The sequence below is a fragment of the Auraticoccus cholistanensis genome, from assembly GCF_009742705.1.
GTDB lineage: Bacteria > Actinomycetota > Actinomycetes > Propionibacteriales > Propionibacteriaceae > Auraticoccus > Auraticoccus cholistanensis.
In genome coordinates, this window is record NZ_WPCU01000005.1 from 580,798 (window position 1) to 638,468 (window position 57,671).

The window sequence follows — 57,671 nt, forward strand, 5'->3', positions numbered from 1 at the left end:
ACCGTCTCCGGCAGCGCCAGCAGCTCGTCGAAGACGGGCTGGCTGAGCGGGGTGGCCACGTCGGTGACCACGTAGCCCAGGCTGCCGCGGGTGGCCAGCTGCTGGCGCTCGATGTTGACCTCGTGGTTGCCGAACACCGTGTTGAGCCGGGCCAGCACCCCGGGCACGTTGTGGTGCAGGTGCAGCACCCGGGTCCGGCTGGCGCGCTCGTCGGCCTGCACGGCGGGCAGGTTGACGCTCATCACGGTGGCCCCGGTGGCGGCGTAGTCGCGCAGCTTGCCGGCCACGAACCGGCCGATGTCCTGCTGCGCCTCCTCGGTGGAACCGCCCACGTGCGGGGTCAGGATGACGTTGGGGATGCCCTGCAGGCTCGAGCGGAACGGGTCCCCCGCCGACTTCGGCTCCTCGGGGAAGACGTCCACCGCCGCCCCGGCCAGGTGCCCGCTGAGCAGCCGCTCCCGCAGCGCCTCGTGGTCGACGACGATCCCCCGGCACAGGTTCAGGAAGAGGCTGCGCGGCCGCATCTGGTCGAACTGCTCCGCGCCGAACAGGCCGGCGTTGCCCGGGCGGCCGTCCACGTGCAGCGAGACCGTCTCGACCTTGCTGAGCAGCTCCTCGAGGCTGTCGCAGCGGCGGGCGTTGCCCAGCGCGAGCTTGTCGACGACGTCGTAGAAGTAGACCTGCATGCCCAGCGCCTCGGCCACGACCGACAGCTGGCTGCCGATGTTGCCGTAGCCGACGATGCCCAGGGTGCGCCCGCGCACCTCGTGGGATCCCTTGGCCGACTTGTCCCACACCCCGGCGTGCAGGGCGGCGTTCTTGTCGGTCAGGTGGCGGGCCAGCGCGATGATCTCGGCGATGGCGAGCTCGACCACGCTGCGGGTGTTGGAGAAGGGCGCGTTGAACACCGGGGCACCGGCGGCGCTGGCCGCCTCCAGGTCGATCTGGTTGGTGCCGATGCAGAAGGCCCCGACCGCGGTCAGGTCCGTCTCGGCGAACACCCGTGCCGTCACCTGGGTCTTGGAGCGGATGCCGAGCAGGTCCACGCCCTGCAGCGCGGCCACCAGCTCGTCCTCGTCCAGCGCCCCCTTGCGGGTCTCCACCTCGATGGAGCGTTCCTCCAGCAGCCGGACGGCCTCGGGGTGGATGTTCTCCAGCAGCAGGGCTCTCACGCCGGCGAGTCTAGGAACTGCCGCCGCGGCGGCGGCCGCTCGTCCACCGGCTGGGCAGCTCAGGCGAGCGGGAGGACCCCCAGCCCGCTGCCCCGCAGCGTCTTCGGGGAGCCGAAGCCGCTGCCGGTGCCGGTGCCGGGACGGACCTGCCAGACGCCGTCCTTGGTGCGCGAGACCAGGTCCACCCGGCCGTCGCCGGTGAGGTCACCGGGTCCCTGCAGGGTGTAGGTGGCCCACCCGCCGGGGATCTTCTGCCCCGGCGCGAGCCCGGTGGCGGTGCCGCGGCAGAGGTAGAGGGTGCTGCCGCTGCGGACCACCACGTCGACGCGGCCGTCGCCGTCCACGTCGCCGACGCCGTGCAGCTCGGTGTGCCTGCTCCAGCCGGTGCGGATCCGGCGGTCGCCGGCGGTGCCGCCCTTGCCGTCGCCGGTCTTGAGCCACAGGTTGCCCCCGCCGGTGATCACCAGCAGGTCCGGCCGGCCGTCCCCGGAGAGGTCGCCGACGCCGGCGACGGCGCGCCGGCTGGCGGAGCCGCCGAGCTGGGTGGGGGCCGCGTAGCCGCCCAGCGGCTTGCCGCGGAGCAGCTCCAGCCGGCCGGCGGTGGTCAGCCCGGCCAGGTCCTGCACCCCGTCGCCGTCCCAGTCGCCGACGGCGGTGAGCTGGCGGTACCGGGAGGTGTCGGCCAGCACCGTCGTCGGGCTGCCGAGGGTGGTCGCGCCGGTGACGGGGTGGCTGAGCAGCCGGCCCCGGGAGTCGATGCTGGCCACGGTGACCCGCTGCGTCACCTGCTGGGTGCGGGGGAAGGTGCGCCACCTGGCCGACGCCGAGACGGTGAAGTAGCTGGAGCGCAGCCCGAACCGGCCCCGGAAGGTGTCGCCGCTGACGGTGGTGCGGCCCTTCGTGCCGATGACCTCGATCTTCTGCACCCGGCCACCCCAGCTGCCCTGCCCGTCGCGCTGGGCCACCCGCAGCTGCACCACCGTGCCGACGGCCGGCCACTGCCGGGTCAGCTCGGCGCTGGTCAGCGTCCTCGTCCAGGACTGGTCGGCGACCACGCCGTCGTAGGGGTCCTTGCGGGCCGTCAGGTAGGGGTGGTCGCCGCGGACGGTCTGCCCGCCGTTGGAGGCCGAGAACTGGGTCAGCGCCGCACGCCCGCCGGAGGTGACGACGTGGCGGGCGGTGGCCCGGACGGCGTCGTCGCCGCCGCTGGTCTCGTGCACGGTGCGACGTCCGCCGCTGGTGGTGGCCGCACCCTTGTAGACCTGGCAGGCGGTCGTGTCGCACAGGTCGTACCCGGTGGCGGTCGAGGCGTCGCGCAGCCGCAGCGCGTAGCTGCGGGCCGCGACCGCCTGGGCGCGGACGGCGTCCTTCGCCCAGGAGGTCGGCATCTCGGCGGGGACGACGCCGCGCAGGTAGGACTCGAGGTCCACCGTGTTGACCGTCCGGGCCGAGGAGCCGGAGGCGACCAGCCCGACCCGGCCGCGGTACTCCGTCACCGCACCGCCCGGCAGCACCACCGAGACGACGTCGGCCGAGCTGTCGAACACCCACGGCCGGTCGGCGGCGAGCCCGGGGCTGCGGGTCTTCCAGCTGCCCGACGCGGCCCGGTGCTCCAGCACGAAGCCGCTGCCGGAGCGGCGCACTCGCCACTCGGCGTAGCTGCTGCCGGTGGGCAGGGTGACGTAGCGGTCGGCCTCGGGCTCGTGCAGCCGCAGCCCCTTCGCCGCCTTCACGGTCAGGCTGGCGTCGCTGTCGGCGGTGATCCAGACCCGCACGGACGTGGCCGGCAGCGCGGTCACCTTGGTGCCCGGGTAGTAGAAGGCGAGGATCTCGCGCCAGTCCAGGCCCTTGGTGGCGGCCCCGTAGGCGCCCCACTGCGACATCCCCCAGCCGTGGCCGAAGCCCTTGCCGGAGACGGTGAAGGTGCCGGCCGTCGGGCTGACGGCGGAGTCGGCCCGGGCCGGCGGTGCCGTGCTCAGCGCGGCGCCGGCCAGCAGGGCGAGGACGGAGACGAGGACGCCCGCCAGGCGGCGTCGGGGTCGGTGCGGCACAGGGGGACTCCTGGTAGACGGATCCCCCGATCACGCAGGCGTATCGTCGCCCGCACGGCCCCGTTCGGCAAGGGGTGGAGCGCCACCTCAGGTGCGGGTCGAGGGTTGGTGGGGAGCCTGGCGGGTGGCCCGGGCCGCCGTGCGCGGCAGGATGTCCCCATGGGACCACCCCCGCTGCTCCGCCTGACGCTGCGGGCCTTCGACGCCAGCGAGCGCACCGCCCGACGCGGCACCGCCTCGCTCGGGCGCCGGGCCCGCCGGCTGCGGTTCCGGGCCTTCATGATCGCCCAGTGCGCCGTCACGGCCGGGCTGGCCTACTGGGTGGCCGGCCGGGTGCTCGGGCACCCGATGCCGATCTTCGCCCCGGTGGCGGCCATCGTCTGCCTCGGCTTCTCCTTCGGCCAGCGGTTCAGCCGCGCGGTGGAGATGGCGGTCGGGGTCGCGCTGGGGGTGCTGGTGGGCGACGTGTTCGTCCGGGTCTTCGGCTCCGGGCCCTGGCAGGTGGTGGTGGTCGCCGGGGTGGCCATGTCGATCGCCACCCTGGTGGGGGCCCGCAACCTGATGGTGATCCAGGCCGGGGTGCAGTCCACCATCGTCGTGACCCTGCTGCCGGCGGCCGGTGAGGGGGTGTCGCGCTGGCTGGACGCCGTGGTGGGCTGCGCGCTGGCGCTGCTGGTCACCACGGTGGCGCCGTCGGCCCCGCTGGTGCGTCCCCGGATCCTGGTCGCGGAGGCGCTGACGGAGGTGTCGGGGACGGTGCGCGCCGCCCGGGAGGCGCTGGCCACCGGCGACCCCGGGATGGCCGAGGAGGTGCTGGCCCGCGCCCGCCGCAGCGAGACGCAGCTGTCGGCGATCGAGGAGGCGACCAGGGAGGGGATGGCGGTGGTCCGCTACTCCCCCTTCGTGCGGGCGCACCGGCCGCAGATGGAGAGCATCGCCGCCCTCTACGAGCCGCTGGACCGGCTGATGCGCAACCTGCGGGTGATGACGCGGCGCACGGCCGTGGCGACCTTCCACTCCGAGCTGCCGCCGCCGGCGTACCTGGAGCTGATGGACGAGCTGGTCGAGGTCCTCGACTACATGGCCGGCGAGCTGTACGAGCGGCGGCTGCCCACCGCCGCGCAGAAGCGTCTGGTCCGCCTCGCGCAGCACAGCGCCCGCACCGACCTGCGCACCAGCCTGTCCAACATCGTCGTGCTGGCCCAGATCCGCTCCATGACCGTGGACCTGCTGCAGCTGTGCGGACTCAGCTACGCCGACGCCCGGGACCTGGTGCCGGAGCTGGCCTGAGCGAGGAGACCTGTTCGCAGGGGACGGGGACGTCGGTTCGGCGGCTGCGGGATAGTGGTCGGACACCGAGAGGGAGGAGCGGACATGACTGGCGACGTGGGTGACCTGCACGTGGGCACCGTGGTGGTCAACGTGAACGACATGGACCGCGCGGTGGCGTTCTGGCGCTCGGCGCTCGGTTACCGCCTGCGGGAGTCCGAGGTGGACCCGGAGTTCACCATGCTGGTGTCGTCGGACCCGGCGAGGCCGCCCATCTCGCTGCAGCTGACCGACCAGCCGGTGCTGCAGCCGGTCCGGCTGCACCTGGACCTGTACACCAGCGAGCAGGAGCGACAGGTCGAGCGTCTGGTGGCCCTGGGCGCCAGCCGGGTCGAGGACTGGCAGTACCCGGAGGACCCGGATTTCGTCGTGCTGCGCGACCCCGACGGCAACGAGTTCTGCGTGATCGCCCACCAGCCGGTGCCGGTCCGCACCCCCGCCCCCGAGGAGGAGGACGGGGACGAGGAGTGAGCCGGCCTCACTCCCAGGAGGAGCGGTGCAGCGTGGTGAGGGCCAGCGGGTCGCTGCCCTGCCAGGCCCGCACCAGGCCGCTCCCCTCGGGGGTGCCGGTGCGCACCAGCCGTCCCTCGCCCACCCAGTGCCGCCAGGCCCGGGCGTAGGAGCTGGCGCGCGCGCTGCTGCGCCCGAGCAGCGCCGGCACGGGGTGCCAGACCTCCTCGACCGGGGCCGGCCCGCCGCGGCCGATCCGCCAGTGGTCCCCTCGCCCGCTCACCGGGCCGGCTGAGCGCCGGCTGATCAGGTAGCGTGGCGACAGCACCGGCCCCACGGCCTCGTCCAGCACCTCGGCGAAGACCCGCGAGGCCTCGGTGCCCACCCCGGCGAGGTGGCAGCGCGAGCTGCCGTCGGAGTCGACGACCACCGCGACCGCCGCCGCCCCCGCCGGCGACAGCCCCTCCTCGTGCAGGGCGTCGGCGACCGCGCAGGCCACCTGGTGCACGCTGGGTGGCCGGCCGGCCCCCTCGAGCAGCGAGCGTCCCCGCCGCAGCCAGAGCACGCCCTGCAGCCCCGCCGCGGACAGCACGGCCACCACGGCGGCGGAGCTCAGGGCAGCTGCGGCGGACGAGCCTCCCGGGCCCAGCACCACGGCCAGCACGGCGGCCAGCCCGGCCAGCGCCAGCAGGGCCCACACCCCCGGGTGGCGCCGGGCCCGTGACGGGCCGGCCCGGGCCACCAGCTGCCCGTCGGGGAGCACGGCCACCGGCACCGGCTCGGTGGAGGTGCCCAGCTGCCGCCCGCCGGGGACGACGCGCACGACGTGCACCAGCTCGTCGCGGTAGGGCTCCCCCACCCGCCACAGGGCGGCCAGCCGCTCCCGCTGCTGGCTGCGCAGCACCATCCGGGCGTTCACCCGTCCCAGCTCCGAGGCCTCCGGCGGGTGCCAGGGCGAGAAGGCGGGGTCGAGGTGCGCGACGCCGTCCACGACGTCGCCGTCGGCGTCGACCCCCCAGAAGCCGGTGTGCTTGCGGACCAGCCGGTCCCAGTCGGTGTGCCCGGCCGGGTGGTCGGGGGCCAGGGCCACCACCGACCACGTGAGGGCCACCTTGTCCGGCCAGCGGGGGTCGGTCCGCAGCGCCCGGCCGCGGGTCTGCACCACGGCGGTGATGGTGGTCGCGGCGGTCAGGTCGACCAGCCCGCTGACGCCGCGGGCGTCCCAGCCCTCCCCCAGCAGGCCGCGGGTGCCGACCAGCACCTGGCAGCGGCCCGCCTCGAAGAAGTCGGTGACCTCCCGCACCCAGCGCCGGCTGTCCCACCGGCCCTGCAGCACGCCGACCCCGTCCTGCTCGCTGACGGCGAGGTCGAGGTCGTCCCCGCCGGCGGAGACCGCGGCGGCCAGCGCCCGCAGCGTCGCCGGCGCCCCGGCCACCGTCCGCCCCGTCACCAGCAGCGGGTCGAGGCAGGCGGTGCCCGGGTCGGCCAGCAGCGCCTGCAGCACCGCCCACGCCGACCCCGCCTGCGCGTCCAGCACCCCGTCGAGGGCGCTGGGCAGCGTGGCGGTGGCGCGCTCGTGGTCGCACAGCACCAGCATCCGCAGCCGGGCCCCCAGCGTGTCGCGCTCGTGGCCGACGATCTGCACGGCGGCGTGGGCCTTGGCCTCGGTGCGGGCCAGCACCCGGTCCACCGGGGAGCGGCCGCGGCGGATGCCGTTCCGGGTGAGGTGGTGGCCGAGCCCGGGCAGCACGCGGCGCAGCCGCTCCACCACGGCGGCGTCGGCCTCGTCGTCGGAGCGGGCGAGGTGGCCGTCCAGCCAGTCCTGGACCAGCAGCAGCCAGTCGGCGAGGGTGGGCTGCACCCGGTCGGCCTCGGTGGGCCGCGCCCCCCCGGGCAGCGGCATCAGCCCGGCGTGGTGCATCCGCAGGGCGGCCCGGCACAGCTCGGGGGCGCCCTCGGCCAGCACCGCCCAGCTGGTGGTGCGACGGACCGGCTCGCAGAAGCGGAGGTCGAGCCAGGACAGCAGCGAGATGCTGCCGTGGGTGGGGTCGGTGAGGTAGCTGCGCAGCTCGGCGAAGCGCTCGCCGTCGGCGGCCAGCCAGGCCTGCTCGGACGGGGTCGGGGTCACCAGCCAGGCCAGCTCGGCGAAGGGGGCGAGGTCGCCCTCCTTGACCAGGGCGGGGATCGAGGCCTCGTAGACCACCTCGCCGAAGACGGCCTCCACCAGCTCCGCCTCGCAGCGGGTGAGCGCCGCCGGCGGGGTGGCGGTCAGGCCGAGCACGCGGACGTCGGCCAGCTCGGTCAGCAGCTCCTGCAGCAGCCGTCCCCACACCTGCAGCAGGTGGTGGCACTCGTCGAGGACCAGCAGCAGCGGGCCCGCGGTCCGGAGCCGGGCCACCAGCTCGGCGCCGTTGTCGTGCAGCCGGCCCAGCAGGGACACCTCCCCGCCGTCCTCCTCCACCTCGGAGTCGGGGTCGAAGACCGCGAGCGACTGGTAGGTGAGCGCCGTCAGCTCGGCGGACAGGTCGCGGTCGGCGCCGCAGCGCGCCGGCAGCACCCCCAGCCCGGCCAACCGGGTGGCCTCGGCGAGCCACTGCCCCTGGATGGCGGTGTTGGGCGAGAGCACGACCACCCGCTCGACCGGGTCGTCTGCGTCGGCGAGCCGCTCGGCCGCCAGCCACAGCCCGACCAGCGTCTTGCCCGCTCCGGGTGGGAGCACCACCCAGGCCCGCCGGCCGCCCCCGCCCCAGCTGGCGCGGACGGCGTCCAGCGCCTCCTGCTGGTGCCGACGCGGGACCGGGGCGGCGGGGACGGGGGTCGGGGCCGGCGCGCTCGACTGGTGCTGGGCTCTCATCGCCCGCCCACGCTAGCGGCGGGCGGGCCTCCGGAGCCGGGTGAGGGCGACCCCGGCCAGGGAGACGGCGCCGCCCAGCAGCGCGACGGCGGTGGGGGTCTCGGCCAGGAACAGCCACGACAGCAGCACCGCGATGCCCGGCACGACGTAGGAGGAGGCCGCCATCCGGCCCGCGCTGGTGCGCGACAGGGCGTAGGTCCACAGCAGGAACGCCACCGCGGTGGGGAAGATCCCGAGGTAGACCACGCCGAGCGTGGCCGGCCACGACCGTCCGCCCAGCTGCTCCAGCGCCGTCCCGGCGAACGGCAGGGTGACCGCCGTCCCGGCCAGGCAGCCCAGCCAGGTGACGGTCAGCGGCTCCGCGGTGGCCAGGGCCTGCTTCTGCAGCAGCACCCCGACCGCGTACAGCCCGGCGGCCGCCAGGGCCAGGCCGACCCCCAGCGGGTGCAGCCGCCCGGTCCAGGAGGCGGAGGCGATCAGCAGCACGCCGGCGAAGGCGACCAGCAGCCCCAGCAGCAGCTGCGGCGGGAACCCCTCGCGGAGCAGGAACCCGGCGAGCAGCGCCACCAGCACCGGGGCCAGGTTGACCAGCATGGCGGTGGTGCCGGCGTCGACCAGCCGCCCGGCGGCGTTGACCGTGACGGTGTAGACGCCGAACCACAGCGCCCCGTAGCCGAGGGTCGCCGCCAGCGCCCGGCCCCGCGGCAGCGGCGGGGTGCGTCGCCCGGCGCGCCGGGCTCGTCGCAGCAGCACCAGGGCGGTCAGCACCGCCGAGCCGACCAGCAGCCGTCCCAGCGCCATCGGGCCGGGGTCGACGGTGTCGCCCAGCGCGCGGATGACGACGAAGGAGGAGGCCCAGAAGGTCATGGTCACCGCGGCCGCGGCCAGCGGCAGCCAGCTGCGCTGCCGTACCGCCGCAGAGGTCGAGGTGGGAGAGGACACCGACATGCCGCCACCCTCCCCACCGGGTCGGTGCCCGACAAGCGACATCTCCTTCCGGGTGCTGCAGCCCCGCTGCACGGTGCTGCGCCGGGGGCCCCGCGCCGCGCCGGCGGCCGGCGTCTAGCGTGGGTGGATGGTCAACCAGCTCGCCACCGCCCTGAGCCCGTACCTGCGCCAGCACGCCGACAACCCGGTGCACTGGAGGCCGTGGGGTGAGGAGGCCTTCGCCGAGGCCCGCCGCCGCGACGTCCCGGTGTTCCTGTCGATCGGCTACGCCGCCTGCCACTGGTGCCACGTGATGGCCCACGAGTCCTTCGAGGACGAGGCGGTCGCCGAGGTGCTCAACGAGCACTTCGTCTCGGTCAAGGTCGACCGCGAGGAGCGTCCCGACGTGGACGCGGTCTACATGAACGCCACCCAGGCGATGACCGGTCAGGGCGGCTGGCCGATGAGCGTCTTCCTCACCCCCGACGGGCTGCCCTTCCACGCCGGCACCTACTACCCGCCGCGACCGGTGCAGGGGATGCCCTCCTTCGGCCAGCTGCTGCAGGCGGTGGTCGAGGCCTGGCGGGACCGCCGCGAGGAGGTGGTGGGCAGCGCCGGGATGATCCGCTCCGAGCTCAGCCGGACGGCGGTGCGGACCCTGCCCGGCGCCGTCGGCGAGGCCGAGCTGGAGGAGGCGCTGCGCCGGCTCGGCTCCGACTTCGACGCCCGGCGCGGCGGCTTCGGGCCGGCGCCCAAGTTCCCGCCGTCCATGGTGCTGGAGGCGCTGCTGCGCGAGGGCGGCGACACCTCGATGCAGCAGGTGCGCCGCACCTGCGAGGCGATGGCCCTGGGCGGCATGTACGACCAGGTGGGCGGCGGGTTCGCCCGCTACAGCGTCGACGCGGACTGGGTGGTGCCCCACTTCGAGAAGATGCTCTACGACAACGCCCTGCTGCTCGGCGTCTACACGCACTGGTGGCGCCGCACGGGCGAGCCGCTGGCCGAGCGGGTGGTCGGGGAGACGGTGGAGTGGCTGCAGGCGGAGATGCTCACCCCGCAGGGGGCCTTCGCCGCCAGCCTGGACGCCGACAGCCCCGACCCGGGTCTGCTCGGCACCCCCGGACGGTCCCGCGAGGGCGCCTTCTACGTCTGGACCCCGCAGCTGCTGCGCGACGTGCTGGGCGAGGAGGACGGCAGCTGGGCGGCCGCGGTGGCCCGGGTGACCGAGGAGGGCACGTTCGAGCACGGCACCTCGACGCTGCAGCGCGACCCCGGCACGGACCCTGCCCGCTGGGCCGGCGTGCGCAGCCGGCTCGCCGCCGCCCGGGCCGGGCGTCCTCGGCCCGGCCGCGACGACAAGGTGGTGGCCGCCTGGAACGGCTGGCTGGTGGCCTCGCTGGCCGACGCGGCCGGGGTCTTCGCGCGTCCGGACTGGCTGGCGCTGGCCGAGCGCGCGCTGGACTTCGTCTGGGAGGCCCACGTCCGCCCCGACGGGGTGCGCCGGGTCTCGCGCGACGGCGAGGTCGGTGACGCCCTCGGGCTGCTGGAGGACCACGCCGCCCTGGTGCTCGCCGCGGTGCGGCTGGCCGCCGCCGGGGCGGAGGGTCGGTGGGCCGAGCGGGCGGCGTCGCTGGCCGCGACGCTGGTGGAGCGCTTCGACGACGGCGAGGGCGGTTTCTCCGACACCGCCGTCGGCAGCGAGGAGCTGTACCTGCGCCCGCAGGACCCCACCGACAACGCCACCCCGTCCGGGCTGAGCACCACCGTGCACGCCCTGGCCGAGCTGGCCCGGCTGGTCGGCGAGAGCCGGTGGAGCGAGCGCGCCGAGCAGGCCGCGGCCACCGCGGGCGGCCTGGTGCCCCGGGCCCCCCGGTTCGCCGGCTGGCTGATCGCCGACGCGGTCACCCGGCTGCGCCGCCCGGCGGTGGAGGTGGCGGTGGTCGGACCGGCCGACGACCCGGGCACGGCTGAGCTCGCGCAGGCGGCGCGCCGGCTGGCTCCTGGCGGCTCCCTGGTGGTGGCGGGCGCACCCGACTCCCCCGGGCTGCCGCTGCTCGCCTCGCGTCCGCTGTCGGGCGGACGCCCCACCGCCTACGTCTGCCGGCAGTTCGTCTGCCGGCTGCCGGTGACCACGGTGGACGACCTCGCCGCCCAGCTCGCGACCGATCCGGTGTGACGACCGGCACACCCAGCCGATTTGGCCTCCTCGTCATCGCTCTGTAATGTTGTGCTCACGACGCGGGGTGGAGCAGCTCGGTAGCTCGCTGGGCTCATAACCCAGAGGTCACAGGTTCAAATCCTGTCCCCGCTACGGACGTCAGGCCCGGAGTTCACCACGATCTCCGGGCCTGACTGCTTTCTGCCCGCTCGCCTGATGCAGGCACAGCCTCGCGCTACTGTGGTACCGCCCCGCGGTCCGGTGCAGAACCCGCCGCAACCCCGACTGCCCCGGACCTCGCGACCGGGGCAGTTGCCTTTCCGGGGGCCGGGTGCGCGACCGGACGACGTCAGCCGGCGCGGACCAGGGTGGCGCCCAGCGGCCACTCGGCGCTGTAGCCGGGAAGGATCAGGAACGTGCCCGAGGCGGTGGTGCGGGTGAACTCGAGCAGGGCGTCCTGCTCGTCCATCCGCGCGAGGGTCCGGCTGAAGGTCTCCAGCTCGCGCTGGAAGGAGATGAAGATCAGCCCCTTGTCGCTCGCGCTGCGGGCGTAGGAGTAGCTGCGCCGCAGCATCAGCCCGGCCAGCCCGGCCGGCAGCGGGTGGGCGCGGCGGACGTGCGCGTCGACGGGGATGTCGTAGACCCCCGCCTCGCTCTTGGCCTGCAGGTCCGGGTCGTCGTCGATGCTGCCGCCGGAGAGCGGGATGCCGCTGTCGCGACGTCGTCCGATCCGGGCCTCCTGCTCCTGCACCGGCAGGGCGACGAAGTCCTCGACGCGGATCGGCATCAGCCGGACGACGGCGATGCTGGCGCCGGCCAGGTCCTCGGGCTCGTCCAGCCAGACCAGCTGCTCCTGGTCGGCCGGCGTCTTCGGCACGCTGATGCCGTCGTGGAAGCCGAGCAGGTTCCGGGCGCCGATGCCGTCCAGGGCACCGCGGAAGCCCGCCACCTGCCAGCGGACCCGGACGTCGTCGGCCAGCTCGGCGAGCAGCGCCTGCTCAGCCAGCACGATCACCGTCGGGTCGTCGGAGCAGACCTGCAGCAGCAGGTCGCCACCGCGCTGCTGCTCCTCGACGTCCTCGCGGGCGAACCGGGGCAGGTCCGCCGCCCCGGGCGAGCCGGGGCCCCGGGCCTCGGCGACGACGTCCGGCCCGACCCCCACCGTCACGGTGAGGCCGGCGGGGTCCACCCCGGCGAGCTGCGGGTCCACACCGGTCGTGAGCCGCTCGATGCGGCTGCCCAGCGCCGCCAGCACCGTGGTGACGTCGCGCCCGCCGGTGAGGTCGGCCACCGTCACGCCGATGTGCGCCTGGCGCACCAGCGGCTCGCTGACGCCGAGCTGGTGGCGCCCGTAGGACGACAACGGCTCCGCCGGCACCGGCTCGGGCAGCGCGGACGGCTGCTGCCCGCCCTCCCGGCTCAGCCGCCCGACCGCGAAGGCGCCCACGGCGCCGGCGGCGGCCCCGCCGGTCAGCAGCGCCCGCCGGCCCAGGCCGGGGCGCACCGCGCCAGGGCGGTCGGCAGATCCCATGCGCGCAGGATAGTGGCCGGCGGGCCGCAGACGTGCCGGGCGCACGGTCCCCCGGTGGCTACAGTGACCCCCGTGCGAACACCGAGGCGACTCGTCGGCGCGGTCCTGGGCACCGTGCTGCTGCTCAGCGGGTGCAGCGGGGCCGACGACGTCCGGCCCTCCGGCGAGGGAGCGGTGACCATCCAGGTGCCGGGCGACGCCGCCACCGTCCAGGCGGCGGTCGACGCGGCCCGCCCGGGCGACACCGTCTCGGTCGCCCCGGGCGTCTACCACGAGTCCGTGCAGATCAGGACCCCCGACATCACGCTGCTCGGCGCCGACCGCAACGGCGTCGTCCTCGACGGCGAGGGGCTGAAGAGCAACGGCGTCGTGGTGACGGCCCCGCGCGTCACCGTGGCCAACCTCACCGTCCGCGACTACAACCTCAACGGCGTGCTGGTGACCGGTTTCTCCGACGAGGAGGGCGGCCTGGCCCGCGGCAGCGACGGCTACCACCGGCTCGACCCGGCCCAGTTCCCGCCGCTCGACGGGTTCGCGGTGCGCTACGTCACGGCCTCCAACAACGGCCTGTACGGCATCTACGCCTTCGACGCCCGCAACGGCGTGATCGAGCAGAGCTACGCCTCCGGGCACGCCGACTCCGGCTTCTACGTCGGCCAGTGCGAGGACTGCGACGTGGTGGTGCGGCACAACGTCAGCGAGTACAACGCGGTGGGCTACGAGCAGGCCAACGCCAGCAGCACCGTCTCGGTGGTGCGCAACCGCTTCGTCGCGAACCGGGTGGGGGTGTCGGTGCTGTCGGACTACCAGGAGGCCTTCGTCCCCCAGCGCGAGGGGCTGGTCGCCGGCAACGTGGTGGCCGACAACGACGCGGTCCAGACGCCGGCGCACGCCGAGGGCGGCTACGGCATCGGGATCGCCCTGGCCGGGGCGCAGCGCAACGAGGTCAGCGCCAACGTGGTCAGCGGCCACCCCACCGCGGGGGTGCTGATCAGCTCCGCCGAGGACATCCCGCCGCTGGGGAACCGGGTGAGCGGGAACGTCGGCTCCGACAACGGGGTCGACCTGGCCTACACCGCCTCCCGACGGGCTCCCGGGCAGGGCAACTGCCTGGCGGACAACGACTTCGACAGCACCCTGCCGGAGGGCCTCGCGGCCAGCTGGTCCTGCCCCGACGGCGGGGCCGAGGCGGTGGGGGCCACCCTGCAGCCCGAGACCGCCCCGGCCGGCATCTCCTTCCGGGACGTGCGCGCCCCGCTGGACCAGCCGCAGCTGGACGAGGCCGCACGGACCGCGCCGCCGCAGGCGCCCGAGGTGACCGCCGAGGACACCTCGCTGCCGCCGCAGGACCTGCACGCCGAGCGGGCGCACGGGACCGACTGATCGGCTCCAGGGAGGTCGGGCCGGCTCAGCCGAGGGCCGGCACGGCGACGTCCTCGGCGGTGGCGAAGTCGAAGGTGCTCCACAGGTCGGTGGGGCCGATGACCGCCTCCAGGCGCAGCAGGTGGCCACGCTCGTCCACCCAGTACCGCAGCCTCGACCCGGCCTGGTCGGGCGCCCCCTCCGGCGTCGGACCGGTCATCACGTCCACCGTGACGTCGCCCACCCGGTCCGAGCGGAGCCACCGGGCGTCGCTCTGCGCCAGCAGCAGCGGGTTGTCGGGTCGGTCCATCCCCAGCTGCAGCACCATGGCCAGCGCGGTGTCGAAGACCGCCTGCTCGTGGTCGAGCGGGCTGCGCTGCCAGCCGTCCGCCGGCGGGGGCAGCACCGGGTCGGGCACCGGTGCGGGCCGGCTCGCCTTGACCGCCTTGTCCCAGTGCACCAGGCCGAGCTGCTCGGCCCCGTCGGCGGTGCGGATCTCGGCGTAGGCGACGGAGCTGCGGTAGTCGACCCAGCCGGTGAGCCGCAGCGGCTCCGGGGTGCCGAACAGCTGCAGCTGCAGCGCCCGGGTCCCCTCGTCGTAGGCGTTGAAGCGGATGACCGCCAGGCGCTCGGACTCGGCCGTGGTGAGCGGGCGGGGGCCGTCCTCGCCGCAGCCGACCAGGAGCCCCAGCGCGGTCGCCGAGCCGATCCCGAGCAGGGCTCGTCGGGTGATCATCAGGGGCACCTCAGGGGTCGGGGTGGATCGGGAGCGGCGCGTCATCATAGCCAGCACCGGTGGCCGGCCCGGGAACGCCGCGGGGATGCCGACCACGCACCGGGTGCGTGGCCGGCATCCCCGCGGACGCCTTCTCCCGTGACTCGTCGGGGTCAGCGGTGCACCAGCCCCCGTCGACGGGCGACCAGCACACCGGCACCGGCGAGCAGCAGCGCCAGTCCGGCCAGCAGCGGCACGAGCACCGCCGGGGCACCGGTGTCGGGCAGCGAGCCGGCTCCGCCGCCCGCGTTCCCGTCGTCGGACCCGCCGTCGTCGGTGCCCTCACCGCCGCCGCCCAGGTCGGGGTCGACCACGGTGATGTCGACCGCGTCCCAGCCGTCGGTCGGGTCGGTGTTGCGACCCTCGCGGTCACCGTCGTCGTCGACCGGGCTGCCGTTGGCGTGCAGCTGGGCCACGTTGGTGACGATCTCGCCGGCCGGCACGTCCCCGACCTCGACGTCGATCAGCAGCGTGACCACCTGACCGGGGGCCAGGTCGCCGATCGTCCAGACCCGGCCGTCGTACTCGCCCTGGTCGGCGCTGTAGTCCCCGGCGTACTCCACCCCGGAGGGCAGCACGTCGTCGACCCGCACGTCCACCGACGGGAACCGGTCGTGGCCCTGCACCACGATGCCGTACTGGATCACGTCGCCGACCTCGACCTCCCGCGGCTGCGGGTCGCCCTCGGCGTCGTAGAGGGTGTCGGTGACCTCACCGGCGTCGTCCAGGGTCTCCCCCGGCAGCAGCACCTTCTTGTCCAGCGTCGGGTCGCCCTTGAGGTCCAGCGGGGTGCAGACACCGGCGCTGAGCTCCTGGTCGTTGTGGTCGGCGACCGCACCGTTCACCAGGCCGTCCGGACCGTCGCCACCGGGGGTGACCTGGCAGTCGAGAGCCGCCAGCTCGGCCGCGTCGGCGTCGACGTCGAAGCTGACCGTCACGTGGTACGTGTGCGACTGGCCGGCGGCCAGCTCGACGTCGTCGGCCACCTGGTTCTCCTCGGCCTGCGCCTGCGCGCCCTGCCCGGTGAACCCGTCCCGCACCGGCAGGCCGGCGGGGATGGTCTCCGACACCATGACGTCGGTGATGTCCACCGCGCCCGGGTAGTCGAGCTGGTCGAACAGGTCGTACTCACCCGCAGCCGCACCGGTGTTCGACATCACCAGGTCGTAGGTGATGCTGAAGGTGTCGTCGTCGACGGCCGTCGGGCCCTCGGACACCGTCTTGGTCAGCTCGAAGGACGGCAGCGGCGGGCAGGCCACGTCGGACTTGCTCCGCTCGTCCACCAGGTCGATCGAGGCCCGGTTGTTCAGCGCACCGGGCTCCTCGCTGCCCTCACCCTCGGCGCAGACGGCGATGCCGCCCTGGGCCACCAGGTCGACCGGCACCTCGGCGACCACGGTCAGCTGGTAGACGTGCGGGGCGTAGCCCTCGTCGTCGTTGCCCAGCAGCGCCACGTCCTCGGCCACCCGCAGCTGCTCCGCGCCATCCCAGGCGGGGTCGGCCAGCGTCACACCGTCGGGTGCCTGGGTGACCTCGGCCGACTCCACCGTCACGGTCTCGTCGAAGCGCAGCTCGTCGTCCAGGTCGTACCCGGTCGCCGCCACGCCGAGGTTGGAGACCTCGACGCCGTAGACGACCTCCCAGCGGCCGTCGCCGACCGGCTCGGCGGAGACCACGGTCTTGTCGATCTGCGGCTCACCCGTCTCGGCGCAGGCGTCGTCGCGGTCGGTGTAGCCGTTGAAGGAGACCCCGGCGTCGTTGCGGAGCCCGGTGCCGTCCTCGCCCGCGCCCAGCTGGCAGTCGCTGCTGACCGGCTCGGTGGGCACCGAGGCCAGGTCCAGGGCGAACCGGACGGTGACCGAGTAGACGTGCTCGTCACCGGCGGCGATCGGCTCGTCGGTGACCACCACGGTGTCGTCCACGCCGTTCCAGCTGGGCGAGACCTCGATCCCGGCCGGCTCGGTGCTGGCCACCGTCGCGGAGCCGTCGACGATCGTCATGCCGGCGCCGAAGCGGAAGGCGTCGGTCAGGTCGTAGTCGGTGTCGGCCTCGGACGGGTTGGACACGGTCAGCAGGTAGCGCACCTCCCAGATGCCCGGCTCACCCTCGACGTGGGTGGGCACACCGTCCAGCTCCTTGTCGATGGTCACCAGCGGCAGCGACGGGCAGGCCTCGTCGACCAGGTCCGGCTTGTCGGTCGGGTGCAGGGTGGCGGCGTTGTACCCGCCGCTGCCCGGCGCGAAGCCACCGTCAGCGGGCTGGCAGGTGAGGTTCTCCACCGGCACGGTCACCTCGCCGGCCTCGTCGGCCTCCAGCGAGACGGTCGCCGTCACGGTGTACACGTGCTCGGCCTCGGCGGCGATCGGCACGTCCTCGACGACCAGCTGGTCGTCGACGCCGTCGAACCCGGCGTTGACCTCCACGCCCTCAGGCAGGTCCTCCGGGCCGGTGACCGTCGCACCCTCCAGGACGATCCCCTCGCCCATCTGGGTGAGGTCGTCGGAGAGGTCGTACTCGCCCTGCGACGGTCCGCCGTTGCTGGCGGTCAGCCGGTAGGTGATCAGCCAGGTGCCGTCGTCGTCGGGGTTCTCCTCGATCGAGACGAGCTCCTTGTCCAGACCCGGCGTCCACTTCCAGTAGCCGAAGTCGAAGGTGTGGTCGTTGTCCCCCAGGTCGCCGGTGGTCAGCGAGATGTAGGGGAACCCGTTGTCGTCGTCCACGACGCCGTCGGAGTCGTTGCGGTCGGGGTCGAGGCTGTTCTCATCACCCGTGTCGGCGACGGTCGGGACCCACTCCTCCAGCACGCCGCCGGTCTCGTAGTCGGCGGCGTCGTCCACCCCGATCACGTAGCGGGTGTTCGGCAGCAGACCGTGCTCACCGGAGGTGAAGTAGTACTGCCCGAGCTCGTCGGTCTCCACCGTGGCGATCGGCGCACCCGTCCGGTTGCCGTCGGCGTCGGCCGCGTACAGGTTCACCGTGGCGCCCACCACCGGGTCCTCGTCAGCGTCCTGGACACCGTCGCGGTCGACGTCGTACCAGACGTAGTTGCCGATCTCGATCGGCGCCGCCGCGGACAGTGCGGTCATCGAGCCCAGCCCGTTGCCCTTCGCGGTCACCATGGGAGCGCCGGTGTTGGTGAACTGCACGGTGGTCGCCCCGCGCGGGTCGTAGTGGGCGCCGGTGGCCTGGTAGAAGCGCCGGACCCCGACCTGGATCGAGCCGCCCGCCGCGTGGACCGCCGTGGAGAGCACGCCGTCGTCCCGGCTGGGCAGCACGAGCAGCGAGCCGAGCGCCTGCCGGTCGTGGACGGCGGTCGCGCCGCCGGCCCGCCAGGAGTCGTCGAAGTACTTCCAGCCTCCCGGGCCCCACTCCTCGGCCGGGTTGCCCGCTCCGGTGACGCCGCCGGCGACGCCGTTGTCCTCGATCTCCCAGCCGGTGCCGTCGGCGTTCGGGGCGGCCATCAGGATCTCACCACCGGCGCGGATGCTGGTGATCCGGTCGTCGACCGGGTTGCCCGGCGTCGGGCCGTAGTAGGTGTTCGCGCCGAGGGTGTCACCCCAGAGGTCGCGGATCCCGATGATGAGGTTGCCGTGCAGGTACTTCGCGTCCGCCATCACCGGCGTCGGACGGTGCGCCTGGTTGTCCGGGATGCCGGCGGTGGCCAGGGCCTTCGCGGGGTCGGTCGTCCAGAACTTGAACTTGTAGTCGTAGGCCTGGACGACGGTGCCCTCGGGGTTCTCGACGTCGTAGTACCGCTCCCAGGTCAGCGGGAAGTCGAGCACCGGGTCCAGGTCGTCGGGCTGCTCGGCGGCGAACCGGTACACGTAGCCGTGCAGCTGCTCGCTGTCCTCGCTCAGCTCGGCGGTCCGGGTGACCGTCAGGTACAGCTCGTTGGTCAGCGGGTTGGCCGAGACGCCGTAGGGACGCAGCTCCCCGTCGTCGGGGAAGTACTGGTCCAGGTCGAACTCCTCGACCGACAGCACCTGCGTCGCGGGCTTGTCCACCTCGATCCTGACGATCGAGCGGTTGTAGAGGTTGACGGCGAACAGGTAGCGCTCGTCGGAGGAGAAGGCGATGGTGCCGAGCCCGGTCCGGCCGACCTTGTCCCAGGCCTGGGAGTCGCGTGTCCAGTCGTAGTTGGGGTTGGTGTACTCGCTGCCGGGCTCGAGCGAGGGCCGGGGCCGGATGCCCGTGGCCGTCTGCCCGGCGCCCGCGTCGTACTCCGGACCCAGGTCGATGCCGTAGTCGGTGAGGTCGACGAACAGCTCGGCGGTCCCGGTGGGCGCGGTCGCGTCGGCGCCGTTCGGCTCCACCTGGTAGATGGCGCCGATACCGCCGGGACCGAGGCCGGAGTGGCGACGGACGTAGGCGGCCACGAACAGCGACCCGAAGTCGTCAGGGCTGGTGGGTCGCTGCCAGGCCGACCCGTTGGTCGCGCCCACCTGCCCGAAGGGCACGTCCATCGTGGTGGGGACGGTCTGGTAGTCGCCCGGGCTCTCGGCCTCGTACCGCAGCACGCCGCCGGCGCGCGCGCCGGCGTTCGGGCCGTCGGCGGCCCCGGAGTGGTACTCGGGCAGGTAGATCAGCGGGTTGTTCTCGCTGTAGGTGCCGGGGACCTGGAAGGCGAAGTCGACCTCTCCGGTCGGCACGGTGGTGACGAACTGCACCGTCGAGCGGTGGTCCGCCCCGCTGGCACCGTCACGCCAGGCCTCCCAGTCCGCCGTGTCCGGCACGTCGGCCTCCACCCGCCACTGCTCCGCGTCGGAGGTGGTCTCGATGGTGTAGGTGCCGTCCGCGGCGGTGGTCGCCGGGCCGGCGACGTTGCCCTCGGAGTCGTAGGCGTAGACCTCGATGCCGGCCAGCGGCTGCTCGTAGGTGTCGAAGACGCCGTTGGCGTCGTAGTCCTGCCAGGCCGACCCGGTGATGGTGTCGCCCTCCGCCGCCGCGGCGGGCAGCGCGGCGACCGACGTCGCGCACAGCGCGGTGGCGGTCAGCGCGACGAGCGACTTCGCCCACCACCCGGTGGTGCCGACGGTCCGCCCGGCGTGGCTTCCTGCAGCTCGAGATCGAGTTCGCACCCTGCTCCTTGTCGAGACGTGCCCACCCGTCGTCCGGCGCGCGGGGCGGTCGGAGGACGGTGAGACCCAGCACGCCTCCCGGGATCCTCAGGAGGCGTCGTCGAGGAACCTAGGCCCGGGGCCAGCTTCGTCTCCAGTACCTGCCGCCCGACTGTCCAGCAAACGCGCAGAATTAGCCCGGGGCTAACGGGGTCGTAGCCCCCGAATTAGCCCCCTTGCGTAGCCCCCCGCTTAGCCCCCCTCACTGCCTCTCGCAGCCGGCGTGCGCGGGGCCGCTGGTCCCCCTGCTGTGACCTGGGGCACAATGGGCGGGGTCGAACCCCCTCGACCCACCACAGGAGTCCTCGATGACGCGGGTCCGCTCGATCCTCCTCCTCCCGCTGGCGCTCGCCCTGGCGCTGATCGGCCCCGGAGGTGTCTCCGCCGAGCCGCAGGCCGGCACCGTGCCGCCGCAGCTGGTGATCGCCAGCGACTTCCCCGACCCCGACGTCATCGAGGTCGACGGCACCTTCCACGCCTACTCCACGTCCAGCCCGGACAAGGGGGTCGTCCCCCACGCCACCGCGCCCACGGTGGACGGGCCGTGGACGGTCCAGGGCGACGTCTTCACCACCGACCCGTGGCCGGACTGGATCCGCACCACCCACGGCTTCTGGGCTCCCGACGTCTCCCAGCGACGTGACGGCAGCTTCCTGCTGTACTTCACCGCCCGCAACGACCACAACGACCGGATGTGCGTCGGCGCCGCCGTCTCCGAGGACCCGGACGGTCCCTTCGTGCCGCAGGGCGAGCCGCTGGTCTGCGACCCCGAGGAGGGTGGCGACATCGACGCCAGCTCCTTCGTCGACACCGACGGCCGCCGCTACCTGCTCTACAAGAACGACGGCAACGCCATCGGCGAGCCGAGCGTCCTGTGGCTGCAGCGCACCGACACCACGGGGCTGGAGCTGCTGGGCCGCCGCGTCGAGCTGCTGCGCAACAACGAGCCCAGCGACGAGGGGGTCATCGAGGCCCCGACGCTCGTGCACCGCGACGGGGAGTACGTCCTGCTCTTCTCCGCCGGCGTCTACAGCACCGGCAACTACCACACCGGCTACGCGGTCTCCTCCTCGCTGAGGGGTCCCTACGAGCGGGCTCCCCGTCCGCTGCTCACCACCGACACCCTCGACGGGGCGGTGGACGGCCCCGGCGGCCAGGACGTGGTGGGCGACACCCTCGTCTTCCACGGCCACCTCGCCTCCGGCGGCCGCGGCATGTACACCGCGGCGCTGGGATGGGACGACAACCGCCCGGTGGTGCGCGGCAGCCGGCTGCGGGACGAGGCGGAGGACGGTCGCATCCACGACGCCGAGGTGCGCCACGGCGCGGCGGGCGCCTCGGGGGGTGCCGTGGTGGCCCGCCTCGACCACGGCACGAGCTGGGTCGAGGTCGACGTCTTCGCCCCCGAGGCCGGCAGCTACACCGTCCACATCGGCTACGCCGCCGGGTACGGCGACGCCACCCACACCCTCACCGTGGACGGCGGCGCCGAGCAGGTGGTGGGCTACCCCGCCCACGGCTGGGACAGCTGGCACGAGGTCTCGGCCAACGTCCAGCTGCAGGAAGGTCTCAACACCGTGCGGCTGCGGCACCGGTCCGGGTTCGCCGAGATCGACTACCTCGAGACGGCTTGAGCACGCCGGTCACCACCACAGCGGTCACCACGCCCCGGGCGCTCCCAGGACGCGCAGGTCGGGGCCGAACCGATTCGCGCGAGTCGTTTACAACGGTTGTAGTCCGGCTCTAGTGTCGTCCTGCGGCCCGGTTGCGCCCGGGCGCGAGAACCCGAACTGATGCGAAGGATCGACGACGATGCCCGACTCCCTGCCCCGCTCCGAGTACCCGCGCCCGCAGATGGTGCGTGACCGCTGGTTGTGCCTGAACGGCGAGTGGGAGTTCGAGATCGACTCCGGCGACTCCGGCCTGGAGCGTGGTCTGCGCACCCGCCCGCTGGCCCAGCGCATCACCGTCCCCTTCGCCCCGGAGTCGGAGCTGTCCGGGATCGGCAACACCGACTTCCTGACGGCCGTCTGGTACCGCCGCGAGGTCACCATCCCCGCCGAGTGGGAGGGCTCCTCGGTGCTGCTGCACCTCGGTGCGGTGGACCAGGACGCCACGGTCTGGGTGGACGACGTCGAGGTGGTCCGCCACCGCGGCGGCTTCACCCCCATCACCGCCGACCTGAGCGGCGTCGCCCGGGCCGGGCAGACGGTCACCGTCGTGGTCCGCGCCCGCGACCCCAAGGAGGGCCCGCAGGCCCGGGGCAAGCAGTCGGTGGCCTACGCCAACGCCTCCTGCCACTACACCCGCACCACCGGCATCTGGCAGACCGTGTGGCTGGAGCCGGTGCACCCGGTCCACCTGCGACGCCCCCGCATCACCCCGCAGGTCGGGGCCGGCCGCTTCGACCTGGTGCTGCCGGTGTCGCGGAACCGTCCCGGCGCCCGGGTCCTCGCGGTCCTCTCCGACGCCGACGGCGAGGTGTCGCGCGCCGAGGTGGGCGCCGACCTGGACCTGGCGCCGAGCCTGTCGCTGCCGGTGCCGGACGGGCGACGCCGGCTGTGGTCGCCCGCCGACCCGCACCTGTACGACCTGAGCCTGACGCTGACCGACGCCGACGGCACCGTGCTCGACCAGGTGCAGAGCTACGCCGGGCTCCGCTCGGTGGCCCTGGACGGCGACGCGGTGCTGATCAACGGCGAGCACGTCTTCCAGCGACTGGTCCTGGACCAGGGCTACTGGCCGCAGTCGCTGATGACCGCGCCGAGCGACCAGGCGCTGGTCGACGACATCGTGCTGTCGCAGGAGGCCGGGTTCAACGGCGCCCGGCTGCACCAGAAGGTCTTCGAGGAGCGCTACCTGCACCACGCCGACCGGCTCGGCTACCTGGTGTGGGGCGAGTTCGCCGACTGGGGGGCCGGCGGCCACGGGCACCGCTCCGACCACCAGCAGCCGACCGCCAGCTTCGTCACCCAGTGGCTGGAGGCCCTCGAGCGCGACCACAACCACCCGGCCATCATCGGGTGGTGCCCGCTGAACGAGACGTGGCAGCCGCTGCACGACCGGATCACCACCCTCGACGACGTCACCCGGGCGATGTTCCTGGCCACCAAGCTGGCCGACCCCAGCCGTCCGGTGCTGGACGCCTCCGGCTACTCCCACCGGGTGCTCGAGACCGACATCTGGGACAGCCACAACTACGAGCAGGACCCGGCCGAGTTCGCCCGCCAGGTCGGCGGCCTGGCCGAGGGCCGCGGCTACACCAACGACCACGAGGGGAAGCCGATCTCGCAGCCGCACAACGGCCAGCCGTACTTCGTCAGCGAGTTCGGCGGCATCTGGTGGAACGCCGAGGCGGCCGCCGCGGCGGCCGGGGACAACCGGTTCGAGTCGTGGGGCTACGGCCAGCGGGTCGCCGACGAGGAGGAGTTCTACCGCCGCTTCGCCGGCCTGGTGGACGCCCTGCTCGACGACCCCGGCATGTTCGGCTACTGCTACACCCAGCTGACCGACACGTTCCAGGAGCAGAACGGCATCTACGACTTCGACCGCAGGCCGAAGTTCGACATCGCCCGGGTGCGTGACATCCAGGCCCGGGTCGCCGCCTACGAGAAGCGCTGACCCCCTTCCGAGCACCGGTCCGCAGGCCCTGAGGACCACCCGGCACCCGGCCCGGGCAACCCCCGCGCCGGGTGCCTCGGCGCGCCCGCACGACCCCCGCGAGGACCGCTGCCAAGTTGTTATCGATCTGACGCAGAAACCTCTGCGGAATCGTTGCGGGGGCCCTTACACCGTTGTACCGTCCCGGTAACCGTTGCAAGGCGGGAGGCGGCGCACAGCAGCCCGGCGTTCGGCCGGTTCGGGACCGGCGCCTCCTCCCGACGTTCTCAAGGAGGAGACGTCCATGATCACGACCACTTCCCGCCCCGTCCTGGGCCAGCGGAGCATCTCCCGACGAGGCCTGCTGGGTGGCGTGGCCGCCGTGGCGGCCGGCGCGGGCCTCGCGGCCTGCCAGCCGGGCTCCAGCGCGCGTCCCGGCCAGCAGGTCGCCCCCTCCGGTGACGGTGGCGCCGCCGGCTACGACGGGCCCCCGGTGGAGCTCGCCTTCTGGAACGGTCTGACCGGTGGTGACGGTCCGATCATGAAGAAGATGTGCGACAACTTCACCAAGGAGTACCCGAACGTCAAGATCAGCACGACCACCATCGCGTGGGCGGACTACTACCAGAAGCTGCCCGCCGCGGTCAGCAACGGCAAGGGCCCCGACGTCGGCATGATGCACGCCGACACGCTGGCCACCAACGCCGCGCGGCAGGTCGTGCAGCCCCTCGACGACGTGGCGAACGCGCTGGGCATGACCGAGGAGGACTTCACCCCGATCGTGTGGCAGGCCGGCATGTACAACGGCCAGCGCTACGGGCTCCCCCTCGACCTGCACCCCGCGGGCCTCTACTACAACAAGCGCGTGATGGAGAAGGTCGGCGCCGACCCCGACTCCCCGCCCACCAACATGGACGAGTTCATGAACGTCCTGGACATGGCCAAGAGCAAGGGCGTGCAGGGTCTGTGGGTCCCGCCGGGCGCGGTGGCCAACAACTTCGGGCAGACGATGGTGTACCAGTTCGGCGGCCACATGGTCGACGAGGCGGGCACCACCTCGGGCTACAACCACCCCGGCACGGTCGCGGCGATGCAGTGGGTCCGCTCCCTCATCGACGAGGGCTACAGCCCCAAGAACGCCGCCAACGACTCCGACACGCTGGCCCTGCAGAACGACAAGACCGTCTTCATGTTCAACGGCCCCTGGATGGTCACCCCGCTGAAGGAGAACAAGAAGGTCGACTGGGGCGTCACCCAGGTCCCGAACATCGGCGGCACGCTGGCCACCTGGTCCGGCTCCCACCAGTTCGTCCTGCCCGTGCAGCGCAGCGCCGACGAGAACAAGACCAAGGCCGCCCGCGCCTTCGTCAACTGGATCATCCAGAACTCGCTGGCCTGGGCCGACGCCGGCATGGTGCCCGCCCGCGCCTCCGTCCGCGAGATGCCCGAGTTCGCGGAGAAGGAGGAGGTCAACATCTTCGCGCAGCAGCTGGACTACGTCCGGTTCCTGCCGCCGGTGCCCGGCATCTCCGACATCGCCACCGAGTGGGCCACCGCCACGAGCAACATCGTGGCCGGCAAGAAGGGCGTGCAGGAGGCCCTCGACGAGGCCGCCCAGAAGGCGAACCGGATCCTGGCCGAGAACCAGAAGAAGTACCAGCGGTGACTGCCCTCCCATCGGCCGCGACCCGCCCGGCCGGAGGGCCGGGCGGGGAGCGGCGCGGGCGGCTGCGGCTGCACCACCCGCTGACCCCGTACGCGCTCTGCGCTCCCTACGTCCTGCTGCTCACCGCCTTCGTGCTGGTGCCGGCGGTCTGGGGCATCTGGATCAGCCTGCACGACTGGGACTTCCTGCTGCCCTACAAGCCCTTCGTCGGGGCCCAGAACTACGCCAACCTGTTCGACCCCTCCTCGATCGTGTTCGGCGACTTCTGGAACGGGATGAAGAACACGGCCATCTTCACGGTGGCCAGCGTCCCGTTCCTGGTCGTGATCCCGTTCCTGGTGGCCCTGCTGCTCAACCGGCACTTCCCGGCGCGCACGTTCTTCCGGGCGATGATCTTCGCCCCGTTCGTGCTCGGCATCGCCGTGATCGGCGTGCTGTTCAAGTACCTGCTGAACACCCAGTTCGGGCTGATCAACGCCTTCCTCGACGCCGTCGGGCTGCCGCCGGTGGCGTGGCTGGAGACGCAGCCGGCGGTCTGGATCGCGCTGGTCGGCGTCACCGTCTGGTGGACCATGGGCTTCAACACCGTGATCTACCTGGCCGGCCTGCAGAGCCTGCCCGAGGAGCACTACGAGGCCGCCGAGCTCGACGGCGCCGGCGCCTGGGGCAAGCTGCGCCACATCACCGTCCCCGGTCTGCGGATGGTGATGATCTTCGTGGTGACCACCACGATCCTGGCCAGCGCGAACATGTTCGGCCAGTCCTACCTCCTCACCAGCGGCGGTCCGGGTGACAGCACCCGCACCGCGATCATGGTGATGACCGAGGAGGGTCTGCGCCGGTTCAAGATGGGGTCGGCCTCGGCGATGAGCTACCTGCTCGCGCTGTTCCTGGCCGTCATCTCCATCGCCAACTTCTTCCTGATGCGGGAGCGCAAGTCATGACCGAGCAGATCTCGCGCAACAAGGTCGACAGCCGTGACATGCCGCTGGCCTCGGCCGCCAACGCTCCGTCCAGCCCGCCGGTGACCGGCCCGGGGACACCCGCCCGCACCCGGCGACGCTCCTACAGCCGCCACCGCAACGGGCCGCTGTTCTGGGTCGCGATCATCGCCCTGTCCGCGGTGTTCGTGGTGCCGCTGCTGTGGATGGGCCTGACCTCGGTCCGCAGCCAGCCCGACTCGGTGACCACGCCGATCACGCTGATCCCCCGGGAGTTCACGCTGCGGGCCTACCAGCTGATCTTCAACGAGACGCAGAACCCGGTGCTGCTGTGGGCGCTGAACTCGCTGGTGGCGGCGGTGCTGCACTCCCTGCTGGTGCTCGTGGTCGCCTCGATGGCGGCCTACGCGCTGGCCCGGATGGAGTTCCGTGGCCGGGGGCTCATCTTCGGCGTGCTGATCGCCACGCTGTTCATCCCCGGCTTCATCTTCATGATGCCGAACTACCTGATGATGGACCGCCTGGGCTGGCTGGACACGCTGACCGCCCTGGTGGTGCCCGGCGCGGCCGGCGCCTTCGGGGTGTTCTTCCTGCGTCAGTTCTTCCTGTCCATCCCGCGCGAGCTGGAGGAGACGGCGCTGATCGACGGCGCCAACACCTGGACGATCCTGACCCGGATCATCATCCCGCTGTCCAAGCCCGCGCTGGTGACGTTGGGGATCCTGTCGTTCCTGGCCAACTGGAACGACTTCATCTGGCCGATCTTCGTCCTCTTCTCGCCCGAGCGGATGACGTTGCCGGCCGGTCTGGCCACCCTCCAGGGCGCCTACGTCACCGACTACCCGGTGATCATGGCCGGGGCGACGATCGCCTCGGTGCCCGTGCTGGTGCTGTACGTGTTCCTGCAGCGCTACGTGATCGAAGGGGTCGCCACCAGCGGCATCAAGGGCTGACCGCCCGGACACGCACCAGTCCCACCGATGTGACGAGGACGTCCATGAACCCCCACCCGCTCCGTCGCCTGGCCGCCGGCCTCACCGCCGGCGGCCTGGCCCTCGCCGGCCTGGTCGCGGTCGGCACCGCCGAGGCCCGTCCGCGCGCCGACCGGGTCACCAACCCGGTCAGCGCCTCCTTCGCCGACACCTTCGCCGACCCCGCCGTGATCCAGGGCAAGGACGGCTGGTGGTACGCCTACTCCACCGCCGACCCGCTGCGGGAGGGCGACCCCCCGGGCGTCATGCACATCGCCCGCACCCGGGACTGGGTGGAGTGGGAGTACCAGGGGACGGTCTTCGACGAGGACAACCGCCCCTCCTGGGCGACCCCCACCTCGGGGCTGTGGGCTCCCGACGTCCGCTACGTCGACGGCCGCTACGTCATCTACTACACCGTCACCGACACCACGCTGAACCCCGGTGACGACTCGGCCATCGGGGCGGCGACCGCGCCCACCCCCACCGGCCCCTGGACGCCGGTCGAGGAGCCGGTGGTCGACCCGCGGCCGCAGGGCGGCGGGTTCCTGTGGACCTTCGACGCCAGCCTGCTGACCGACGTCGACGGCCGGCGCTTCCTCTACTACGGCTCCTACTTCGGCGGCGTGCACGTCACCGAGCTGGCGGCCGACGGGCTCACCCCGGTGGGCGAGCCCACCCAGGTCGCCATCGACAACCGCTACGAGGGCAGCTACGTCATCCGCCACGACGGCTGGTACTACCTGATGGCCTCCGCGGCGAACTGCTGCGCCGGACCCACCACCGGCTACTCCGTCTTCGCCGGACGCGCGCGCTCCCCGCAGGGGCCCTTCGTGGACGCCGACGGGATCTCCCTGCTCGACTCCCGCGTCGGCGGCACCCTGGTGCTCACCCAGAACGGGAACCGCTGGATCGGGGCCGGCCACCACGCGGTGGCCACCGACGCCAGCGGCCGGGAGTTCATCGTCTACCACGCGATCGACCGCGAGGACCCCTGGCTGACCGAGCCCTTCGGGATCAACGAGCGCCCGATGCTGCTGGACCGGCTGGACTGGGTGGACGGCTGGCCCCGCACCCGCGCCGGTCTCGGGCCGAGCGACAGCCCGCAGCCGGCACCGGTCACCGGCTCCGCGCTGGGCATCCGCTCCGACGACCCCGCCGCCGCCGGGTTCGAGGGCCTGCGCCCGGGCCCGCAGGACCCGCAGGCCGGACGCACCGCCCTGGTGCAGGGCGAGGCGGCCACGGAGCAGAGGGCGCCCGCCCGGGCGCTCCGGCTGCGCCTGGACGTCCGAGGCGACGAGCCGCTGACGGTCGACCTCGGCACGGCCCGGCAGGGGGCCTCGCTCACCTGGGCCGACGGCGAGCTGCGGCTGAGGACGACCAGCGGTCGCGACGTGCGCACCAGCGTCACCGACGCCCCCGCCCGCGACGGCTGGCAGACGCTCACCGTCGAGGTCGACGGTCCCGAGGTGGTGGCCGCGTTGAGCGAGAGCGACCTCAACGACCCGTTCGCCGAGGTGGGTCACCGCCACCGCGGGCTCGGGCTGCCCCGGGCCGAGGTGCGGCTGACCTCCGCCGGTGCCGTGGTGGACAACGTCACGGTGCGCCCGCTGGCCGACGAGACCGCCGACCTGGCTCCCGAGCCCCGCACCGGCCGGCTCATCGGCGGTGAGGAGTTCGACGGACCCGGCACCTCCCTGGAGTGGGTGCGTGAGGACCCCGACGCCACCGTCTCCGGCGGTGCGCTGCGGTGGCCGCTGCAGGCCGCGGACCTGACCGGTGGGGGCAACGACGCCGGCGTGCTGCTGGCCGAGGCCCCCGCGGGGGACTACGTCGCCGAGACCAAGGTGACCCTCGACCTCGGCACCGACGAGGTGCGCAACTACCAGCAGGCCGGGATCGTCGCCTACGCCGGTGACGACGACTTCGCCCGGCTGTCCACGGTGGCCATCTGGAACACCCGGCAGACCGAGTTCGGCCGCGAGCTGGTCGCCACCGAGGACGGGCGGACCAGCTTCGGGGGTGCGCTGGTGGGCACCCCGGCCCCCACGGTGTGGCTCCGGCTGGCGCACAGCACCAACGCCTCGGGCGAGCACCTCTACCGGGCCGGCACCAGCCGTGACGGGCGCAGCTGGACCTGGGGCGCGGTGTGGACCTTCGAGCCCGGCACCCAGCCGCGGATCGGGCTCGTCGCCCACGGCGGGGACACCCCCGCCGCCACCGCGGTCTTCGACCACCTGCGCTTCTACGAGCGCCGGGACCGTCACCGGTGACGCCCAGCCACGCCGACCCCGCGCCCGTCGCGCCCGAGCTGACGACCGGCTGACGCCAGCCGGGTGCCGGATGCGGGTGCGTCCGGACCGCCCCCACCTCGCCCCGACCGACCAGGAGAGCAGCATGGGCCTCACCACCTGGGTCCTCGACCAGGACGTCCTGGCCGGACTGCAGCTCGCCGTGGCGCTAGGGTGCCCGCGACAGGAGGCAGGGTGGCAGCGCGACTGAAGGACGTGGCCGAGCGGGCCGGGGTGAGCGTCAAGACCGCGTCGAACGTGATCAACGACCATCCCCACGTGCGTCCCAGCACGCGGGCACGGGTGCTGGCCGCGATCGACGAGCTTCGCTACCGGCCCAACGAGAGCGCCCGCCAGCTCAAGTACGGCCGGGCGGGCTTCCTGGCCCTGGTGCTCCCCCACATCGACGAGCCCTACTTCTCGCGGCTGGCCGGGATCCTGACCAGCCGGTGCCGCGAGCGCGGGACCATCCTGCTGCTGGAGGAGACCGGCGCGGAGCTGGCGGCCGAGCGGCTGGTGCTCGACGGCCTGCGCAGCCACGTCATCGACGGGCTGGTGTTCTCACCGCTGTGCGTCACCGCCGACGAGATCGGGGCCCGGCGCGACTCCTCCCCGCTGGTGCTGCTCGGCGAGGCCGACGTGCCCCCGGGGGTCGACCACGTCGGCGTCGACTCGGTGGCCGCGGCCCGGGCCATGGTGGAGCACCTGCTGCAGACGGGACGCCGCCGGATCGCGGTGATCGGCGACGCGCCCAGCACGGGCACCGCCTCGCAGCGGCTGGAGGGCTGGCGGCAGGCGCTGACCGCGGCGGGGCTGCCGATCGACCGGTCGCTGGTGAGGCCGGCCCGGGCCTTCGACCGGGCCACCGGGCGGGCGGCGATGGAGGACCTGCTCGCGCTGCCCGAACCGCCGGACGCCGTCTTCTGCTTCAACGACCAGCTGGCCGTCGGCGCCATCCGCGCCTGCGTGGCCTCCGGGGTGGACGTCCCGGGCCAGGTCGCCGTCGCCGGCTTCGACGACACCGACGAGGGCCGCTACTGCAACCCGCCGCTGACCACCGTGGCCGCCGACCTGGAGCTGCTCGCCGACGAGACGCTGCGGCTGCTGATGGCGCGCACCGAGGACCGGCAGCGGCCCGCGGAGCACGTCGAGGTGCCGTGGCGGCTGGAGCTGCGGGAGAGCACCCTGGGGCGGGCCGCCGCCCGGGCCGCGGCCGGCTGACGGCGTCGCTGGCCAGCCGCGACCGCAGGCGTGGCCCGACTGGTCAGCCGTTGAGACAGACGTCCCGACCGGCCACCGCACCGGGCCCGGGGTCGCTAACGTGCCGAGGCAGACCGTGTCGAGGAGGACCGGTCCCGGAGGACGGCGCCGTCCTCCCCCGCACCCGTGAGGAGCCGCATGCGCACCCCTGCCCGTCCGCACCACGAAGCCCGCCACGTCGCCATGCCGCTGGGCGGGATCGGCACCGGCACGGTCGCCCTGGGGGCCGACGGCGGCCTGCGGCAGTGGCAGCTGCACCACATCGGCAACCACCACGGGGACCTGCCCGGCAGCCTGTTCGCGCTGCGGCTCTCGCGCGGGGAGCCGCCGATGGACGAGATCCGCGTGCTGCAGGCCCCGGCGGCCCCGCGCTCGGAGACCGCGACCCCGATGGTCGACGACGACGCGGTGCCGCGGTGGCAGCGCGAGCTGGCCGCCGAGCACGGGGTGGTCGGCACCCGGTTCCGGGCCACCTACCCCACCGCCGAGCTCGAGTACGACCTCGGCGACCTGCCGCTGCAGGTCCGGCTGAAGGCCACCAACCCGCTGGTCCCGCTGGACGAGGCCGCCTCCTCGCTGCCGGTGGCGATGTTCACCTTCACCCTCACCAACCCCGGCACCACCGGCGTCCACGGCAACCTGGCCGCCACCTTGCACAACGCCGTGGGCTACGACGGCGTCAGCCCGCTCGAGGGGGTCTCGTGGGCCGGCTACGGCGGTGCCACGAACCGGGTGGTGCGCCGGGGCGGCTGGACGTCCCTGGTGGGCGAGAACGCCACCCTGGCGCCCGAGCACCCCGGCGCCGGGCAGATGGTGCTCTCCTGCGACAGCGACCGGGCGGCCGTGCTCACCGCCGCCACCTCGGTCGAGGAGGTGCTCGCGTTCCTGCGCCGCCGCTCCTGGGACGAGGACGCCGTCCGGCTCCGCCCCACCACGGCCGACGCGCAGACCGAGTCCCGGCCGGTGAGCGGGCCCAGCCCCGCCGGACGCACCTGGCTGGGCGCCCTGGCCCCGCAGTTCTCGCTCCGCCCCGGGGAGTCGACCCGGATCCGGGTGCTGCTCAGCTGGCACTTCCCGCAGCGCTACGTCGACTTCACCCAGTTCGGCCCCGACCGCGCCGAGTGGGGGCCCACCCGCTTCTGGCTCGGCAACGCCTACACGAACGCGCACGCCGACGCCCTCGACGTCACCGCCGACGTGACCTCGCGCTGGGACGAGCTGGTCGCGGCCACGACGGACTGGACGGACCTGCTGTCGGGCAGCGCCCTCGACCCGACCGCCGCCGAACACCTGGCCACCCAGGCCGTGGTGCTGCGCACGCCCACCTGCTTCCGCACCGCCGACGGCACCTTCTACGGCTTCGAGGGGCTCAACGGCCGCTCGACCGCCGGCCACGCCGGGGACGTCGGCGGCTCGTGCCCGATGAACTGCACCCACGTGTGGAACTACGCCCAGGCGGTGGCGCGGCTGTTCCCGGGGCTGGAGCGCTCGATGCGCGAGACCGAGCTGCACGTCATGCAGGTGCCCGCCGGGCACCCCTCGGCCGGGGCGCTCCCCCACCGCGTGGTGATGCCGGCCTACCTGCGCCAGTTCTGGGACGTGCCCATCGGCGGGCCGGAGGAGCCCGCTCTCGACGGCATGCTCGGCTGCCTGCTCAAGACCTACCGCGAGCTGCGCTCGGGGGCGGTGGACCTCGCCTGGCTGGAGCGGGAGTGGCCGCGGCTGGTCCTGCTGCTCGACCACGTCCGCCAGCGCTGGGACCCCGACGGCACCGGGGTGCTCCGCGGCGTCCAGCCGTCCACCCACGACATCGACCTGCGCGGCGTCAACACCTTCATGGGCACCTACTGGCTCGCCGCGCTCCGGGCGGTGGAGGAGATGGCCCGCCGGCTGGGCGGTCCCGAGCGGGTGGCGCTGGCCGACTCGCTGCACGAGCTGTTCCAGCGGGGCAGCCGCGGCTACGACGAGATCTGCTTCACCGGCGACTACTACCGCCAGGTCCTCGACGAGGGCGAGGACCGCACCTACCAGTGGGAGGCCGGCTGCCTGTCCGACCAGCTGATCGGCCAGTGGTGGGCGCACGAGCTCGACCTCGGGCACCTGCTGCCGGTCGAGCACGTGCGCACCGCGCTGCGCTCGGTGGTGCGGCACAACCTGCGCCGGGGCTTCCACGACCTCGAGCACAGCCAGCGGGTCTACGCCGACGGCGACGACACCGGCCTGCTGATGTGCACCTGGCCCACCGGTGGCCGCCCCGAGGTCGCGACCCGCTACTGCGACGAGGTCTGGACGGGCGTGGAGTACCAGGTGGCCGCCCACTGCCGCCGCGAGGGGCTGGTCGAGGAGTCCGAGGCCGTCGTGTCGGCGGTGTGGGCCCGTCACGACGGGCGTCGCCGCAACCCCTTCAACGAGATCGAGTGCGGGGACCACTACGTCCGCTCGATGGCCGGCTGGTCGGTGCTGGAGGCCCGGACCGGGCAGCGGTTCGACGCACCCAGCCGCAGCCTGACGCTCCGGCTCCCCGAGCAGGAGGGCAGCTGGTGGCCGGTGGTGCTGGACACCGGCTGGGGACGGGCCGTGCGTGAGGGCGACACCGTCCGGCTGGAGCCGCTGTCCGGGCACCTGGAGGTGGACCGGCTCGAGGTCCGTCCCTCCTGAGCCCGCGGCGGGGGCCCAGTCTCAGCGCGCATCCGTCTCAGGCGCGCATCGGCTCAGGCGCGCAGCGGCTGCCCCGCGGCCACCGCCCGCGCCGGGTCGACCGTGGCGCGCCCGGTGGCGTCCAGCCGGTCGGCCCACGTCAGCAGCCCGAGCCCGGAGGCGGCCAGCAGGGCGGCCACCAGCGCCGGTGAGGCGTAGCCGAAGCCGGCGTCGATCACGGCACCACCGAGGAAGGCCCCCAGCGCGTTGCCGGTGTTGAAGGCCGCCTGCATCGCTGCGGAGGCCATGCTGGCCCCGCCGCCGGCGGCCACGATCACCCGGGTCTGGATCGCCGAACCCATCAGGAAGCCGGCGAAGGCGAACAGGAACACCCCGGTGGCCGCGGCCAGGGCGGACTCGGCGAGGCCGAACAGCAGGGCGTAGACCACCGCCTGGGAGGCCATCCCGAGCACCAGGGTGCGGCTGACCGACCAGTCCGCCAGGCGTCCACCCAGCAGGTTGCCGGCGGTGGCACCGAGGCCGAACAGCACCAGCACCCACGCCACGCTGGAGCCGGCGAAGCCCGCCACCTCGGTCAGCAGCGGGGAGACGTAGCTGAGGACGGTGAAGGTGCTGCCGAACCCGACCACGGTGATCAGCAGCGTCAGCCACACCTGCCCGCGGCGGAAGGCGCCGAACTGGGCCCGCAGCGGGCCGGCGGGGGTGCTCAGCGCGGGCATCGCCAGGGCGAGGGCGACCATGGTGGCCACACCGATGACGCCGACCAGGCCGAAGGTGACCCGCCAGCCGGCCGACTGGCCGACGAAGGTGCCCAGCGGGACGCCGACCACGTTGGCCACGGTCAGCCCGGCGAAGACCAGCGCCATCGCACGGCCCTGGCGCCCCGGCGGCGCCAGCACCCGCGCCACCAGCGCCGCCACGCCGAAGAAGGTGCCGTGCGCCAGCCCGGTGCCGAAGCGGGCGGCCACCAGCGCGGCGAAGGTGGGCGCCAGCGCGCTGGCCGCGTGGGCGGCGGTGAACAGCGCCATCAGCCCGATCAGCACCGTCCGGCGCGGCAGCCGGTGCGTCAGGGCCGTCAGCGTGGGGGCACCGGCCACCACCCCGAGGGCGTAGGCGGTGATCAGCCAGCCGGCGGTGGGGATCGAGACCCCGAAGCTCGCCGCCATCTCGGGCAGCAGCCCCATGGTCACGAACTCGGTGGTGCCGATGCCGAAGGCACCCAGGGCCAGGACCCAGACGGCGAGCGGCATGGAGGTTCTCCTCGGACGCGGGGGGTGTGCAGGGGTCGAGCTCCGCAGCGTCGCGAGTCGAGACCACCATCATCCTCCTCGGCACTGGATCGTTCCAGCGTGCCTTCGCCCGTCGCGCGTGACCGTGGTCACGTCATGGATCACCATTGCCTTATATAACTTCCGCTTGATACCTTGAGGACCCAGCAGACGCACCGCGAGCAGCACACCAGGAGGAGCGATGATCGACATCAGCAGCCAGATCGGGGCCGTCACCCGCACCGTCCGTCCGGGCGGGGAGCGCGACGGGGTGGCCACCACCGCGGTGACCGCCAGCCAGACCTACCCCGTCCCGGCCGAGGAGGTGTGGCACGCCCTGACCGACCCCGAACGGCTCCCGCGCTGGTTCATGCCGGTCAGCGGCGACCTCCGACCCGGCGGGCGGTTCCAGCTCGAGGGCAACGCCGGCGGCGAGGTGCTCGGCTGCGAGCCGCCGCGCCGGCTGTCGATCACCTGGGAGTTCGGCGAGGTGGTCAGCTGGGTGGACGTCACCCTCACCGAGGACGGCGGGCGCACCGTGCTCGAGCTCGTGCACACCTCGCCCAGCGAGGACGACCACACCCGCCGCTACGGTCCCGGCGCGGCCGGCGTGGGGTGGGACCTCAGCCTGATGGGGCTCTCGCTCCACCTCACCACCGGTGCCGGTGTCGTGCCGGAGGAGGTGCAGGCCTGGGCCGTCTCCGCCGAGGGCCAGGAGTTCATGGTCGCCAGCGCCCGGGCGTGGGGCGCCGCCGCGGTGGCCGGCGGCGAGGACGAGGCGACCGCCCGGGCGGCGGCCGAGCGCACCACCGCCTTCTACCTCGGCCAGGAGCCGCCGGCGCCGGTCGGCCCGGAGGCCACGGACGTCCGCCCGGCCTGATGCACGCCTTCGACGTCCTCGGCGACCCGGTCCGCCGGCGGGTCCTGGAGCTCCTCACCGAGGGCGAGCGGAGCGCCGGCGAGCTGACCGAGACCGTCCGCCGGGAGTTCGACATCTCCCAGCCGGCGGTCTCGGCGCACCTGCGGGTGCTGCGGGAGAACGGCTTCGCCACCGTGCGGGCGGAGGGGTCACGCCGCCTCTACGCCGTCGACACCACCGGGCTGGAGGAGGTGGACGCCTGGATCACCCAGTTCCGCAGCTTCTGGACCGGCCGGCTGCAGGCCCTGGGCACCGAGCTCGCGCGGGGGCGGCGCGCCGGACGGCGTGCCGGTGAGGACGACGCCGGACCTCCCGGGTAGCGTCGGCGGACGTCAACGCCGACCCACCCCCCACAGGAGCAGCCGTGCGGATCGTCGACGCCGAGGTCGTGGTCACCAGCCCCGACCGCAACTTCGTCACCCTGGTGCTGAGGACCGACGACGGCCTGACCGGCATCGGCGACGGCACGCTCAACGGGCGCGAGCTCGCCGTGGTCGCCTACCTGCGCGAGCACGTGGCCCCGCTGCTGCTGGGCCGTGACGCCCACCGCATCGAGGACACCTGGCAGCTGCTCTACCGCGGCGCCTACTGGCGCCGCGGACCGGTGACCATGGCCGCGATCGCGGCCGTGGACGTCGCGCTGTGGGACCTCAAGGCCCAGGCCGCCCAGATGCCGCTCTACCAGCTGCTCGGCGGCGCCAGCCGCACCGGTCTGATGGCCTACGGCCACGCCTCCGGGCAGACCCTGCCGGAGCTCGTGGAGAGCATCCACGCCCGGCTCGAGGAGGGCTACCGCTCGATCCGGGTGCAGAGCGGTGTGCCGGGGCTGCGCTCGATCTACGGCATCAGCGCCCCTTCGCCCGCCCAGCCCGGGCAGGAGACGCACCCGACCCAGGGCTCCCCCGTCGCCCGCCCGGCCGAGGAGGACTGGGACTCACGGGCCTACCTGCGCCACCTGCCGGGCGTGTTCGAGGCCGTCCGGGCCGAGTTCGGTCCCGAGCTGCCGCTGCTGCACGACGTCCACCACCGGCTGACCCCGGTGCAGGCGGCGCGGCTGGGCAAGGACCTCGAGCCCTACGACCTGTTCTGGCTGGAGGACTGCACCCCCGCGGAGAACCAGGAGGCACTGCGTCTGGTGCGCCAGCACACCACCACCCCGCTCGCCGTCGGCGAGGTCTTCAACACGGCCTGGGACTACCAGACGCTGCTGCGCGAGCAGCTGATCGACTACGTCCGCTCGGCGGTGACCCACACCGGCGGGATCAGCCACCTGCGCAAGCTGCTCGACCAGGCCGCGCTGCACCAGATCCGCGCCGGGATGCACGGACCCACCGACATCTCCCCGGTGGGGATGGCGGCCCAGCTCCACCTCGGGCTGGCCATCCACAACTTCGGCATCCAGGAGTACGCCCGCCACGGCGCGCTGACCGACGAGGTGTTCCGGCAGACCTCCACCTTCCGCGACGGCCACCTGCACCCCGGGGACGAGCCGGGGCTCGGCGTCACCCTCGACCTGGAGGCCGCCGCCCGCCACCCCTACCGCCCGGCCTACCTGCCGGTGAACCGGCTGGCCGACCAGACCGTCCACGACTGGTGAGGTGCGTCCGCGGTGGTCAGGCCGCGCGCTCGCCGGGGAAGCGGCACACCTTGGCCACCACCTCGCCCAGCACCAGCTCGGCGGCCCCGACCAGCAGCAGGTCGGGCCCCAGCGCGGCACGCACCACCGTGACGCACTGCCACGGCGGCGCCAGCACCTGACGGGCCACCTGCTCGAGGAAGTGCTCGGGGGCCAGGGCGAACATCGCCCCCAGGAAGCCGCCCAGCACCACCCGCTCGGGGTTGAGCACGTTGACCATGTCGCGCACCCCGGTGCTGAGCACCTCGAGCTGGCGGTGCACCTCGGCGCGCACCCGCGGGCTGTCGTCGGCCCGCAGCGCCTCCTCCAGCCGCTCGTCGGTGGCGACCTCCAGACCCAGCACGTCCAGCAGCCGACGGCGGCTGACCGCGGCCTCCAGCTCCTCGCCGCCACCGCGCCGGCCGCCGGTCAGGCTGTGGCCGAACTCGCCGGCGTAGCCCTCCGCGCCGAGCAGCATCCGCCCGTCCACGATGACCCCGCCGCCGATGCCGCTCGGGCCGCCGTTGAGGTAGAGCACGTGCGAGGTGCCCCGGGCCGCCCCGAACAGGTGCTCGGCGTGGGCGCCGACGTTGGCGTCGTTGGCCGCGCGCACCAGCATGCCGGTGGCCTCCGACAGCAGCACCCCCAGCGGCTCGTCGACCCAGTGCAGGTGCGGCGCCCAGCGGACCTGGCCGTCGCCGGAGCGCACCAGCCCCGGGACCGCCACCCCGATCCCGGACGGCCGCCACCCCGGACCGGCGCGCTGCCCCAGGACCTGCAGGGAGTCGACCACCACCTCGACGGCGCGGGCGGCGGTCGGGGGCTCGGCGCTCTCGGTGCGGACCTTGTCGCGGACGCGGCCCTCGAGGTCCACCACGGCCACCGTCACGGCGTCGACCTCGGGCACGACGGCCACCGCGGTCACGTCGCCCGCCGGACGCACCACCGGGCTCGGCCGCCCCACCTGGCGCGTGCTGCCGGGGGCGTCCTCGACGACCAGCCCCCGGCTCACCAGCTCGGCGACCAGGGCCGCCACGGTCGAGCGGTTCAGCCCGGTCTCGCGGGTCAGCGCGGCCCGGGAGGCGGGACCGTCACGGTGCAGCCGGTCCAGCAGCTGCGACAGGTTGGGCTCGGTCGGCACGGTTCCTCCTTCCTCCGGCGGCGGGCTCCGGGCGATGATGGCACCCCGGGAGGCGATGATCCCACCGGAGCCCGGACAGGGCGTTGACAGGGCCGCAGCCGCTCCATATGTTGTTCTGCACAACATATCGAGATGGGACCACCGATGACGCTCACGCCCACTCCTGCCGACAAGTTCTCCTTCGGGCTCTGGACGATCGGCTACACCGGCACCGACCCCTTCGGCGGCCCGACCCGGGCCGACCTCGACGTCGTCCGGGCGGTCGAGAAGCTGGCCGAGGCCGGCGCCTGGGGACTCACCTTCCACGACGACGACCTCTTCGCCTTCGGCAGCACCGACGCCGAGCGGCAGCGCCAGATCGACCGGCTCAAGCAGGCGCTGGCCGACACCGGCGTGGTGGTGCCGATGATCACCACCAACCTGTTCGCGGCGCCGGTGTTCAAGGACGGCGGCTTCACCTCCAACGACCGCTCGGTGCGTCGCTTCGCGCTCCGCAAGACGCTGCGCAACGTCGACCTGGCCGCCGAGCTCGGCGCCACCACCTTCGTGATGTGGGGCGGGCGCGAGGGGGCGGAGTACGACGTGGCCAAGGACGTCCGCGCGGCCCTGGAGCGCTACCGCGAGGCGGTGAACCTGCTCACCCAGTACGTGACCGACAAGGGCTACGACATCCGGTTCGCGATCGAGCCGAAGCCGAACGAGCCCCGTGGCGACATCCTGCTGCCCACCCTCGGCCACGCCCTCGGCTTCATCGAGACGCTGGACCGGCCCGACCTGGTGGGGCTCAACCCCGAGGTCGGTCACGAGCAGATGGCCGGGCTGAACTTCACCGCCGGGGTGGCCCAGGCGCTGGACGCGGGCAAGCTGTTCCACATCGACCTCAACGGCCAGCGCTCCATCAAGTACGACCAGGACCTGGTCTTCGGCCACGGCGACGTGCAGAACGCCTTCAGCCTGGTCGACCTGCTGGAGAACGGCGGCCCGGGCGGCGGCCCCGCCTACGACGGTCCCCGCCACTTCGACTACAAGCCCAGCCGCACCGAGGACGACGCCGGCATCTGGGACTCCGTCGCGGCCAACATGCGCACCTACCTGCTGCTCAAGGAGCGCGCGAAGGCCTTCCGCGCCGACCCCGAGGTGCAGGAGGCGCTCGCCGCCGCGCGGGTGGCCGAGCTGTCCCGCCCGACGCTGGACGAGGGCGAGGGCTACGACGCGCTGCTCGCCGACCGCACGGCCTACGAGGACTTCGACGCCGCGGCCTACTTCGACGGCCACGGCTTCGGCTTCGTCCGGCTGCAGCAGCTGATGATCGAGCACCTGCTCGGCGCCCGCGGCTGAGCCCCGCCCGAGGCGAGGAGGACGAGGGATGAGCGAGCGACCCGAGCTGCGGGTGGCCATGGTCGGGCACGCCTTCATGGGCGCGGCCCACTCGCAGGCGTGGCGCAGCGCGCACCGCTTCTTCGACCTGCCGCTGACCCCGCGGATGGCGGTGGTCTGCGGCCGTGACCCCGAGCGGACCCGGCAGGCGGCCGACCGGCTGGGGTGGGACGAGGCGGTCACCGACTGGCGCGAGGTGGTGGAGCGCGACGACGTCGACCTGGTCGACATCTGCACCCCCGGTGACACCCACCGCGACATCGCGGTGGCCGCGCTGGCGGCGGGCAAGCACGTGATGTGCGAGAAGCCGCTGGCCAACTCGGTGCCCGAGGCCGAGGAGATGGCCGCCGCGGCCGCCGCGAGCGACCGGCTCGCCTTCTGCGGCTACAGCTACCGCCGCACCCCGGCGCTGGCGCTGGCCCGCCAGCTGGTGGCCGAGGGACGCCTGGGCGAGATCCGCCACGTCCGCGCCCAGTACCTGCAGGACTGGCTCAGCGACGCCGACGCGCCGCTGACCTGGCGGCTGGACCGCGAGCGGGCCGGGTCGGGCGCCCTGGGCGACATCGGCGCCCACGTCGTCGACCTGGCGCAGTGGATCACCGGGCAGTCGATCGCCGGGGTGTCGGCGGTGCTGACCACCTTCGTGGACAGCCGGCCGCTGGGTGGCGACCTGGTCGGCCTGGGCGGACGGGCCCAGGCCGGCTCCCCCCGCGGGCCCGTCACGGTCGACGACGCCGCCGCCTTCACCGCCCGCTTCGACGGCGGCGCGATGGGCGTGTTCGAGGCCACCCGCTTCGCCCTGGGACGCAAGAACGCCGTGCGGCTGGAGGTCAACGGCTCCGACGGCTCGCTGGCCTTCGACTTCGAGGACAACGACGTGCTGCACGTCCTCGACGCCGGCGTCGAGGGCGCGCGGCAGGGCTTCACCCGGGTGCTGGTCACCGAGCCCGACCACCCCTACGCCGGCAGCTGGTGGCCGCCCGGCCACGGGCTCGGCTACGAGCACGGGTTCACCCACCAGGTCGTCGACGTGGTCCGCGCGCTGGCCGAGGGCCGCCAGGCCGCACCGACCTTCGCCGACGCGCTGCAGGTGCAGCGGGTGCTCGACGCCGTGGAGCGCTCGGCCGCCGACCAGTCGCGGATGACCCCCGTGGGCTGACCCGGGACGTCCTGACCCCCACCGGCCCGACCCCGACCGGCCCGACCCCGACCGGCCCGCCACCCGACCGACCCGCCACCCCCGACGAAGCAGGAGCAGAGCCCGTGAGCGAAGCCAAGAACGCCCTCGTGCTCCGCGGCGGCTGGGAGGGTCACTCCCCCACCGCGGCCACCGACCTGTTCATCCCCCACCTGGAGGCCTCGGGCTACCGCGTCCGGGTCGAGACCACGCCGGAGGTCTACGCCGACGCCGCGGCGATGGCGGAGGTGGACCTGGTGGTGCAGTGCTACACCATGGGCCAGGCGTCCAAGGAGGCGGTGGCGGGGCTGCGACGGGCGGTCGCGGCGGGCACCGGCTTCGCCGGCTGGCACGGCGGCATCGCCGACTCGTTCCGGGCCAGCTCGGACTACCTGCAGCTGGTCGGCGGGCAGTTCGCCACCCACCCGCCGCAGGACAGGGACGACCTGCCGGAGGGTCCGGAGGCCAACTACATCCCCTACACCGTCGACATCACCGTCCCCGACCACCCGGTGACCGCCGGGATCGGGTCCTTCGACCTGGTCACCGAGCAGTACTGGGTGCTCACCGACGACTACAACGACGTGCTGGCCACCACCACGCTGGCGGCGCGCGACCGCGACGAGTGGCACCGCCCGATCACCTGCCCCGCGGTGTGGACGCGCCGCTGGGGCCGGGGCTCGGTCTTCGTCTGCACCCCCGGCCACACCGTCGAGGTGCTGCAGCACCCGTCGGTGCGCACGATCGTGGAGAGGGGGCTGCTGTGGGCCAGCCGCTGAGGATCGGCGTGGTCGGCTGCGGCACGATCTCGGGGGTCTACCTGGACACCCTGCACCGGCTCGAGCCGGTCGAGGTCACCGCGGTGGCCGACCTGGACGCCGCCCGGGCCGAGGCCGTGGCCGCCCAGCGCGGGCTGCGGGCCCTGCCGGTGGCCGAGCTGCTGACCGACGACCAGGTGGACCTGGTGCTCAACCTGACCATCCCCGCCGCCCACGCCGAGGTGGCGCTGGCCGCGCTGGCCGCGGGCAAGGAGGTCTACGGCGAGAAGCCGCTGGCGGCCACCACCGCCGAGGCCAGGGAGGTGCTGGCCGCCGCCGGGCGGGCCGGCCTGCGGGTCGGCTGCGCCCCCGACACGGTGCTCGGCACCGGCATCCAGACCGCCCGCCGGGCCGTCGACGACGGGCTGGTCGGGGCGCCGGTGGCCGCGACGGCGACCATGGTGACGCCGGGCCACGAGCGCTGGCACCCCGACCCCGACTTCTACTACCAGCCCGGCGGCGGTCCGCTGCTGGACATGGGCCCCTACTACGTCACCGCCCTGGTCACCCTGCTGGGGCCGGTGGCCTCGGTGCTCGGTGCGAGCTCTCGGCCGCGGGCGACCCGGACCATCGGCAGCGGGCCGCGGCAGGGCCAGTCGGTCCCGGTCGCGGTCGACACCCACGTCACCGGGGTGCTGGTGCACGAGTCGGGCGCGCTGTCGACGCTGGTGATGAGCTTCGACGGCACCGGCACCACCGCGGCACCGATCGAGCTGCACGGCGAGCAGGGCACCCTGCTGGTGCCCGACCCCAACCGCTTCGACGGCGACGTGCTGCTGCAGACGCCGGAGGACCGGACCGTCTGGCAGACCCTGCCGGTCTCGGCGGGGTACCGCGACGCCGCGCGCGGGTACGGCGTGGCCGACCTGGCCACCACCCCCGCCGGCACGCTGCCGCGGGCCAGCGGCGAGCTGGCGCTGCACGTGCTGGAGGTGATGGAGGGGGTGCTGCAGGCCGCCGAGCTCGGCCGCTCGGTGGAGATCACCGGCACCGCGGCCCGGACGCCCGCCGTCCCGCTGGGCGACCTGACGGCCTGAGCCGCCTCCCCCGCGCTCCGGCCGGACGGCCCGGCCCCGCCTCCCGCGGACCCGGAGGCGGAGCCGGCCGTCCGGCGGGAGGTCAGAAGCCCTGCGCCAGCCGGTGGTAGGCGGCGTTCCAGCGCAGCTCGCGCTCGAAGGCCGGCAGCGTGGTGGTCTCGTCGATGACCAGCAGCTCGACCTTGCTCATCTCGGCGAAGGCGCGGACCACCTCGATGCCCACCTGGGTGGTCATCACGGTGTGGTGGGCGGCACCGGCCGCCAGCCAGGCCGCGGCCGAGGTGGCGAAGTCCGGGGCCGGGCGCCAGACGGCGTGACCGACGGGCAGCTTCGGCATGGGCTCGGGCAGCGCGACGTTCTCGACCACGTTGGCGGTCAGCCGGAAGCGGTCGCGCAGGTCGGCCAGGGCCACCACGACGGCGGGGCCGGGGTCGGCGGTGAACACCAGCCGGACCGGGTCCTCACGGCCGCCGATCCCCAGCGGGTGCACCTCGAGCCGCGGCCGGGAGGTGGTGAGCGAGGGGCTGACCTCGAGCATGTGGGCGCCGAGGATGAGCTCGTTCCCCGGCTCCAGGTGGTAGGTGTAGTCCTCCATCAGGCTCATCCCGCCGGGCAGCCCGGCGCCCATCACGGCGAACGCGTGACCGAGCAGGGCCGTCTTCCAGTCCCCCTCGGCGCCGAAGCCGTAGCCCTCGGCCATCAGCCGCTGCACCGCCAGGCCGGGCAGCTGCTTGAGCGCACCGAGGTCCTCGAAGCTGGTGGTGAAGGCGCCGAAGCCGCCGCCCTCGAGGAAGGAGCGCAGCCCGACCTCGATGGCGGCGCCGTCGCGCAGCGAGGAGTGGCGCTCGGCCCCGGGCTGCAGCTCGGCGGCGACGTCGTAGCGGTCGAGGTACTCCTCGACCAGGGCGTCGACCTGGGCGTCGGTGGCCCGGGCGACGGCCTCGGCCAGCTCGTTGACGCCCCAGGTGTTGACCTGGGCGCCGAAGCGGATCTCGGCCTCGGTCTTGTCGCCCTCGGTGACCGCGACGTAGCGCATGTTGTCCCCGAAGCGGGCCAGCTTGAGGGAGCGGGTGGCCGCGCGGCCGGCGGCCGCCCGGGCCCACTGCCCCACCTGGCGGGTCACCGCGGGGTTGGAGACGTGGCCGACCACCGTGCTGCGGACCACACCCAGCCGGGTCTGGATGTAGCCGAACTCGCGGTCGCCGTGGGCGGCCTGGTTGAGGTTCATGAAGTCGAAGTCGATCTCGGCCCACGGCAGCGCGACGTCCGCCTGCGTGTGCAGGTGCAGCAGCGGCTTGTCCAGGGCCTCCAGACCGGCGATCCACATCTTCGCCGGCGAGAAGGTGTGCATCCAGGTGATCACACCGACGACCGCGTCGTCGGCGTTCGCCTCCAGCACGGTGCGCCGGATGCCCTGGGAGTCCGTGAGCACCGGCTTCCAGACCACGCGCACGGGGACGTCGGCGGCGGCGGCGAGGCCCTCGGCGACCTGGCGGGACTGGGTCTCCACCTGGCGCAGGGTCTCCTCGCCGTAGAGGCCCTGGCTGCCGGTGAGGAACCAGACCTCGCGGGTGGACAGGTCGGGGACGATGCTCATGCGGGTGCTCCTGGGTCGGTGCGGCTGGACGCGGCCATCTCCCCCTGAGGGGCCTGGCCGTAGACGTTCTGGTAGCGGTCGAAGAGGGCGTCGACCTTCTCCTGGGGGATGGGCAGCGGGTCGCCGAGCTGGCGGGCGATGTGCACGCTGCGGGCGACGTCCTCCACCATCACCGCGGCCTTGACGGCGTCGCGGGCGTCCTTGCCGATGGTGAACGGGCCGTGGTTCTGCATCAGCACGGCGCGGGAGCGGCTGCCGCGCAGGGTCTGCACGATGCCGCGACCGATGGAGTCGTCGCCGATGACGGCGAAGGGCCCCACCGGGACCTCGCCGCCGAACTCGTCGGCCATCCCGGTCAGCACGCAGGGGATGGCCTCCCCGCGGGCCGCCCAGGCGCAGGCGTAGGTGGAGTGGGTGTGCACCACCCCGCCCACCTCGGGCATCTCGCGGTAGACGTAGGCGTGGGCGGCGGTGTCGCTGGAGGGGTTGTTCTCCGAGCCGACGCTGCCGGGGACGACGGCGCCGTCCAGGGTGCACAGGATCATCGACTCCGGCGTCAGCTCGTCGTAGCTGACCCCGGAGGGCTTGATGACGAACAGGTCCTGGCTGGGGTCGCCGCCCAGGCGCACCCGGCCGCTGACGTTGCCGCCGGTCCAGATCACCAGCTGGTAGCGGACCAGCTCGGCGTGCAGGTCCGAGACCTGCCGGCGGACCTGCTCGACCAGCTGCTGCTGCTCGGGCGTGAGCTCGCTCATCCCAGCACCTCCCTCCGGCGCCGCTTGAGCCGGCGCATCACGTCGCTGCCGCCGCGACCGAAGTGGTCGTGCAGCTCGCGGTAGTCGGCGTACATCTCGTCGTAGCGGGCCGCCCGCTCGGGGTCGGGCTGGTAGCGGGCCTCGGTGACCTGGCCCATCGCCCCGCTCGCCGCCAGCACATCGGGGTAGGCCCCGGCGGCTACCGCGGCGTGGATGGCCGAGCCGACGGCCGGGGCGTGCTGGCTGTCGACGGTGGAGATCGGCATGTTGAGCACGTCGCTGTAGATCTGCATCAGCAGGCTGTTCTTGAGCAGCCCGCCGGCGGCGATGAACTCCTTGACCTCCACGCCGGAGTCGACGAAGGCCTCGACGATCTCACGGGTGCCGAAGGCGGTGGCCTCGAGCAGGGCCCGGTAGACGTCCTCGGGCCGGGTCGCGAGCGTGAGCCCCACCACCAGCCCGCTGAGCTCGGTGTCGACCAGCACCGAGCGGTTGCCGTTGTGCCAGTCCAGCGCCAGCAGCCCGTGGGCGCCGACCTCCTGCTCGCGGGCCAGCTCGGTCAGGTGCTCGTGGACGCTGCGGCCGGCCTCGGCGGCCGCGGCCTCCAGGCGTCCGGGGACCTGCTGGGCCACGTACCAGGCGAAGATGTCGCCGACGCCGGACTGGCCGGCCTCGTAGCCCCACTGGCCGGAGACGATGCCGCCGTCCACCACCCCGCACATGCCCGGGACCTCGGCCACGGTGCCGGAGTTGATGACGTGGCAGGTGCTGGTGCCCATGATGGCCAGCATCTGCCCGGGCTCCACCGCGCGGGCGGCCGGAGAGGTGACGTGGGCGTCGACGTTGCCGACGGCCACCGCGATGCCGGCCGGCAGACCCGTCCAGCCGGCGGCCTCCTCGGTCAGACCGCCCGCCCGCTCGCCCAGCTGGCCGATGCGGTGGTCGAGCTTCTCCTCGGCGAAGGAGGCGAAGTCGGGGTTGAGCGCGGCCAGGTACTCCCGGCTCGGCAGCCGGCCGTCCTGCAGGATGCCCTTGTAGCCGGCGGTGCAGGCGTTGCGGACGTAGGTGCCGCTGAGCTGCCACACGATCCAGTCGGCGGCCTCCACCCAGTGGTCCATCCGGTCGTAGACCTCGCGGTCCTCCTCCAGCAGCTGCAGCGCCTTGGCGAACTCCCACTCGCTGGAGATGACGCCGCCGTAGCGGGACAGCCACGGCTCCTGCCGCTCGCGGGCCAGCTCGTTGATGCGGTTGGCCTGCGGCTGGGCGGCGTGGTGCTTCCAGAGCTTGACGTAGGCGTGCGGCCGGTCGGCCAGCTCGGGCAGGGAGCACAGCGGACGCCCGTCGGCGAGCACCGGCATCGGGGTGGAGGCGGTGAAGTCGGTGCCGATCCCGATCACCTGGGAGGGGTCGACCCCGGACTCGGCCAGGGCGGCCGGCACCGTCTCCTTCAGCGCCTCGACGTAGTCGGCCGGGTCCTGCAGCGCCCACTCCGGCGGCAGCCGCTTCCCGGTGCTGGCCAGCTCGCGGTCCATCACGGCGTGGCGGTACTCGTGCACCGCCGAGCCGAGCTCGGCACCGTCGGAGACCCGGACCACCACGGCCCGTGCCGACAGGGTCCCGAAGTCGACACCGACCACGTACTGCTCGGCTGCGGGCTGGGTGTTCTGGCTCGTCATGCGACCTCCTCGTCGTGGCTCCCCGCCGTCGCGGTGAACGTTAACATCCCTGCTCACCCGGTCGGGTGCAGGTCCTCCACGCGGACCGGGCCGGTGGAGCGTCGCACCACCAGCTCGGGCCGCAGCACGGTGTCGTCCCCCGCGGCGGCGCCGTCCAGGCGGGCGAGCAGCCGGGCGACCGCCCGCTCCCCGACCTGGCGGAAGTCCTGGCGGACGGTGGTCAACGGCGGTGCGGCGAAGGCGGACTCGGGCAGGTCGTCGAAGCCCGCCACGCTGACGTCCTCCGGCACCCGGCGCCCGGCCTCCCGCAAGCCGGCCAGCACCCCCAGCGCGGTCTGGTCGTTGGCGCAGAACACCGCGGTCACGTCCGGCGGCAGCTCGGCGGCGGCGGCGTGGCCCCGCTCGGCGGTCCAGTCCCCCGCCACGACGGTGGCCGGCTCCAGCCCGGCCGCGGTCAGCGCCTCCGCCCAGCCGCGACGACGGGCGTCGGACTCGAAGTAGCCGGGTGGGCCGCTGACGTGGGCCACCCTGCGGTGCCCGAGCTGGAGCAGGTACTCGCACACCAGCCGGGCCCCGAGCTGCTGGTCGACCCCCACCCACTCCGCGCGGCCGGCGCTGACCGACTGCAGGGCGACCACCGGCAGCTCGACGCGACGCTGGCTGACGGCGGCCTCGATCTCGGGGTGCGGGGCGATCACGACGAGTCCGTCCACGCCCTGGTCCAGCAGCAGGTCGAGGGCGGCCAGCGTGGAGGCGCGGTCGACCGCGGCGGTCGTGCTCAGCGCGAAGTAGCCGGCCGCCCGGGCGGAGGCCTCCACGGCCTGCACGCTGCTGGTGGCGCCGTACTGGGTCACCTCGGGGGCCAGCACGCCGATGGTGCGCGAGCGTCGCGTCACCAGCGTCCGCGCCGCCCGGTTGCGCCGGTAGCCCAGCCGCTCGATCTCGGCCAGCACCTTCTGCCGGGTCTCGGGGCGGACGGACGGCTGCTGGTTGACCACCCGGGACACGGTCTGGTGCGACACCGCGGCCGCCGCCGCGACGTCGTGCATGGTGGGACCACCGCCCGGGCGCCGACTGGCCATCTGCCTCCTCGTCGCGGCTCAGGCTAGCGGTCCGCCCCACGCCCGGCCACAGCCGCGGCGCGACGTCCTCAGGCCGGCGGCAGCTGGCCGGTCACGGCCCCCTGCGGCGCGATCGTGCCGGCGTCCTCCACCTCCGGGGCGGGCGACGTGCCGACCTCGTCGGCCCCCGCGCCCTCCGGCGCCGCCGCGGCGTGGGCCCGCGACAGCCGCCGGTACCACGGGCTGACCAGGGCGAGCAGCGTGGCCAGCAGGCCCAGCACCCCGCAGGCCACGAACACCAGCGCGATGCCGCGGTCCTGACCCGTGCCGAACACGGGGCCGAGCACACGGGCGCCGCTGCCGTCGGTCATCCAGGGGATGACCGCGAACTCGGTGATCGGGCCGATCAGGAAGGCGGTCAGCGGCGAGGCGGCCTGCTCCACGCTCTGCGCGAAGCCGAACACCCGGCCCTGCCGGTGGTAGGGCACCACCCGCTGCAGCACCGTCTGCTCCGCGGCCTCGGCGAAGGGCATCAGCAGCATGTAGACGAACATGGCCAGCGACAGCGCGAGGATCGAGGAGCGCAGCGGGAACAGGCACGTCAGCGTCCACAGCACCAGGTTGACCAGCAGCAGGATCCGCACCGGGTTGCTGCCCAGCCCGATCCGGGCGACCAGCAGGCCGCCGAGGATGACGCCGGTGCTCAGCCCGCCCCAGAGCAGACCCCACACCTCCACCGAGACCAGCGACAGCCCGTAGGCGTCCATCAGCGCCATGAAGGCCCCGCCCAGGAAGTTGTTGAAGCACGAGAAGGCGATCAGCGCCGGCAACCCCGGCACCGAGCGGACGACGCGGAGCGTGCCGCGCAGGTCGACGCCGCCCGGGTCGTCGGCGGCGGTCGTGACCACCCGCTCCTCCTCGACCCGCACGACGGCCAGGTGCACCAGGGCTGCGCCGAGCACCCCGAGCGCCAGCAGCAGCGCGTAGTACATCCCGCCGGCGGCGACCAGCAGACCGCTGATCACCGAGGTGACCAGGAACGACACCCCGGTGGTGGTGCCCACCAGCCCGTTCGCCCGGTCACGGCGGTCCTCGGGGATCAGCAGGGTGACCAGGGTCGGCATGGCGATGGTGCGCAGGTTGCCCGCGATGACCCCCAGCATCACCACGACCACGAAGACCCACAGCAGCGCGCTCGCCGGGTCGGTGAAGGCGCCGGCGGGCGCGGTGACGTAGAGCACCAGCGCCACCGCGTAGAACAGGATCGACACCACCGTCGACAGCCGCAGCACGCTCAGCTTGCGGTGGTGGTCCACCACGCTGCCGAACCACACCCCGGTGCCGGCGGTGGCCAGCACGAAGATGCCCGCGATCATCCCGGTGGCGAAGACGGACCGGGTCTCGATGAAGATCCAGAAGGTGATGGCGAACCAGATGGTGAAGTTCATCACCGCCACCACCAGGGTGTTGAGCAGCAGGTGCACGAAGGTGCGCCCGCTGCCGTGGCGCAGGTCGAGCCGCGGTGCGCTCGCGTGGTCGGACATCGGTCCCCCTCCAGCTCTCGGTGAGCACGTCGAAGGTCTGACCCCGCCCACCGCTGGAACTCATCGTGGACCAGCCCACCGACAGTTCTCCTGCTGATTTCCCGCTCCCGTCCGGACGGCGCACCCGGGCGTCGGGGCGGTGTGCTTGGGTGTGGTCCATGCCCGCCGCACCCGCCGTCCCGCCCCCGCTGCCGATCAGCGAGCACACCCTGGCCAACGGGCTGCGGCTGGTGGTGAGCCCGGACCACGCCGTCCCCTCGGTCACGGTGAACCTCTGGTACGACGTCGGGTCCCGCCACGAGCAGCCGGGCCGCAGCGGCTTCGCGCACCTCTTCGAGCACGTGATGTTCCAGGGCTCCACCCACGTGGCCCGCAGCCAGCACATCGCGCTGGTCCAGGGCTGCGGCGGCACCGCGAACGCCACCACCTGGTTCGACCGGACGAACTACTTCGAGACCGTCCCGGTCGGTGCGCTGGAGCTCGCGCTGTGGCTCGAGGCCGACCGGCTGGGTGGGCTGCTGGACGCCCTCACCCAGGCCAGCCTGGACAACCAGCGCGAGGTGGTGAAGGAGGAGAAGCGGCAGCGCTACGACAACGTGCCCTACGGCGACGTGCTGCAGCGCGTGGTCGAGCTGACCTTCCCCGCCGACCACCCCTACGGCCACACCACCATCGGGTCGATGGACGACCTCGACGCCGCCTCGCTCGACGACGTGCGCGAGTTCTTCCGCGCCCACTACCTGCCCAGCAACGCCGTGCTCAGCGTGGTCGGCGACGTCGGGGTGGAGCGGGCCACGGAGCTGGTCGAGCGCGAGTTCGGCCCGCTGACCGACCGGGTGCGCCCGGACGTCCCCGACCCGGCCCCGCTGCCGCCGCTGACCGGCTCGCCGCGCGACGAGGTGCGGGCGGCGGTGCCCAGCGACGCCGTCCACCTGTCCTGGCGCCTCCCGGCGCTGGACCAGGACGAGTTCGACGCCCTCGACGTGGCGCTGGGGGTGCTCGGCGACGGCCAGTCGGCCCGGCTGCACCGCCGGCTGGTCCGCACCGAGCTGGCCGAGGCCGCCGGCGCCTCGAGCCTGGGGCTGATCGGCGGCAACTCGATCGGCATCGTCTCCGGCCGCGCCCGCGACGGCGTGCCCGTCGAGCGGGTGGAGTCCACCCTGCTGGCCGAGGTGGCCCGGCTGGGCGCCGAGGGTCCCACCGAGGAGGAGGTGGACCGGGTCGTCGCCCAGTTCGAACGCTCGTGGCTGCAGTCGCTGTCGCGGATCGACAGCCGGGCCGACCAGCTCAGCCGGGCCGCCACCCTGCTCGACGACCCGGCCCGGGTGAACGAGCGCATCACCGAGGTCCGCGCCGTCACCCCCGAGCAGGTCCGCGACGCCGCCGCGCGCTGGCTCTCCCCCACCTCCTGCGGCACCCTCGTCCACGTCCAGGAGGCCTGATGACCCCGCGCCGCCCCCGTCCCCGGGCGTCCCTGCAGCCGCTGTCCCACGCCGCCACCGCTCCCGCGGTGGCGCCGCCGCCGCGCTGGCGCTTCCCGCAGCCCACCTCCGCCGCCCGGCTGGGCAACGGTCTGGACGTGCTGTGGTACCGGCTCCCCGGCCAGCACGTGCTGGCCGCCACGCTCGTGCTCGACCTGCCCCTCAGCCGCGAGCCGCGCGACCTGGAGGGGCTGGCCACCATCACCGCCCGCGTCCTCGACGAGGGCACCGTCGACCACCCCGGTGAGCAGTTCGCCGAGCGGCTGGAGGCCGTGGGCGCCGCGATGGGCATCCACGTGTCGCTGAGCGGGCAGCAGGTGATGCTCGACGTCCCGGTCACCCGGGTCGCCGAGGCGCTGCCGCTGCTGGCCGAGGCCGTCCGTCGGCCCCGGCTGGAGGCCGCGGACGTGGAGCGCCACGTGGCGCTGCGGCTGGCCGAGATCGAGCAGCTGGAGGCCAACTCCGCCCAGACCGCCAACCGGTGGCTGCGTCGCCAGCTGTGGACGCCCGACTCACGGGCCAGCCGGATGAACGGCGGCGAGCCGGACACGGTGGCCCGGATCACCCCGGTCGAGGTGGCCGCCTTCCACGCCGGGCAGCTCGGCCCGACCGGCGCCACGCTGGTGCTGGCCGGCGACCTGGCCGAGGACCCCCTCGACCTGGTGGCGGACGCGTTCGCCGGGTGGCAGGCCAACCCCGCGGGACCGGAGCTCGCACGTCCCGAGCCCGCCCCGCCGAGCGTGCTGCTGGTGGACCGTCCCGGCGCCGTGCAGGCCGACGTGCGGCTGGCCGGTCCGGGCACCGACCGCCACGACCCCCGCTGGCCGGCGCTGCTGGTCGGCACCACCGCGGTCGGCGGGTCCTTCCTCAGCCGGCTGAACCGGGTGCTGCGCGAGGAGCGCGGCTGGACGTACGGCGTCCACCTCAACCTGACCCCGCACCGCGACGGCGGCTCCTGGGCCGTCTCGGGCTCGTTCCGCACCGAGGTGGTCGGGGCGGCGCTGGCCGAGGCGCGGTCCCTGCTCGACCTCGGCGCCGAACCGCTGACGGCGGCCGAGACCGAGGCGGCGGTGCACCAGCTCACCGGCACGCTGCCGCTGCGCGCCGCCACCGCCGAGGGCGTGGTGGACCAGGTGGCCTCGCACCTGCTGGCCGGGCTGCCCGCCGACCACGCGGACCAGCTGCTGGCCGACGTCCGCCAGGTGGGGCCCGAGGCCGCCACGGCCGCGTACACCGAGGTCGTCGACCCCGCCGCGCCGACCGTGGTCGTCGTCGGCGACGCCGGCGCCCTGGAGCCGGCGCTCGAGCAGGCCGGCTTCCCGGTCACCGAGAGGCGCTGAGGGCCGCCAGCCGGACGGCGATCCCGTCCACCACGAGGTCGAGCCCCAGCGCGAAGTCCGAGCGGTCGGTGGGGGCGTCGGCGATGGCCCCGGCGCTGCCGGCCTGCAGCTGGGCCTGCTCGTCGGCGGCGTGGCCGAAGACGAAGTGCAGCAGGGTGCCGGCCGCGACCCGGGCCAGTCCGGGGTCGCAGCCGGCGTCGAGCAGCACCGCGGTCAGCTCCTCGCCCGGACGTCGGGCGCCGAGGCCGAAGGCGTGCACGGTCGCCACCACCTCCGCGCCGTCGCGGACCGCCAGCACCGCGTCGCGCAGCTCGCTGCACACCGCCCGCACCCGCCCCGCCCAGTCCGCCGGCCGCGGCCGGACCGGCCCGCGGACCAGGATCTCCTCGGCGACCGCCGCGAGCAGCGCCTGCTTGCTGGCGAAGTGGTGGTACAGCGCGCTGGGCTGCACCCCCAGCTCGCCGGCGAGCCGGCGCACCGACAGGTCGGCCAGGCCGTAGCGGTCGAGCACGGCGATCGCCTGCTCGACCACGTCGCTGCGGCGGTGTGGCACCTCGCCCGTCCTTCCCTCGCCGGTGCGGTCGCCACCGGTTGACGGCGACCGGGCGCCAGCCTAACCTGAACGCCGTTCACCTGACCACCGTTCAGGTCCGCCCGCAGACAGGACAACCATGGACGCACCGACCGACCGCCGGGCCCGCACCCCGCGCAGCACCGGCACCGACCTCGCCCTGGTCGCCGGCTTCGCCGCCATCATCGCCGTCTGCGCGCTGCTGCCGGCGATCAAGCTGGCCGGACCCGTCCCGATCACCCTGCAGACCTTCGGGGTGCTGCTGAGCGGCGCCGTCCTCGGCGCCCGCCGCGGGCTGCTGGCGGTGCTGCTCTACCTGGCGGTCGGGGCGGCGGGGCTGCCGGTGTTCTCGGGCGGGGCCGCGGGGCTGGGCGTGCTGGCCGGTCCGACCGCCGGCTACCTGGTCGGCTTCCCGGTGGCCGCCGCGCTGTGCGGCCTGCTGGTCGAGCGGCTGCCGCGACGGCTGGTCCGCCAGAGCGTGCCGGCCATCTTCGCCGCCGGGCTCCTCAGCAGCGCCGTCGCCATCCACACCCTCGGCATGGCCGGGCTGGTGTGGCGGGCCGGCATGACGTGGTCGCAGGCCTTCGGCGTCGACGCCGCGTTCTGGATCGGCGACGTCGTGAAGAACGTCGCCATGGCGGTGGTGGCCACCGCCGTCCACCGGGCCTTCCCTGACCTGCTGGCCCGCCGTGCTCCGGCGCGGCAGCCGCAGCCCGCGTGAGCCGCATCGAGCTGGACCGGGCCGCCGTCCGTCGCGAGGCGGTCACCGCCGACGGCGCGGAGTCGGAGGTGGTCGTGCTGCACGAGACCACCCTGACCCTCACCGAGCGGCGGGTGGCCCTGGTGGGGGCCAACGGCTCGGGCAAGTCGACCCTGGCCCGGCTGGTCAACGGGCTGGTGGTCCCCAGCAGCGGGCGGGTGCTGGTCGACGGGCTCGACGTCGCCCGCTCCGGCGCCGAGGTGCGCCGTCGGGTGGGTTTCGTCTTCACCGACCCGGCCGCCCAGCTGGTGATGCCCACCGCGGCCGAGGACGTGGCGCTGTCGCTGCGGCACCGCCACCGGGACCGGCGCGAACGACGCGCCGCCGCGCTCTCCGTGCTGGAGGCCCACGGTCTGGCCGGGCTGGCCGACCGGAGCGTGCACACCCTCTCCGGCGGGCAGCGCCAGCTGCTGGCCCTGGCCGGCGTGCTGGCCACCGAGCCGAGCGTGCTGGTGGCCGACGAGCCGACCACCCTGCTCGACCTGGCCAACAGCCGGCGGGTCGGCGACCTGCTGCTCGCGCTCCCCCAGCAGCTGCTGCTCATCACCCACGACCTGGAGCTGGCCGGCCGCTGCGAGCGGGCGCTGCTGGTGGACCACGGCCGGGTGGTGGCCGACGGCCCGGCCGCCGACGTGGTGGACCACTACCGGGCGACCGCGTGAGCGCCGGGCTGCTGGGGCTGCACCGGCCGGGGAGCACCTGGCTGCACCGCACGCCGCCGGGTGCCAAGCTGGCGGGTCTGGCGCTGCTGGGGACGAGCTCGGTGCTGCTGCGGGGTCCGGCGGCCGCGCTCGCCCTGCTCGCCCTGGCCGGGCTGCTGGTGGTGTGCTCGCGGATGGGCGTCCGCTCGCTGCTGCGCTCGCTGCGCCGGCTGCTGCTGGTGGTGGTCCTGCTCGGCGGGTGGCAGCTGTGGCAGCAGGGCGCCGCGCGGGCGGTGGAGTCGGTGGCCGAGCTGGTCGCCCTCGTGCTGCTGGCCACGGTGCTGACGGTCACCACGCCGGTCGACGCCCTGCTGCAGACGCTGACCCGCCTGCTGCGCCCGCTGCGCCCGCTGGGCGTGGACGCCGACCAGGTGGCGCTGGCCTTCACGCTGGTGCTGCGCGCCGTCCCGGCCACGATGGAGATCGCCGAGGAGACCCGTCAGGCGGCCCTGGCCCGCGGGCTGCAGCGCGACCCCCGCGCCCGCCTGGTCCCCCTGGTCCTCCGCGTCGTCGGCCGCGCCCGGGCCACCGGCGAGGCCCTGCACGCCCGGGGCATCGGCGACCAGCCCGGGCCCGGGCGGTAGGCCCCGCCGCGGGACCGCGGCCGCAGCTCAGCCGTCGAGGTCCCGGAGGTGGTCCGGTCGCCGGGTGAGGGTCGTGGACCGGCCTGGCAGTCCTCGTGAGGGACGAACGAGACCGGTCGACCGCTCGCGACCCGGCAGCGGCCGCACCCTGCCGCCAGGGTCCGGAGGTGGTCCGGGTCGCCGGGTGAGGGTCGTGGATGGGCCTGGCAGTCCCCGTGAGGGACGAACGAGGACCGGTTGACCCGACCCCGGCGACCCGGACCACCTCCGGGACCGCCCCGACCACCTACGACCGCCCCGACCAGCTCCGGAGCCGACCAGCGGGCTCAGCGCCCCAGCGCCTCCAGCGCGTCCTCGATGCGGGCCCGCGCCTCGTCGGTCTTCTGCTGGTAGGTGGCCAGGTCGCCGTCGCGGAGCGCGGTCTCGGCGTCCTCGAAGGCGGCCTCCGCGCTCTCGAGCGCGGCCACGGCGGCCGGGTTGTCGACCTCGCCGGTGGGCTCGCTCGGCTCGGCGGGCTGCTCGCCGTCGACGCCCTCCTCACCGGTGTCGGCTCCGGCGTCGCCGCCGAAGACCTGGTCCAGCGCCTCCTGCAGCGTGGTGCCGATCCCGACGGTCTCGCCGAAGCGGGCGACGACGAAGCTGAGCGCCGGGTAGGAGCCGTCGCTGCCCTGCCGCTGGGTGTAGATCGGCTGGGTGTAGAGCAGGCCCCCGCCGATCGGCAGGGTCAGCAGGTTGCCGTAGACGGCCGTGGCCGCGCCCTGGTTGTTGAACGGCCGCAGCCGCTCGGCCACCGTGACGTTGGTGTTGATCTCGTTGAAGGTCTGGCCCGGGCCGGGGATCTGCTGGGTGTCCGACATGCGCAGGATGCGCAGCCGGCCGTAGTCCGGGCTGGAGGCGTCGGCGTTCACGGCCATGTAGGCGGCGAGGTTGGCGCGCTCGTTGGGCACGTAGGTGGCGGTCTGGCTGAAGACCGGCTCGTCGTCGCCGGGCCACTTGATGGAGAGGTAGTACGGGCTCTCCTTCTGCTGGCCCCCGCCGCGGACCGGGTCCTCGGGGATCCGCCACAGGTCGTTGCCCTGGTACCAGGCAGCCGGGTCGGTGACGTGGTAGCGGCCCAGGATCTCGCGCTGCACCTTGAACAGGTCCTCGGGGTAGCGCAGGTGGGAGAGCAGGTCCTCGCTGATCTCCGACTTGGGCTGCACGGTGCCGGGGAACGCCTTCTGCCAGGTCTGCAGCACCGGGTCGGTCTCGTCCCAGGCGTAGAGGCGGACGGTGCCGTCGTAGGCGTCCACCACCGCCTTCACCGAGTTGCGGATGTAGTTCAGCGGCTTCGGCGGCTGGGCCGTCACCAGGCTGGGTGCGGTCAGCGAGTCGCGGGTGGCCTCGTTGAGGTCGATCCGCTGGCTGTTGGGGTAGGAGTCGGAGGTGGTGTAGCCGTCGACGATCCACACCAGCCGGCCGTCCACCACCGCCGGGTAGGTGTCCTGGTCCACGGTGAGCCAGGGCGCCGCCCGCTGCACCCGCTCGCGCGGGGTGCGGTCGTAGAGGATCTTCGACTCCGGGTTCACCCGCTCCGACAGCAGGATGTTGATGTCGGTGTTGCGCATCGCGTAGAGCACCCGGTTGAACAGCGAGCCGATCGGGACGCCGCCGCGGCCGTCGTAGGTGGTCAGCTGCGGGCCGCCGTTCTCACCGCCGCCGGGGGTGTCGAGCTCGATCGGCTCGGTGCCGGCCGGGGCGCCGACGATGGCGTAGTCGGTCATCGACTCGCCGAAGTAGATCCGCGGCTCGGGGACGTTCAGCTCGCCGCGCGGCGGGATGTCGCGGACGATCCAGTCGGGCTCCCCGGCGACCGCCCGGTTGCCGTAGGCGGCGACCAGGCCGTAGCCGTGGGTGTAGACGGTCTTGAGGTTGTTCCAGGACTGGTTCTCGATGTTGTCCGAGTTCAGCTCCCGCGCCGCGACCACCGCGTCGGTCTCCTGGCCGTCGATGGTGTAGCGGTCGACGTCGACCACGTCGGCGAAGTCGTAGTAGCCGCGCACCTGCTGCAGCTGCTCGTAGGCGTTGCCGATGATGGCGGGGTCGATCAGCCGGATGCCGGGCAGCGCCTCGGCGTCGGCGCGCAGCTGGCCGGCCTCGGCGGTGGTCTCGGCGGAGTAGTTCTCGATCTCCACGTCGGCGACCCCGTAGGCGGTGCGGGTGGCGGCGATGTGGCGCTCGATGTAGGGCCGCTCGAGGTCGGGCTCGTTCGGGTTGACGGTGAACAGCTGCAGACCCAGCGGGTAGAGCGCGGAGAGGATCAGCCCCGACAGCACCATCATGGCCACGGCGAGCACCGGGAAGGCCCAGCGCCGGACCATCGCGTTGGCGAAGAACACCAGCGCGCAGATCACCGCGATGACGGCGAGGATCAGCCGCCCGATCACCCGGGCGTTGTCGTCGGTGTAGCTCAGCGCGGTCATGGTGGCGTTGCTGAGGCTCTTGGTGGACAGCTCGAAGCCGTACTGGTCGAGGTACTGCTGGACGGCGTAGACCAGCAGGGCCACGCCCAGCACGACCGACAGGTGGACCTGGGCGGCCCGGCTGGTCAGCTGCTGACCCGGCTGGTAGCGCAGCGCGCCCAGCAGGTAGTGCACCACCGCGGCCCCGACGGCGCCCAGCAGCACGGCCACCAGCGCGAAGGAGGCGAGCATCCGCCACCACGGGTAGTCGAAGACGAAGAAGCTGAGGTCGAGGCCGAACTGCGGGTCGGTGGCGCCGAAGGGGGTGGCGTTGCGCCAGGCCAGGTAGGTGGCGGAGTTGCCGGCCGCGCTGGCCCCGCCGAAGAGCCCGACGACCAGGCCGAGCACGACCAGGATCCGCAGCAGCCGCGACTCCAGGACGTCGCGGGAGCGCTCCAGCAGCTCGGAGTTGGGGGCGGCGGCGCGGAAGCGGGGCCGCAGCCGGTAGGCCAGCGCGATGTTGCCGACCACGACCAGCGCCATCACCAGGCCGAAGACGACGAACAGCCCCAGCCGGGTGAAGAGCTGGGTGGAGAAGACGGTGCTGTAGCCCAGCGACTGGTACCAGAGCCGGTCGGTCCAGATCCCGCTGAACAGGGTGAACAGGACGACCAGGGTGGCCATGACCGCCACCG

Annotated in this window: 40 protein-coding genes and 1 tRNA gene (1 of these 41 running past the window's edge); 25 read left to right on the forward strand and 16 right to left on the reverse strand. The window is 73.8% G+C overall.

Annotated features, from left to right (window positions below):
- Both serA and GC722_RS08620 read right to left on the reverse strand, forming a co-directional pair.
- Positions 1-1,172, reverse strand: a 1,172-nt coding sequence (gene serA, locus GC722_RS08615; RefSeq protein WP_331714565.1) for a phosphoglycerate dehydrogenase, incomplete at its 3' end; no start/stop codon positions are given.
- A gap of 59 nt (positions 1,173-1,231) precedes the next feature.
- Positions 1,232-3,223 carry a SpoIID/LytB domain-containing protein gene (locus GC722_RS08620; protein WP_156609526.1) on the reverse strand — a complete coding sequence of 664 codons (1,992 nt, stop codon included), beginning with the start codon at positions 3,221-3,223 and terminating at the stop codon, positions 1,232-1,234.
- Between the two features lie 159 nt (positions 3,224-3,382).
- Here GC722_RS08620 and GC722_RS08625 point away from each other — a divergent pair, with 159 nt between their 5' ends.
- On the forward strand, positions 3,383-4,513 hold the full coding sequence (locus tag GC722_RS08625) for an FUSC family protein (protein WP_156609527.1): 1,131 nt from the start codon (positions 3,383-3,385) through the stop codon (positions 4,511-4,513).
- 84 nt (positions 4,514-4,597) lie between these two features.
- Positions 4,598-5,023: a VOC family protein gene (locus GC722_RS08630; RefSeq protein ID WP_156609528.1), complete on the forward strand. Its 426-nt coding sequence runs from the start codon at positions 4,598-4,600 to the stop codon at positions 5,021-5,023.
- Positions 5,024-5,030: 7 nt separating this feature from the next.
- On the opposite strand, the gene GC722_RS08635 is transcribed toward GC722_RS08630, so the two are convergent.
- Positions 5,031-7,856, reverse strand: a complete 2,826-nt coding sequence (locus GC722_RS08635) for a DEAD/DEAH box helicase family protein (protein WP_156609529.1) — start codon at positions 7,854-7,856, stop codon at positions 5,031-5,033.
- Positions 7,857-7,868: 12 nt separating this feature from the next.
- Positions 7,869-8,804, reverse strand: coding sequence for a DMT family transporter (locus GC722_RS08640; protein WP_156609530.1), 936 nt, complete (start codon positions 8,802-8,804; stop codon positions 7,869-7,871).
- Between the two features lie 127 nt (positions 8,805-8,931).
- Here GC722_RS08640 and GC722_RS08645 point away from each other — a divergent pair, with 127 nt between their 5' ends.
- A complete protein-coding gene (locus GC722_RS08645; protein WP_156609531.1) occupies positions 8,932-10,959 on the forward strand; it encodes a thioredoxin domain-containing protein in 2,028 nt (675 codons plus the stop codon).
- A 61-nt stretch (positions 10,960-11,020) separates the two neighbouring features.
- A tRNA-Met gene (locus GC722_RS08650) sits at positions 11,021-11,094 on the forward strand.
- A 196-nt stretch (positions 11,095-11,290) separates the two neighbouring features.
- On the opposite strand, the gene GC722_RS08655 is transcribed toward GC722_RS08650, so the two are convergent.
- Entirely contained in the window at positions 11,291-12,472 is a 1,182-nt protein-coding gene (locus GC722_RS08655; protein WP_156609532.1) for a Dyp-type peroxidase, read from the reverse strand.
- 72 nt (positions 12,473-12,544) lie between these two features.
- Between GC722_RS08655 and GC722_RS08660 the strand changes: the two genes are divergently transcribed.
- A complete protein-coding gene (locus tag GC722_RS08660) occupies positions 12,545-13,855 on the forward strand; it encodes a right-handed parallel beta-helix repeat-containing protein (protein WP_197429915.1) in 1,311 nt (436 codons plus the stop codon).
- Between the two features lie 25 nt (positions 13,856-13,880).
- Here GC722_RS08660 and GC722_RS08665 read toward each other — a convergent pair whose 3' ends face one another.
- Positions 13,881-14,570: a hypothetical protein gene (locus GC722_RS08665; protein WP_156609533.1), complete on the reverse strand. Its 690-nt coding sequence runs from the start codon at positions 14,568-14,570 to the stop codon at positions 13,881-13,883.
- 152 nt (positions 14,571-14,722) lie between these two features.
- A complete protein-coding gene (locus tag GC722_RS08670) occupies positions 14,723-19,687 on the reverse strand; it encodes an SdrD B-like domain-containing protein (protein ID WP_156609534.1) in 4,965 nt (1,654 codons plus the stop codon).
- 347 nt (positions 19,688-20,034) lie between these two features.
- Here GC722_RS08670 and GC722_RS08675 point away from each other — a divergent pair, with 347 nt between their 5' ends.
- The 8 genes from GC722_RS08675 (at position 20,035) to GC722_RS08710 (ending at position 33,113) form a co-directional block, all read left to right on the forward strand.
- Positions 20,035-21,360: a family 43 glycosylhydrolase gene (locus GC722_RS08675; protein ID WP_156609535.1), complete on the forward strand. Its 1,326-nt coding sequence runs from the start codon at positions 20,035-20,037 to the stop codon at positions 21,358-21,360.
- 178 nt (positions 21,361-21,538) lie between these two features.
- The gene (locus GC722_RS08680) at positions 21,539-23,347 is read left to right on the forward strand and encodes a glycoside hydrolase family 2 protein (protein WP_156609536.1); all 1,809 of its coding nucleotides are present in this window, start codon (positions 21,539-21,541) and stop codon (positions 23,345-23,347) included.
- A 283-nt stretch (positions 23,348-23,630) separates the two neighbouring features.
- Complete coding sequence (locus tag GC722_RS08685; RefSeq protein WP_156609537.1) at positions 23,631-24,992, forward strand: ABC transporter substrate-binding protein; 1,362 nt, start codon at positions 23,631-23,633, stop codon at positions 24,990-24,992.
- Complete coding sequence (locus tag GC722_RS08690; RefSeq protein WP_331714566.1) at positions 24,989-25,936, forward strand: carbohydrate ABC transporter permease; 948 nt, start codon at positions 24,989-24,991, stop codon at positions 25,934-25,936. The genes GC722_RS08685 and GC722_RS08690 overlap by 4 nt, the downstream gene beginning before the upstream one ends.
- Entirely contained in the window at positions 25,933-26,886 is a 954-nt protein-coding gene (locus tag GC722_RS08695; protein ID WP_231747552.1) for a carbohydrate ABC transporter permease, read from the forward strand. The genes GC722_RS08690 and GC722_RS08695 overlap by 4 nt, the downstream gene beginning before the upstream one ends.
- A 44-nt stretch (positions 26,887-26,930) precedes the next feature.
- A complete protein-coding gene (locus tag GC722_RS08700) occupies positions 26,931-29,177 on the forward strand; it encodes a family 43 glycosylhydrolase (protein ID WP_156609538.1) in 2,247 nt (748 codons plus the stop codon).
- A gap of 213 nt (positions 29,178-29,390) precedes the next feature.
- Positions 29,391-30,416: a LacI family DNA-binding transcriptional regulator gene (locus GC722_RS08705; protein ID WP_331714567.1), complete on the forward strand. Its 1,026-nt coding sequence runs from the start codon at positions 29,391-29,393 to the stop codon at positions 30,414-30,416.
- A gap of 177 nt (positions 30,417-30,593) precedes the next feature.
- Complete coding sequence (locus GC722_RS08710; protein WP_156609539.1) at positions 30,594-33,113, forward strand: GH116 family glycosyl-hydrolase; 2,520 nt, start codon at positions 30,594-30,596, stop codon at positions 33,111-33,113.
- Between the two features lie 53 nt (positions 33,114-33,166).
- Here GC722_RS08710 and GC722_RS08715 read toward each other — a convergent pair whose 3' ends face one another.
- Positions 33,167-34,363: an MFS transporter gene (locus tag GC722_RS08715; protein WP_156609540.1), complete on the reverse strand. Its 1,197-nt coding sequence runs from the start codon at positions 34,361-34,363 to the stop codon at positions 33,167-33,169.
- Between the two features lie 220 nt (positions 34,364-34,583).
- Here GC722_RS08715 and GC722_RS08720 point away from each other — a divergent pair, with 220 nt between their 5' ends.
- From GC722_RS08720 to manD, 3 genes are read left to right on the forward strand one after another with little or no spacing between them, the layout of a single operon-like run.
- The gene (locus GC722_RS08720; RefSeq protein ID WP_156609541.1) at positions 34,584-35,261 is read left to right on the forward strand and encodes an SRPBCC family protein; all 678 of its coding nucleotides are present in this window, start codon (positions 34,584-34,586) and stop codon (positions 35,259-35,261) included.
- On the forward strand, positions 35,261-35,620 hold the full coding sequence (locus GC722_RS08725; protein ID WP_156609542.1) for an ArsR/SmtB family transcription factor: 360 nt from the start codon (positions 35,261-35,263) through the stop codon (positions 35,618-35,620). The genes GC722_RS08720 and GC722_RS08725 overlap by 1 nt, the downstream gene beginning before the upstream one ends.
- Before the next feature lie 44 nt (positions 35,621-35,664).
- Complete coding sequence (gene manD / locus GC722_RS08730) at positions 35,665-36,897, forward strand: D-mannonate dehydratase ManD (protein ID WP_331714568.1); 1,233 nt, start codon at positions 35,665-35,667, stop codon at positions 36,895-36,897.
- A gap of 16 nt (positions 36,898-36,913) precedes the next feature.
- Here the strand turns inward: manD and GC722_RS08735 are convergent, their stop codons facing one another.
- Positions 36,914-38,056: an ROK family transcriptional regulator gene (locus GC722_RS08735; protein ID WP_197429916.1), complete on the reverse strand. Its 1,143-nt coding sequence runs from the start codon at positions 38,054-38,056 to the stop codon at positions 36,914-36,916.
- 132 nt (positions 38,057-38,188) lie between these two features.
- On the opposite strand from GC722_RS08735, the gene xylA reads away from it, so the two are divergent.
- The 4 genes from xylA (at position 38,189) to GC722_RS08755 (ending at position 42,465) form a co-directional block, all read left to right on the forward strand.
- Positions 38,189-39,394 carry a xylose isomerase gene (gene xylA, locus GC722_RS08740; RefSeq protein ID WP_408609302.1) on the forward strand — a complete coding sequence of 402 codons (1,206 nt, stop codon included), beginning with the start codon at positions 38,189-38,191 and terminating at the stop codon, positions 39,392-39,394.
- A gap of 28 nt (positions 39,395-39,422) precedes the next feature.
- Positions 39,423-40,592: a Gfo/Idh/MocA family protein gene (locus GC722_RS08745; RefSeq protein WP_156609544.1), complete on the forward strand. Its 1,170-nt coding sequence runs from the start codon at positions 39,423-39,425 to the stop codon at positions 40,590-40,592.
- A 104-nt stretch (positions 40,593-40,696) separates the two neighbouring features.
- A complete protein-coding gene (locus GC722_RS08750; RefSeq protein WP_331714569.1) occupies positions 40,697-41,389 on the forward strand; it encodes a ThuA domain-containing protein in 693 nt (230 codons plus the stop codon).
- On the forward strand, positions 41,374-42,465 hold the full coding sequence (locus tag GC722_RS08755) for a Gfo/Idh/MocA family protein (protein ID WP_331714570.1): 1,092 nt from the start codon (positions 41,374-41,376) through the stop codon (positions 42,463-42,465). Before GC722_RS08750 ends, GC722_RS08755 begins: the two co-directional genes overlap by 16 nt.
- Positions 42,466-42,547: 82 nt before the next feature.
- On the opposite strand, the gene araA is transcribed toward GC722_RS08755, so the two are convergent.
- The 5 genes from araA to GC722_RS08780 all read right to left on the reverse strand — a co-directional run bounded on the left by araA (position 42,548) and on the right by GC722_RS08780 (position 49,098).
- The gene (araA, locus tag GC722_RS08760; RefSeq protein WP_156609545.1) at positions 42,548-44,062 is read right to left on the reverse strand and encodes an L-arabinose isomerase; all 1,515 of its coding nucleotides are present in this window, start codon (positions 44,060-44,062) and stop codon (positions 42,548-42,550) included.
- Positions 44,059-44,787, reverse strand: a complete 729-nt coding sequence (locus GC722_RS08765; protein WP_197429969.1) for an L-ribulose-5-phosphate 4-epimerase — start codon at positions 44,785-44,787, stop codon at positions 44,059-44,061. The genes araA and GC722_RS08765 overlap by 4 nt, the downstream gene beginning before the upstream one ends.
- 26 nt (positions 44,788-44,813) lie before the next feature.
- On the reverse strand, positions 44,814-46,493 hold the full coding sequence (gene araB / locus GC722_RS08770) for a ribulokinase (RefSeq protein WP_156609547.1): 1,680 nt from the start codon (positions 46,491-46,493) through the stop codon (positions 44,814-44,816).
- Positions 46,494-46,546: 53 nt separating this feature from the next.
- Entirely contained in the window at positions 46,547-47,575 is a 1,029-nt protein-coding gene (locus GC722_RS08775) for a LacI family DNA-binding transcriptional regulator (RefSeq protein WP_156609548.1), read from the reverse strand.
- A 68-nt stretch (positions 47,576-47,643) separates the two neighbouring features.
- Entirely contained in the window at positions 47,644-49,098 is a 1,455-nt protein-coding gene (locus GC722_RS08780; RefSeq protein WP_156609549.1) for an MFS transporter, read from the reverse strand.
- 158 nt (positions 49,099-49,256) lie between these two features.
- On the opposite strand from GC722_RS08780, the gene GC722_RS08785 reads away from it, so the two are divergent.
- Both GC722_RS08785 and GC722_RS08790 read left to right on the forward strand, forming a co-directional pair.
- Entirely contained in the window at positions 49,257-50,540 is a 1,284-nt protein-coding gene (locus GC722_RS08785) for a M16 family metallopeptidase (RefSeq protein ID WP_156609550.1), read from the forward strand.
- Positions 50,540-51,919 (forward strand): M16 family metallopeptidase, encoded by a 1,380-nt coding sequence (locus GC722_RS08790; RefSeq protein WP_156609551.1) that lies wholly within the window; start codon positions 50,540-50,542, stop codon positions 51,917-51,919. Before GC722_RS08785 ends, GC722_RS08790 begins: the two co-directional genes overlap by 1 nt.
- On the opposite strand, the gene GC722_RS08795 is transcribed toward GC722_RS08790, so the two are convergent.
- A complete protein-coding gene (locus tag GC722_RS08795; protein WP_331714571.1) occupies positions 51,903-52,472 on the reverse strand; it encodes a TetR/AcrR family transcriptional regulator C-terminal domain-containing protein in 570 nt (189 codons plus the stop codon). The genes GC722_RS08790 and GC722_RS08795 overlap by 17 nt on opposite strands.
- Positions 52,473-52,590: 118 nt before the next feature.
- Here GC722_RS08795 and GC722_RS08800 point away from each other — a divergent pair, with 118 nt between their 5' ends.
- The 3 genes from GC722_RS08800 to GC722_RS08810 are packed head-to-tail and all read left to right on the forward strand — an operon-like array spanning position 52,591 to position 54,535.
- The gene (locus tag GC722_RS08800) at positions 52,591-53,211 is read left to right on the forward strand and encodes a biotin transporter BioY (RefSeq protein ID WP_156609552.1); all 621 of its coding nucleotides are present in this window, start codon (positions 52,591-52,593) and stop codon (positions 53,209-53,211) included.
- Entirely contained in the window at positions 53,208-53,912 is a 705-nt protein-coding gene (locus tag GC722_RS08805) for an energy-coupling factor ABC transporter ATP-binding protein (RefSeq protein WP_331714572.1), read from the forward strand. The genes GC722_RS08800 and GC722_RS08805 overlap by 4 nt, the downstream gene beginning before the upstream one ends.
- Positions 53,909-54,535, forward strand: coding sequence for a CbiQ family ECF transporter T component (locus tag GC722_RS08810; RefSeq protein WP_331714573.1), 627 nt, complete (start codon positions 53,909-53,911; stop codon positions 54,533-54,535). The genes GC722_RS08805 and GC722_RS08810 overlap by 4 nt, the downstream gene beginning before the upstream one ends.
- Before the next feature lie 326 nt (positions 54,536-54,861).
- On the opposite strand, the gene GC722_RS08815 is transcribed toward GC722_RS08810, so the two are convergent.
- A protein-coding gene (locus GC722_RS08815) for a UPF0182 family membrane protein (protein WP_331714574.1) crosses the window boundary here: on the reverse strand, positions 54,862-57,671 show its 3' portion. 55 nt of this gene lie beyond the right edge of the window; the window shows 2,810 of its 2,865 coding nt (coding positions 56-2,865); its start codon lies off the right edge, out of view; it ends in the stop codon at positions 54,862-54,864.

Coding starts and splice junctions, on each gene's coding strand:
- GC722_RS08665 (WP_156609533.1), bottom strand. CDS start 14,570: ATGATCACCCGACGAGCCCTGCTCGGGATCGGCTCGGCGACCGCGCTG.
- GC722_RS08635 (WP_156609529.1), bottom strand. CDS start 7,856: ATGAGAGCCCAGCACCAGTCGAGCGCGCCGGCCCCGACCCCCGTCCCC.
- GC722_RS08790 (WP_156609551.1), top strand. CDS start 50,540: ATGACCCCGCGCCGCCCCCGTCCCCGGGCGTCCCTGCAGCCGCTGTCC.
- GC722_RS08675 (WP_156609535.1), top strand. CDS start 20,035: ATGACGCGGGTCCGCTCGATCCTCCTCCTCCCGCTGGCGCTCGCCCTG.
- GC722_RS08780 (WP_156609549.1), bottom strand. CDS start 49,098: ATGTCCGACCACGCGAGCGCACCGCGGCTCGACCTGCGCCACGGCAGC.
- GC722_RS08625 (WP_156609527.1), top strand. CDS start 3,383: ATGGGACCACCCCCGCTGCTCCGCCTGACGCTGCGGGCCTTCGACGCC.
- GC722_RS08655 (WP_156609532.1), bottom strand. CDS start 12,472: ATGGGATCTGCCGACCGCCCTGGCGCGGTGCGCCCCGGCCTGGGCCGG.
- GC722_RS08685 (WP_156609537.1), top strand. CDS start 23,631: ATGATCACGACCACTTCCCGCCCCGTCCTGGGCCAGCGGAGCATCTCC.
- GC722_RS08630 (WP_156609528.1), top strand. CDS start 4,598: ATGACTGGCGACGTGGGTGACCTGCACGTGGGCACCGTGGTGGTCAAC.
- xylA (WP_408609302.1), top strand. CDS start 38,189: ATGGGACCACCGATGACGCTCACGCCCACTCCTGCCGACAAGTTCTCC.
- GC722_RS08640 (WP_156609530.1), bottom strand. CDS start 8,804: ATGTCGGTGTCCTCTCCCACCTCGACCTCTGCGGCGGTACGGCAGCGC.
- GC722_RS08710 (WP_156609539.1), top strand. CDS start 30,594: ATGCGCACCCCTGCCCGTCCGCACCACGAAGCCCGCCACGTCGCCATG.
- GC722_RS08700 (WP_156609538.1), top strand. CDS start 26,931: ATGAACCCCCACCCGCTCCGTCGCCTGGCCGCCGGCCTCACCGCCGGC.
- GC722_RS08695 (WP_231747552.1), top strand. CDS start 25,933: ATGACCGAGCAGATCTCGCGCAACAAGGTCGACAGCCGTGACATGCCG.
- araB (WP_156609547.1), bottom strand. CDS start 46,493: ATGACGAGCCAGAACACCCAGCCCGCAGCCGAGCAGTACGTGGTCGGT.
- GC722_RS08680 (WP_156609536.1), top strand. CDS start 21,539: ATGCCCGACTCCCTGCCCCGCTCCGAGTACCCGCGCCCGCAGATGGTG.
- GC722_RS08785 (WP_156609550.1), top strand. CDS start 49,257: ATGCCCGCCGCACCCGCCGTCCCGCCCCCGCTGCCGATCAGCGAGCAC.
- GC722_RS08645 (WP_156609531.1), top strand. CDS start 8,932: ATGGTCAACCAGCTCGCCACCGCCCTGAGCCCGTACCTGCGCCAGCAC.
- GC722_RS08775 (WP_156609548.1), bottom strand. CDS start 47,575: ATGGCCAGTCGGCGCCCGGGCGGTGGTCCCACCATGCACGACGTCGCG.
- GC722_RS08725 (WP_156609542.1), top strand. CDS start 35,261: ATGCACGCCTTCGACGTCCTCGGCGACCCGGTCCGCCGGCGGGTCCTG.
- GC722_RS08745 (WP_156609544.1), top strand. CDS start 39,423: ATGAGCGAGCGACCCGAGCTGCGGGTGGCCATGGTCGGGCACGCCTTC.
- GC722_RS08720 (WP_156609541.1), top strand. CDS start 34,584: ATGATCGACATCAGCAGCCAGATCGGGGCCGTCACCCGCACCGTCCGT.
- GC722_RS08800 (WP_156609552.1), top strand. CDS start 52,591: ATGGACGCACCGACCGACCGCCGGGCCCGCACCCCGCGCAGCACCGGC.
- araA (WP_156609545.1), bottom strand. CDS start 44,062: ATGAGCATCGTCCCCGACCTGTCCACCCGCGAGGTCTGGTTCCTCACC.
- GC722_RS08715 (WP_156609540.1), bottom strand. CDS start 34,363: ATGCCGCTCGCCGTCTGGGTCCTGGCCCTGGGTGCCTTCGGCATCGGC.